A 55514-nucleotide genomic window follows, 5' to 3' on the forward strand; every position below is an offset into this window, starting at 1 on the left:
TTCGGACTCGGGTTCGGACTCGGGTTCGGACTCGGGTTCGGACTCAGAGGGAGGCTCTTCACTCTCCAACTCAGGCTCATCGGAAGGCTCCAGCTCTGGAATTTCCTCTGGAGCGCCTTTCTCTTCATCATTTGGCTCTTCCGGAGAATCGTTCGGCTCGGGAGTTGGTTTTTCCAATTCCGGAGGGGTTAGAGCAGCCGCAAGTGCTTCCGCAAGCTTCAAACCGTCCCAGCTATCGCGCACTTTCTTGTATTGGCCGTCAAAGGCACGAAGAATCTTGGCGTAATCAGGAATCAGCGCCCACTTGTCATCCTCTTCCATGTACCGGATAAACACGTCCTGCCCCGCCAAAGCTCGGATTGCAGGCACGATCAAGTAGTTGAAAAGCTCGCGCTGACTAGCTCCGTTGGCTTTGAGTTCTTCAATTTTTGGCCGATTGATACGGGCAATGAAGTATTCCGACACCTTACGGATGTTGTACTGAGAACCTTTGAATCGGCGCATTTGGCAGCGCTCAACAAAGGTATCCTCAATGATGTTATGTAGTTGGCCAACCAAACTACTTGATGATTTTGCCTTCTTGATCGCTTTCGGGTCGGTGTGCAAAATGTGTCCAACCTCATGATCGATAAAGCCTTGTGTCGCCTCAACGAGCTCTTCACTCGGGTTCTCAGGGAGTTCCGGAAGGTTCACGATGCGAGGCAGGAATGTAACTTTGTCATACTCTACGTAAGCTTTTGAACCACGCATTCTCACGCGCACATTCTGACCCGCTAGGATTTGGGTAATGGTTGTGATCGCTTCTCGCAGCAAAGATACTTGTTCTGTAAGGGGAAATGCTCTCGTCATGTTCGGTTCCTTGTGTTGTTTGATCAGCGGTGACTTATTTACCGTCCGTCATGTAGTTTGTCAACAGTGACTTATATTGCTTCTATTTGTATTGTGAAGTCTCTACTATGGGGACGTGAAGGCTTTTGCAACCTGCCGAAATACTCAAGTTGCGAGAGCCATTGATAAGAGAACGCTTATTTTGAAGTTTTGGAGCTGGGTTTGTGCTCATATTTGACGGGAATCTATGAATCCCGCATAAGACACTTCACTGCTTACTTATTATTTACTAGAATAGCAGTGCGTTTATTCAGAACGCATTAACTATGTTTAATACCTAAGTCACAACTAACTAACTATCTTAGGTAGGATTGAGGAATCGATATGGCTAGACCGCTTAGCAGTTATGAAAGTGATAATGAGGTTGCAAAGTTTATTGAGAAACGAATCAATGAACTGACAACCATTTCGGGAGGGGAAATATCCCAGGCAGATATTGCCAGGCAGGCGGGATTCTCTAAACCGAACATAATCAATATGCTCAAGAAAGGCGCGACAAAAGTGCCGCCAAGCCGTGTAATGGCATTGGCAAAAGCTCTCGGAGCTGACCCTGCGTACTTCCTAGAATTGGTATTGAAAGACCAAGATCGTTACTCCGGAATTATGGACGCCTTGAAAGAAATATATGGCGAAAATATCCTCAGAAGTCCAACCCTCTCCCAAGATGCAGAGGCAATCTATTCCGAATTGAAAGCACTTTCAAATGGAAAGGCGCTGAAATTTGACCCGACCCACCCAGCTACCGCTGCGGCCCTGAAAAATCTTGTTAATTCAATGGCTCAAGTAGCGCAAGACGAAGCCGAAGAATCGTGAGCCTTTCTGGTGGAAGTGACGAATATTTAGGAATGAAGGGGGCGTTTGCCCCCTTCGCTATTTCTACTTTTTGATAATGTTGTCAATTGCGGCATCCATAATATTTATATTGCCGTGCGTGTAATGCTGAGTCATTTGGAATGAAGAATGGCCGAGCATCATGGCCACAATCAATGGGGAAACGCTTGCACCGCTCAATCGAGAAGCCATTGAGTGTCGCAGAGAGTGTCTTACCAGTTTCTCCGCTCCCACGCCTTTAATCTCCAATCCCTTAAATACCGCTTCGGTGCGATACCGGAGTGTGCTTGCAGAAAGCGGATTATCGACCTTTTTATACCACCAGATCGACTCCTTATTTGTCACGCCTTCCAGCTCCAATTTGGCCACACGCCGTAATAGCATTTCTCTAACCCGCGGAGTCATTGGAACGAAGCGCGTTTTACTTGTCTTGGTTGTTCTGGCGACGAACTCGATTGCACCATTTTTCCCGCTGGCGAAGTGGAGCTTGCTTTTGACCAGGCTTAGCGCCTCCCCGACCCGCGCGCCCGTATCGAACAGGAACATCATGAAGTCATACACGTCCTGATTTGGCGCGAGCTCGGCCATGATCATTTCTTCCTCTTCCAGCGTCACCACCCGGGTTCTCTGGTTTTCCTCTCGGAGCAGTCGGAAGCTTGGCACGCTGTCGATGGCGTTCCATTCTGCCTTCGCATAATTGAGGAATGCACGGAACACGGCCAACTCTCGATTGACCGTGGCCGGCTGCACACCTTCTTTCGCGCGGCGAATCCGGTAATTGTTGATGTCCACCTGAACAATGTCACGCAAGTATCGAGCCTCGCCGAGCTCCCGATACCAATAATCAAGCCGGCGCTGCACGTCTCGATACGATCTTAGGTGTCCGCCGTGCTCATCCATATACCGCGCAATCGCATCGCCCAGCTTCAAAGTCCGCATCTGGTCGGACAAGGAATTGCGCTTGCCCTTCATCACGCCCTGGCTTTGCTCCATTTCTGCAGTGAGCTTGGCCTGAGCCTCGATCACCAGCGCTTTGCGATGATCATCTGTCCGTGTGCTGCGCGAATAAGTAACCCCGTTCAGATTGAACTGGTAGTACCAATACCGGCTGTTTTTCTTCCTAAATAGTGACATGGCGTGCGCTCCGTTTTTACGACGGTTTCTTAAACCGTCGCAATACCGCGAATTTACTAGGTTTGACTGGTTCGGTGTAGTAACAAGTGTAGTGAATGGCTATTTCACCAACAGGTTAGGGTGGTTTTTCAGCCATGAAACGTGTCTTTGCACGCTTGGAATAATTTTATGGCTGATTTTTCATCAATAGATACTATCTTAGCAAGATAGATAGATAGAAAGCCAGAAAGAAAGGGAAGGGGATAGATAGAAAGAACTTCAAACCCTCATCTATTCGTGGTCTAATTCAGCAACACCTATAAACACACCGAACTAAGGGAACCGTCATGACTCAACGAGGACACATCATTCTCGTCGGCACTGAGAAAGGTGGCGTGGGTAAAAGCACGCTGGCAGTGAACACTGCGGCCTACTTGAAGCAGAAAGGCTTTCAAGTCGTCATTGTCGATACAGATACACAGCCAACCACCAACACCTTCATTGAGCAGCGCGCCGCCGCGGGCGTTGAGCCACACATTCCCTGCTACATCATCCAAGGCGAGAAAAAGATCGCCCGCGATCTGCTAGGCTTGGCTGAGCAGTTCCAATTTGTCGTTGTCGATGCCGGTGGCCGTGACTCGGTTGAGTTGCGTGAAACGATGCTGGTCTGCGACACGATGATTGCGCCAACCGAAGTCGGTTTGTTTGAAACATGGGCTTTGAAAAAGACCGCCAGCCTGGTCAATGATGTGAACATCATTCGTGGCGAAGGTAACGCGATCAATGTCCATGCGGTACTGAACTGCGCGCCGACCAACCCGTTCCTGCGTAACCGGATTGATCGCGCCATTGAATTCATCACACATAACTTCCCGCAACTGAATCTGGCCGAGACCATCATTCATAACCGCGTAGCCTACTCTGACGCAGCGCTGTTCTCGATGGGGATTGTCGAGGTACCGGCAGAAGTCAAAGACGCAAAAGCCGTCAAAGAACTCGTTGCCTTTCTGGAGGAAATCGGACTATGAGCGGCAAAAAGACACTGCCACCAATGAGTATGCCTGGCCAAGCGCCAGCGGCCGCAGCCAAACCGGTCGATGTTGAAGAGGTGCTCAAGCGAGCGCACGAAAGCGGCTGGGTAGAGCAAGCACCTGTCGCCAATCAAGTACCAGTTCAGGCGGCTCAACCAGCCAAGGACATTCCCTGGCTGCGTTACATTGATACAACCAAGCCTTTTACCCGCACTTTTGTCGTCTTTACACCTGCAGAGCACGCCATGCTGCGCTTTGTGACCAAGGATAACGTCATTCTTGGCAAGAACGGCGAGCGCCTGGGTATCGAAAAGTTTGTGGTCCAAGCCGCAATGAAGGCCGTGCATGATAAGCTGCTTGAGCTTGGCTACACAGAAGAAGAAATTGCGAACAAGCTGTAACCGTACCTCAAATCACGATAAGGGCGGTGCAGACCGCCCTGTTTAATTTATGAGCCAGAAAGACGACAAAAAAGGCAGCTCTGAGCTGCCTCATAAGATCGAGACAATTGCCGACCGTGTACGGCAAATGGGAGAGAGTGCGCGCTCAAAAGGCCCGAAACAGCTCCCGCTTTTTGGCGAGAAGTATGCTGTAGCACCTAATGAGTTCGGCCGCGCCGCGCTCTTCAAAGTACGCAACAACAAAGAACCTCGCCAACGCTACGACGACTCAGTTGTATTTACTGCCGGCAACCACCGCATTCTTTTCTCGGGAGAAGAGTTGCGCGACGATGATGACCAGCTGGTTTGGTACTCCATTCTTCGGCTCGCACAAGCTTCCGGCCAAGACTTGCGTGAACCCTTCGAGGTAACAGGCTGGCAACTGCTGCACGATCTGAAATGGGGTAACGATGGCAAAAGCTATCGCCGGCTGCGTGCGTGTATCAAACGCCTTCGCCGCGCCTCCTTGACCGTTCACTCGCCCAAGTTTGATGGCGTCAGCGAATCCAAGAGCCTCGACTTCAATATGATTCGGAAGTACGAGTTTGGTGATGGCATCAGCCATGAGGCTGAGAATGAGCCGGCCTTCGACACGTTCGATGAAGGCGGGAAGCTACTCGAGCCAAATTATGAAGAGCTCGACAGGAATCAGATTAAAGACGCTATCCGACGCTCTAAATGGAAGATCTGGCTCGAGGAAGAGGTTTACCTGCTGTTCCGCGCTGATCAGTTTGCCCTGCTCAATTGGGATAACTTCTTGGAGCTGGGCAGCGTTGCTCGTCAGATGTATCTGTATTACTCAACGCATCGATCACCCTTTCCGCATCCAGTTTCCCTTATCTACCGCCTGGTCGATAGCAACGACACCAATACGTCACGGTTCCGGAATAAGGTCATTCGTGCGCTGGATGAGCTGAAACAGATCGACTTCCTCGCCGATCACAGCATCGAGCGTAAACCTGATGGCCAGTACGAGATCAGCGTCCGTCGAAAATTGAAGGACCAAACGCCGAAAAAGTGATCGATTATCCGGTCGCTTCCTCGTTCGCACAGTATCGTGCTTTGAGGTATGAGGCCGAAGAGACTAGCGTGCTTTGAGGTATGCCGCTCTCTTCCTTTTATCGTGCTTTGAGGTACAAATGGGCAGGCGAAAATCTGCCCATTTTCATTTAGAGAGCCTATCGTGCTTTGAGGTATGGCCTCTAACGTGCTTTGGAGTATTTGAGGGCGGGATTTATCGTGCTTTGAGGTATGAATCCCGCGCATTTAGCTGTGTAGTGACTACATCGAAACCACTCCCCCGTTTGATGTATCACTTTAGAATGTGGTGTTAGACGATTGATATATATAGCTTATTGCTATTTGTCCACAGAAGGGCTCTTTTGTGACGGTCATATCGTGACTTGAGGTATGCAATATCGTGTCCGGAGGTATGGCCTATCGTGACTTGGAGTACAGGGTACCGTGACGAGAGGTATGACAGACGTGACTTGGGGTATTTTATTACGTGCTTTGAGGTATGAAATTACGTGACCAGAGGTATAAAAAACACTTTAAGTATCACGTTCAACACGATGAATCGAAAAGGAAAAAGGGCTGATCGCTCAGCCCCTCTAACCTTTTAACCTTTTTAACCCTTAATTACTAAATAACCACTGTAGTAATTAGAACCAATGCTATGAGTTGGCCAATTTCAGGGTGGATACCTCAAGATAGGTCAAAATATCGATCAGCATCACCTCATTTCCATGCTTATCGAGCACCTTGATCAGCCCATTGCTGAATACCTGGTGTTTCCAAGGCATAGTCTGTTTCAGTCTTGCTATGGTCGCTGCCTTATTGTCGTTGGTGTCTGTTGCGGTTTGGTTCATCGTTTACTCCTGTACCCCATGTTTCACGTTATCGCGGAAGCGCTTAAAGCGCGGGTGACGCATTGCCCCATCGGGCGTCAGCTCGTGGTATTCGCACTCGACAATCCGGCCTAATACCTCAAATTCACGCTCTTTCATTTCCTCTTCGATGGTCTCGAGACTGACCTGAATACGCCGGTTATGCTCAGCGTCATACCGGTACCCAAGCTTGGCGAAATCACGGATGAGAGCATCATTGAACTCAGATCGAGTCATGTGGCCAGCCTGCGGAACGGTCTTGAAGCCACCACCGCAGTCGGTAAATACCCCGTTTTTACCCTGTACGATCAAGCCGCCTAATGTGTCCCAAAAATCTTTACCCTCTTCACCGAAGTAGGCGCCGACCACGCGGAACTCATCACTGTTTTCGGCTTTGAGCTTCATCCATTCGTACACCCGTTTCTTGCAGTACGGCGCATCAATGTCTTTGAGCATTGCGCCTTCAAGACCTTTGGCCAAGTATTGCTCGAATAAGCGATGAACCTCATCCACGCTACCGACCTTGGAACAAGGCATCTTGAGCACTGGTGCTTTTTGACTAGGCTGCCTGGCCAGATCTGCAAGACGTGCCACGAAGATTTGCCGACGCTCCAGCGTCATATCGCAGACTGGATTCTTGAAGTCGGCGCCTTCAAAGGCATCGAGCGGCAGAATGTCGAAAACGCAGAACTTGGAATCGACAGCTTGATCAGTACCCTTGCGGGCATCGGATACCGTCTTGTTGAATCCGCCCGAGATCATTTCCCCGTCGATCACGACACCACCCTTGAACACGCTATTGGCTTCGGCATCCATCAGGAATTGAGCGACCAGCATTGCCAGGTCGTCCTTCATGAAGTCGTAGGCCGGAAACTCATTGCCTTCGCGCGAGCAGAAGGTGACGGACATATCCGATTGACCCTTGAGCCGGACCAGCGCCAGTACACGCACACCATCGAGTTTTGGCTCCACAATGTAGCGCCGGCCAACCACAAAGCGCTTTTCCTCGAACGGGTGCGCCAGCTGGCAGCGGAAGAGCGAGTACAGATGCGGCATTGCCTCCCATACGGTCATTTCGGTCAGGCCGCAGCGTAGGTCTTTTTTCAAGATGCGGCCAAAGACCTCTGCTGATGAGGTATCGAGGGCTTGCATTTCGTTAAGCACTGCCAATTTGGCTGCATTCCCGGTGAGCTCCCGGCTTGCCAGGCGATCGAACAATTCAAAGGTCGATTCATTAAAATGCCGACCAGCTTCATTTGGCTCAATCTTTGGAGGCTTCACGCCAAACGTGATTTTCGGGTCATAGGCAAGTCGCATGACCTTTTGGACCATCGGCGTTTCGTTATGAATCAGGATGGTTTGACGGATCTCGGTATTGCGAGCGCCCTTCATTTCGTTCAAGAGCGTCAACACATCGGCCGAGCTCAGGTCGTCAACATAGTCGGCGAGCGGGTCTCTTTCGTTCATCGATATTGTCTCAAATGATGTTGAGCAGGTTGGGAGCTGGCACAACGGGTTTAATGACAGGGAAGTTCTCACCCAACGCTTCCCACTTGTTGAAGTCCGGTTTCGCATCCGGAATAGCTGTTTTTGACGCAGAAACGGGGCTATCTTGCTTCGCTAGCTCGCTGACGACTGCTGAGTACATATCCGAAACCGCGAGCTCTGAGCGCGTTTCTGGGGCTTTTACCGCTGAGTCCTTCTTGGATTGGGCCAAAACCGGTTTGGCAGAAGGGAGGGCGAAGCGGCTGGCGGGCTTGGCGCCCCACACCGTCACCTGTTTTCTCTCCGCCTGTCTCGCTTCCTCTTCGGCCTTGATGGCTGCGCGCGAAACGAAGTAGATGGCCTTGTAACCAGCGCCGCGCTCTTCATCCATCATCTGCTTTGCTCGGCAGGTGTTCTTTTCGATAGCCGCTGCGCAGTCGTTGTAGATTGATGGCAACTTGCCCTCGTAATGCTTGCTGACCTTGTGACAGCAAACCGCATAGCCCTGCTGATTTTGCAGAGTAGGGCAGTGCATGTAGTGGGCGTTGTCACCCACGTTAGCGCTTGGATAGTCGGAAAAATGATAGTTATTCATTCGTGACATACCTTTGTAGTTTCGTTCAGTTCCTTTTATTTTCTACGCTGCAGTCCGGCTGGTTCAGGCTAGATCAGCTTTGCCGCTTTCCACTTCGCAACGCGAATCGGGTCAATCTGTTCCGCGCGCCAATAGGCTTCACGGATGACTTCTGGTGCTACTTCGTTGGGGTCTTTGTCGTCCGGCAGAACCCCGAGCCGGCACTTGAAGCCCAGGCGCCGCAAGAACAGGCCGGCTTTCACCGCATCGTTGCGCGCCTTGCGCTCTCCGTCCCACATGAAAACCAACTCTTCCAGCCCTTCGGCTTTCAGCTTGATCAGCTCGGATACCTGGCACTGGTCGTCCGGCAGCTTGAACTCGGCATCCGGATTGAGGACGCCCGAAAGGTGCTTGCCGAATGTGCCGACGGCAGCAACGCTCCGGAAGTCCTGCTGGCCAGCGATGGCCATTTCCAATGCAATCGTGTCGAACGCACCTTCACCGACCAGCAATGTCCGCGCCCCTCTGGCCCGATGCCCGTTGTAGAGAAACCGACCGGTGCCGGCGAGGCCTGGTGGAAAAAGGTACTTCTCGTTGGCCGCGCCAGTAATGTCCCGCCCCTGAAAGTTCACCATCACACCTTCGAGGTCATAGACCGGAATCAGCACTCGATTCGAGTAATCCTGCCTGATCGTCATGCCGTCAAAGCTGTAGCTGTAATAGCCTTTAGCGCAAAAGCGCAGGTCAAATGCCTTTGCGACTGAGGATGAAATACCTCGTGCTTTGAGGTATGGCAGATTGTTCTCCTTGTAGGGAATCGAGACATTGGCCGGCAGTGATACGCGGCCATTGCTGAGCTTTTCCTTGCTTGGCTTGCGTTTCGGGCGCCAACCATTGCGCGCCAGAAATTGCTCGATCTGTTTTCGTACCTCAAACCACGATACTTCCGAACCTTCACTGCTCATCAGCGCGCGGACTAATGACCCTTTGTTGAAGGTCTGTCCGCATGAACCGTGAAAGCAGTTGCCCAAGCCCGTTTCTGCGTTGATGTAGACCTTCCAGCCCTTACCCCCGCATACCGGACATTCGCGCATGTTTAGTTGAGTACCTTTGGCGCCGAACGTCCTCCGGTACCGAACACCCTCTGTTTCAAGGTAATGTTCAATGTCGAGCTCTCCGAAGAGCTCTTGCCAGTCAGATTCTTCTCGCATCTGGTAAGCCCTTTCCGCAGTAATTCTGGATTGCGTGAGCTCGCAATCATGCGAGCTAACACGCGGCTCAACTCAGGGTCGTCGATCATGCCGGCTCAATGCCGAGAACACTGGTGATGAACTTCATGCGCGCCAGATCTTGCTTCACGCGCACTGCAAAGCCACCTTCTTGGTTACGCTGGGCAGCAAAGAACAGCCGGCACTCGCCGCGCGCACGTTCTTCGTCCGTGTAGTTGATCGAGATCACCACGTCACAAATACGGATTTTTTCGTAGTCGTCGGCAACGTGAATATCCTTGATCACGCCAGCTTTAGCGCCTTCTCGGTTAGCCTGCGTTGCAGTCAGTACGGCAATGTTTTCCTCTTGAGCAATCGCACGGAGCGAGGTGTAAATCTCGGTCGTATTTTCGTGCGCGTCGTCAGAGCGATGATCTGGCGCCATCAAGTCGGCGTAATCGACGATTACCAGGTCAAAAACGATGCCTTTTTGGCGATGACGATTAACCAGACGCCGCAGATCTGCCGGTTTGAACTGGCGAGCAGGGAATTCGTGCATCACGAACCGTCCAGCTCGGGCTGCCGTGCCTGAGATTGCCGACTCAACCTTCTCGAACTCTTGCACCAGCTCGCGCATTGTCTTGCCGGAGATATTCGCGTCTGAACGCGCCGCAATCACATCACAAGCCACCTCGAGCGACACGTACATGACGTTGAAGCCGGCCAGCGAGGCGCCGATTGCGGAGTTGATGAGGGCGGTTGTCTTACCCGACTTGGCTGCACCCATATACATCGAGAGCTCTTTCCGACCCCACCCCTTGCGGTAGAGCAGCTCGTCGATTTGACGGAAGCCGGTAGAGATGCCCTTAACGACGGTCACACCAGCCAACTCGGCGGCGCGCTGCTTGCTTCGGGCGTTGATCTCTTCCCAAAAGTCATACGCAGCAATGTCGTCATTCGCGCCCACGTCCAGCGCGTCCTGCATGATCTTGGCCACGTCCTTGAACTTGCGCTTATCCACCAAATCAGCGACCTTGAGCACCGCTTGGGCGAGGGCCTGCGCTTTGGCGAATTGCGCGACCTGATCAATCACGAAGTCACGGTTGGAAATGTCGGTTTTCTGGTAGAGCTTCTTCACCGTCTCGGTGATGGCTGGCCGCAGATCTTCGGGGATGCGCTTCTCGGCAACCGCCTTTTTGAAGATGGTCACAAAGGTCGCCATATCCGGATGCTGCCGGTAGTAGCTGTAGTGCTCCAGTACGAGACCGACGACAATGGAGTGCGCCACATCGTCAAAATGCTTGCTGGAAATTAAGCCTTCCGTCCGAGCCAAGAATGTCGCGTCACGCAGCAGCAACGCCGCTACTTTGGTCTGGAACGCTTCATCAAAGCCTTCTTCTTCGTGAGCGCCATACGATTCATTTGGCTCAAAAACCATGCTCGGCTCTGAGCTAGTGTGCGCAGCTGCAGCGCGCTCTAATGCCGCAGCATAAATGCTTTCAACCTCTGCGGTTTCGCTCATAGACTGTTCTCCTGTTGAAGTTCGCAATTATAAGTCAGCGATGACTGATTATTGCAAGCGTTTGATGGGAAAAGTGTGTTGGCATACTCCAAAGCCCGATAAACATAATCGCCACCCAGGCGATCTCTGACGATCGATTCCGGCAGTCGGCCATCGATAATCCGCTGGCCAATAGCGACCTGGTGAGGGTATGAATCGTGGCCGTATCGAGTCAGCTGATAGTCGATATACGCCAGCTGATGCTCATTCCCGCAGAATTGGCTTGCGTGGTAGCGTGGGTCAACGGGGTCTCGCATGGCCGCGGACTGGTGTTTCTTCCAATCCTCACCCATTGCCTCGCCAATATCGTCGCTGTAAAGCTGAGCCGGCAGCGGGTGACGTTCCCAGCATTGCTCTTCTGCAATACGCATGATTGAGTTGCAGAAGAAGTCATAAGGAATGCCATGTCTATCGGCCTGCTGACGGGCGCGAACGATGCTGGTTGTATGCTTGTTGGCGAACGGGTCGAGCGCGTCCTTCAAGGGCATTTTGACCTCTGCCATCTTGTAGTCGTACCGTGTCCGGACGAAGAATTGGCGGTAAGCCATGATGTAGCAGTGATTGAACCAGTAGGTTGCCATTACCGGATGTAGAAAGCGGTAATCAAACCACTTGGTTTCGTAGAGCTCGGCCTCTACAGAACGGGTTTTGAGTGTTCTGGCAGCGTAAATCGAATCCATTTCCGGAAGTGATTTATCACAGCCATAAAAAGCGGTTCCGAGGAAATCCGCAGGGGATATGTTTTCCATTCCCAACTGCCTCCATTTCCAATATATATATTCTTATTAACAGTAGATATAAATAATATTGGAACGCTGAAAAATTCCCAACTACTGCCTAATTCAGCGTTCCTACTCCGGATTACAGTTTAATCACACTGTTCCGGCTTGTTCATAGGCTTGAAGAATTTCCCCAGCAAGTCCGGAACGGACACAATCTTGCCGCTGGAAACGGATGACCGAAACGCTAGGGATATAGCTGATCTTTTCAATTGCATCGGTTAGTCCGGATTTTCCGCGAATATCAACCTGCGATTCATCGCCGTTAATAACCACACGGCAATTTTCGCCAATTCGAGTCAGAAATAACTTCATTTGACCTGGTGTCGCATTTTGAGCCTCATCCAGAATCACAATCGCGTTTTTGAATGTTTTGCCGCGCATATAGGCAAAAGGGGAAGCTTCAATTCGACCGTGTTTAATTAGGTATTCGACGCGAGTTTTGCCAAGACGCTCATTGAGCACATCCAAGAATGGCGCAATATAGGGCGCGTACTTGTCCTCTTTCTCGCCTGGCAAAAAGCCTAACTGCTCTTCTGCCTCAACGGCAGGGCGCGTGATGATGATCTTATCGACGTGGCCATCGAGCAGCATGTCTGCCGCAACGCTGCCGCAAATATAGGTTTTGCCCGTACCAGCCGGCCCGACTGCGAAAGTGAGCTGCTGATGACGTAGTGAGTTGATCAGCTTGCGCTGGGTGATCGTTTTAGCGCTCAGGGGCTCGTTAGACGCTTTCTCGACGAGCGGGATAAGGGTTTGCTCATCCAGCTGATGAGAACGCGCTACAGCGCGATTCTGACGGGTTTCCCGACTATTTCCGCGGGCGGGCTTCTTTTTGCTACTCATCTGGTGTTATCTCGGCTTGTTGATCGGACAGCCGACGTTTTTGAGTTGTTCGGTTCCTGCCTGCCTTACTTCCACTGGCCGTTTACAAATTTCGCAGTCGGGCTTGGTGGCGCCAATGCGGTCGAATTGTCCGGAATCCAGTCTGGATAGCCGCGGCCTTTAAGGTCTTGAGCAGGGTCGTATGCGCCTTGCCATACGTTCGAGTTATGCTGTTGGGTTTGCTCCGAGTACCCGTAAGCAATAAAAGAGACTTGATTAGACATAGAAGAGCTCCACGATAATCCCAGCCGCAACGGCTGTAGTGTCAGTGTGCGGCGCCGCTGCGGTCATTGCCCAAGCGAGGCCAGATGGCAAACGAATACCGGAGGCTGGTACGTAGTCGTCGAGTGATAGGCAGTCGTTAGCCTTCACGCGAACCGTCATGATGGGTTGATCTGTCCCCACCGTAGGCACCGCGGCTTTGTTGTAAATCTTCAAGTAAACGTCCGCGGCACTGGTGTTGTTGATCACGCCACCGCCCAAGTTGGTTGCCGAGTTTTTCGTAATCGTTGGATTGGTTGTTGCTGCGGTAATTGCACGGCTGAATGTGGTGTAGCCGCCCGCGCCAGAGTCCGGACGTGGGATGGCGGACACTGCTGATACCGCACTAACCAACGAGATCGGAATCGATTCGCTAAGCGAGCCGCCGCCCGTATTGGTCAGATCGACCGGCATTTCGTTAATGTCGGTAATGTTGATCGAAAAAACACGAAGCTCTGTGGCAGAGGCCGGCGCCGTCGGGCCATTTACCGCGCGAATCCGCAGCATCAATTGCTCATCAGGGTCCGGAATGCGCATCGTGCGCACGGCAAAGGTGTTGCGACCTGCTGCCGAGTTGGTATCACGCTGCGCAAAGCGAACCTCGTCAGGGTAAAGCTGCATGATGTATTGTCGGCCAGCAGCCACCCGATCACTAATTGCGTACCAAGTGCCGGTGTTTTCCCACGCTGGGAAGCGGTTTTTATTGAAGCTCAGCGCGCGGCATTGAGCTGCCGTGCTGCCGCCAGGGAAAAGGAACGCGACGCACACTTGGCCTGCTGAGTCGATTAGCTCGAAAGACACATCGCAGTTAGCAGGGTTGGCTTGACCAAATTGAGCCGAAATAACGATCTGAGCCGGCGCTGCAAACTGCACCGGTAGCAGCATTTGGCACACTGCATTGGGCGTGGTGCCGGTGTTCAAAATGGCACGATCTGTTGCGATCAACGGCTGAACCGTAGAGCCGCTGGTATCGTATCGATCTGCGAGCTCGGCCATCCCCCAGCCAAATTCATCACGAAATTTCATTCGCACGCCGGAGATCAGCCGCGCACCTTCTGGCGTGTTGCCGAAGCCGACCTGGTAAGAACCTTTTTTATCCATAATCCACCTAAGTCAATGGTTACTTATTAACATCGACGTAATCAACGCCGAAACCCGAGAAAATATCGATCTCGCTGGCCAGCTCAACCGCCTCTTTGGCTGATTTGCCAAGCTTCATTGCCGCCATTGCAAAATCACCGCCTGAGCCAATTGCGAAAGGCGCTTTAATTTCGATCGGTACCAGCTTTTCGCCATACAAGTAGCTCTCGCCGGTTTGCGTATTGATCACGATGGCCTGCAGATCGTCGATCTCAGGCGTTTCACCGCCGAACAGCAATTCGTTATCGGCAAACGAATCCTCAAGCCAGCTTGCGAAAAGTTTGAGGTCATCAGCTGTGCCGGCACCGGCCATCAGCAGCTTTCCATCCCCAATAACAAACAGCTTCTTAATCTCGAATCGCTGGTTGCCATAAGTCACCTGACGGTCTGCAGCTAAGGTTTTGCCGTCCCATGCTACGGTTGTCATTTGGAGCGCTCCCTATTGTGTGATTTCGTTAATTTCAATTGCATCAAGCAGTGCGTTTTGACTGTCGGCTAGTTCGTGATACTGGCTGGCGAGCTCGATGAGTTTGTCCTCAACGGCTGCTCTGGAAACGGTTGAACACTCTTCGGGCGCTTTTTCAGTGCTTCGCTCACGATCACGCGGCTCTCGGTTTTGGAGGGCGTCGTTGAGCAGCCGGACAGTCCGAAGGTTGAGATAATCGCCACAGCCATCAGGCTCAGCAGCGATAGCGACCGCGGAAGCAATGCTGGCCGGCAGTCGTTGTGGTTTGCTGATTTCACGGTGAATCTCCTTAATGTGGTCGAAACGCTCTGCTCGGGCGCTGGCTGATGCAACCAGGCTCGCTACAATGCGGTCATTGCCATGAAAAACAATCGCCTGGTCAGCGATTTCGTTCATGATCTCTTTGAGCTGCTTTTGGGCCTCTTTCTTTTCCCATTGCTCGTTCACGTCTTGCCTAGCATTCCGGTCGATCATGAAGGCCAGTGCCGCAATAGCTGCTGCAACCGCCACGATCTTTATTAGCCAGGCATAGGCTTTCAATTTCTCGAACATCATCCCTCCTTGCTCGATTGAACCGGTTCAGCCGGCCGAGACCGGCTGCCAAACCAGAACCCCACAATTACCCCGTTCATTGGCCCGACCGTTTGCACGTAGTCCTTGATCGAGATCGCTCCGGTAATCGCTGCCCATGCGCAAATCACGTTGAACAGTACGCAGATGATCAGCGTCAGTACCGGTCTGGTAACGCGATTGAATGCTGTGGCCACGTCCAAATCGCGCAGCGCGCGCAGCAGCTTAATCAGTCCATCAATCATTTTTCTGACCTCCGGTAAATCGGCTGAGCATTTGCTCAATCACCTGTGGGCCTAAATAGGCAATTGCAGAAATAAAGCCGGCTCTAACCTGCTCATTCTCAATGCCAACCACAATCGACAGGCCGTTTGCGAAAATACCCATTACTACTGCCACGACCAATTCCAGCGCCAATAGCTTTGAGAAGAATCGCTTGCGTCTGCCGGTTCTCACCTGCTCGGTGTGAAATAGCAATCTGCCGGCCATACCAAACAAGATCGCCACACCGAATGTTTTGATCGCCGTAATGGCCGCAGACCAATCCAAACCAAATTCCTTCATAAAGAAACCCTCCCTACCTGAAATCGTACCGATCACAGGTAGGGGAGTACAAGTCATCACTGACTTACTTATTGGCCACAACAAAATGCGGCTGTGAGCGGGTCATGTCCCATAGATCTTGGGGTGAAACTGAGCCAGTTTTGACCTTCATTTCATGACCCCCAGCGATTAGCATTGCCGCGACCAATTCCGAGCAAAACCATTTGTTTGGCTCTTGCCAATTTCGCCCTTTAAATAGCCACCCAATCAAACCGGTCCAGTCGTATTTCTTTCCAATTTGAGCGATCAGAAAGTCGGTAGCCCTTTCTGGATTTGGCACCAAGCGATCTATCACGACACCCACTGCCACCGTCGAACCAGGCGGCTCTCTATCCAGATCATTCACAATGACGCCTTCGCCTGGCTCCGCCCCGATGATGAGTTCTGAATTGATCAGCAAGACCTCAACATGACTCCACTCAGAGCGGGTAAATAACCGAACGATTCTGCTATGCAGCCCATTGTTCCGGCTGAATATCAAAGCCATTCGCATATCGCTTAGCCCTCGAGATTCAGTGGTGGCTCGGTCGGCAGAGCAACTTGATTGCCGTTCTGCACTTGCTCATCGCGCTGTTTGGCCAAATGCAGGTACAGCGAGTGCAGTGCCGTATAAACCTCGGCATACTTCATTTTCGCCCCGGTCGAGCGGCCGGTGCTCACATCGATCACCTCAAATTCGGCGTTCATATCTGCTACCGGCTCAACGATCACGCCTGGCAATGGCTGGGTCATCGTCTGACCATTGATTGAAACCGCCTTCTCTTCGTAAATTTCCAGAATGGGCGTTTGGTTGTACGGGTTGTTGATCACAACGCGGTGCGCCCGCTGCCAAATACGCCCAATCGCCGTCTGTTCGTTGTAATTTTGGCTACCTGAACTTGCTGTAGTAGTCATTGGTATCTACTCCTTTTTAATAGTTAGTAAGCGGTGAGTTAATATACATCATCGAGTCATCCATGTCTTGCGTCGGCCAATGAGCTCGTCGATCAGTCCGGTCAGACTGTGGCCAAAGGTAATGAGCTCGACCGTCCATGTTGCCGCAATACCTTTCACGCGCTCTTTGAGGCTTAGGTTTTGAACGGTGGTCATTGTCAGGCCTTCAAGCTGCAGGAAAAACAGGAAGATCACCCAAGGGGCTAGTGTCGGCGAAAGCAGGCCGGCAACTCGCCAAAGCGGCGCAAACACTAGCGGCAGCCAGGGAAGCCAAAGCAGCAAGCCCTTCACCTTGTTGATACCAACTGAAACCTTGAAGGCTTCTGCGTTGCCGCGCGACCACCGGCGTCGTTGTCTGCACAGCCTGCTCAGGCTTTGAGGCGCCTCGGTCCATGCGAACGCCTCTGCAGAATATTCGACCTTCCCACCCTGCATGATTGCCAGCGTCGTCCAGCAAACATCCTCCACGAGCCAGTCCTTGTCCCATGCCCCTAAACGGCGCAAAGCCCAGCCTGCGTGCATACACAGCGCACCTGACATAACTCGCACACGCCCAATGCGACCCATTGCAGTTTTGGTCAATGGGTAGCCTCCTTGATGCTCATGGTGCTGGCAGGCGCCTAAGAAGGTGTGACGCTGATCTTCACGAATCATCACCGCGCCAGATACGCCGGCCAGTTCTGGCCGCTCAGCCATCTTGGTTGCCATCTTGAGAATGGCGTTTTTACTCAAGATCGTATCGCCATCCATGACAACCACCGCTGGAATGTCTTTTGGCAGCATGGCAAGGCCGATATTCAGAGGAATAGCCTTGTTTCCGGAGTTGGTCTGGTTCCGATGATGAGTCACTCGAATGCCGCGGTGAATGAGCTCATCGCGCCAGCGATCAATGATTACGTCTGAGCCGTCTTTTGAGCCATCGTCCACTACAGCGATGATCAGCTCTACGCCGTGGCGCATTACGCTCTGTTCGCTAAGGCTTCGGAAAGCAGCCTCCAGTCCTGCCGCTTCGTTGTAAACCGGCAGGATGACGCCGATCTGGCTAGGTAGTTTGACGCCGGCTGCTGGTCGGTCCGATTCCTTCCGGAAGTAGACGATCAGCATCAGCGCCAAAGTGACTGCGATTTCGGCTGCAATCGAGGTTGCAGCCAGCCAAAAAAGGATGTTTGCGAGTTCGCTCATGCTTTGTACCCGATGGATTCGTTGAAGATTGCCAGTCTCGACTCTATTAGCTCAGTCACCGATGACTGATTTAATTGGCCAGATTGTTGAAGCTTGCGCAGCATCGTCATGACTTCTGGCGCACCACGGAGCTCGGCCGAAACGTCCCGATTCATGGCGGCACAAGCCTTCTCCCTCGCCTGGCTCTTTTTGAGCACGGCAAATAGCGGCGACCAGAGTGCAGCGAGTGTCTCGTCTGACGATTTGCCTTTGGCCAATTCCAGCGCCATTGCTCTGAAATCATTGCCAATCAGAGGGATTCTGTCGCGCCAACCGTATTCTTGGCTGAAATAGAAGTCGTCCCGCGATACGCCAAAGTCCAGCAACTCGGTACCTGTTTTTAGCCACTCCACCCACTTTTCAGTGAAAGCAGCGGTCTCGACCGGTTTTTTGGCATACAGGCTTTGAATTTCGGCTTCCGACAGGCCGATGATCTGCAGTGATGCTCGTTCACGCGCCTGTTTAGCCCACGATTCGACTTGCGACTGAATACGCTGATAGCCAGTCGAATAATCCGCGGTACTCTTCCAAGGCGCCGCGCGCTGCAGCAGTACAGTCGCAGCCTGGTTGCCGGCCTCGAGGAGCTCATCCCAAAATGCCACACCCATACTTGAGGCCGAGGTGTTCCGGAAGTCCGGTTTTACTGACATTGAGCCCGTGTCGAAGATCTGGCCGGCCACGTCAAAGTTATCAATAGGCGAGCCGCCAATGCTGATTCTTCGCGCCCAAAGCGTCGCTACGCTGGCCAGAGTGCGCTTTACCAAGTCCTCAATCATTGAGTAACGATCAACGCTGGGCTCATAACCTAGAAAGGTCGGCGCTTGTTCATAGTTGATCTGATTCAGGTGGCTAATGCGCAGAGGAAAATCACGGACCAGCAGTGCGGCATTGTCGGCAAACTCGAATTCCGGCTTGGCTAGCGCCTGAGCTTTGCGCTCTGGCGACAACTCGAAAAACGCAGGGTGAGTTGGTACCGACTTTTCAAGCAGTGCAAAGCCCTTCACGCGGATACCTCGGCCGAAAAGTCGATAGAGCATTTCCAGATACAGCGCTTCGATTACCGCGTCTTTCAATGACAGCAGGCCTGTCCCGTATGTACCCGCATTTTCATTGGCAAATGGCGTCTTTCCGGCGCCTTTGACGCTTAACCCATTGAAGTAAACCGCCCTCCCCGAGCCACCAATGCCCCAGCTGCAATAGCAGTCTGCCCAGGCGGGCATGTTCGTCTGATCGGATTCGGTGGAGATCAGGTATTGGTCAATTTGAAAGCCTTGTTGCAGCCACAGCGCCTGGCCTTTAACTTTGCCGACTTTTACATCGGTCATTTTGATCAGATCGATCATAGAAAATCACCTTGTCTGTGTTTGATCTGGTTGAAAATAAAGTCCCGCCCATACGTTTCGATCAGGCCTGAGCGGCACTCCTCTGCCCGATGAAGGAAGCGAGCACCGGTATGCGTCGTCAGCGTGATGTTTGTGTCATGGCGCCGATAGACGCCGATAACCTGCTTTGAGTAAGCGACGTTCCTAGCGTGTAGGGCGAACTCGAGAAAGAGGCTGTAATCAGCCGCACTGAACCGACGTACAAAGGGAGAGCATTTGGGCATAACGCTTTTGCGGAATATGGCCGACAGCGTAAATGGGCTATCACCCGTTCTGAACATATAGGGGAACGGGTCACTAAAGCCCCAGCATCGACTGCTGCAGGGCAGATAACAGCCGGCAGACTGCATGTAGAAGATTGCCGACCCAAAGAAGGCATCGTGACCTTCGCAGCCTTCCACCATGTAGCGCAGCGAATGCTCGCTCGCCCAATAGTCATCGCCATCCAAAAAGCACACCAGCTCTGTGTCGGCCATATTCCATGCCATTTCCATCAGCGCCGGATAACCCAGCCGAGACTCAGACTCAATGATCTGCAAGCGATCTGCGGGGAGTGCTTTTCTGACCACCTCTACCGATTCATCCTCTGACGAATCGTCGATAAAAAGCACCTTCCAATCTTGGAAGGTCTGTTTGGCGATAGACTCGGCAAACTGCTTGAGAAAGCGGGCGTTGTTCCGCGATACGCAGATGATTGTGACAATCGGTTTCATCATCCCACCATCGGAAAGCGGTAGCTGGCCAGCCCTTGCGCGTCGCCCTGCCGGTACATCTCATCGACGCGGCGCTTCTGACTACTAATGAGGTCAAAGGCTGCGGCAACCTGCAGCTTTGCTCCTTGTTGATGCCGAATCAGATCTGCCTTGGTCTCTTCTGATGTACCGAGCGGGAAGTCAGAAACAGAAAGCGACTGCGCCATGAAGGTCATGAATAGCTCGGCATTCATCATGCTCATTAGCTGCCCATTGATTTGCGCTACAGCCTGTCTGTAGTTGATTTCCAGCGTCGGGCTCATCCCTTCTCTCGAGCCCGCATAGTCATACAGCTCTTCCTGTGTCACCGACCCATACAAAGAGGCGCCCACTTGAAGATTGGCGAGCTCATCGAGCGCATTGGCTCGACGCACGCCTGCGATCTCTTGCTGGTGGCTCATTTGGCGCTGAATATCGATCGTGCGCTCAAACATGCCGATCAAGTCCAACTCCGGATAGGCCACTTTCATGCCGACAAAATCAATCATGACGGTGCGCCCGTCATTTGAGCGCACCTCCAATAGACCAGTCGCCATGTCCTTTTTGACGATTTGAATTTCAAGCATCAGTAATACTGCCTTGCCCAGCCAGAAGCTACGACATAGCCGCCAAAACGCCCTTCTACGGTTGCGACGATGCGAACATCGACATATCCATAGCTTGCAGGGGTGTAATACTCGCTGGCCGTGTAGCTCAGTCTGAAAATTGAAGAAATGGCGCCGCTCCAGTTGCCGGCACCGTCCAGATAAACGCCAATTGGCCCGTTAGAAACGAGTGAGAACTGATTGCCGTTGGCGTATTCGGCTCGGATAGTGACGTATGAATTCGGGTGTCCGCCCGAAATCCATGCACTGACCTGGCGATTCACACCACCACTACCAGAAACGCTATGGCCGCAGCCAGAAGGCGGCAAAGGTTTCCCGTAGAAGGCATCCATGCCATAAGCGCCACTAGGAGCTTTGGCCAGAGAGCGCACGTCACCATCGCCGAATGAAGTCTGCTGACCCGCCCGCCCGAGCTGGGCGGACACGTCGTACAGGCTGATTGGACCCGAGCTCTGCATTACTGACCTCGCGCTTCAAGAGTCCGAACTCGCTCATTCAGCGACTTCACCGCCTCAATCAGCACCGGAACCAACTTGGTGTAGTCAACGCCCATGTATTCAGTCCGGTCGAGCTCGGTATCGCTTGGCTTAGTCCGCACAATGGCCTCTGGCATCACCCGCTTAACCTTTTGTGCGATCACGCCATAGTCTCGCTTCCCTGCTTTCAAGCGAGTGCGGTGGATGCCTTTGCGCCAGTTAAATGTCACCCCTTCAATCTGATCGATGATCTTCCAAGGGTCAGAAATCTTGGCGACATTGGTTTTTAGGCGGGCATCTGAGTAGGCAACCACGTTACCTGCAGCCACAATGCTGCTGTCGCAGTAGAACTGCTTGCCGCCATATACGCGAACATAGGTTGAGTCGGTCATCCAGATACCGCCGCCATAGCTCTGCGAATACCAGCCCACGTTACCGTTTGAGCGATACCAACCGTTGTTGTAAACCTCGCTGAGCGTATCGCCGCTCTTGCCTAGCTTTGTGTTCGGGTCGAAGTTGCTGCTCAACCAGAACGTACCTAGATCAGAAGAGTCCACTTGCGCTTTAAGCGCTGAGCCACTCCACCCTAGATAAATTTTGTTGGCGTTTTGACCTGCGCCACCGCCTTGCTGAACCGGTGTGAAGCCAAGCGCCGGCTGGTAGTTGCTCGGGTTAAAGTTGGCGGTGGTCCACATGGTTGCCCAACTGCCCCAGCCACCTGCGGCATCGTTACCACTGCGCAACGCAAGCGTTCCATCATTGGCAAATCCAAGCTCGAAGGCTCGCCCACCGGTTGCGTCACCCCAGCCGCGGATACCCATGATTTTCGCCAGGCCTGATGAGCCAAGCCCAGCTACGCTGCTGTTTTTCAGGTGGAACTGAACCTGAGCATCGTTGTAGGTGTCCGGAGTCGTGGCTTGAGTGCGAGAGTCCAGTACCGCCACTTCGTTCAGGTTGAAGTCGGCGATTTTTGTCCATGTGACCGGTGACAGGACTTCGAGGATATAGAGTGCCTTCAAGTCCGTCCGGTAGCAGGGCATACCCAGCTGCAAATTCGCAGTCGGGAATGCTGTGCCTGAGTTCAGTGAAATGGCGGTTTTGTCATTATCCAGCAGTAGTTTCAAACTGGCCGCAAGCGCCGTGTTGTCGGTAATCTCGGTATAACTTTGCATTTAATCACCAATGACTAATAGCCATGTGCAGCCCATGAGGCGGTGCCTGTCACATATTGACCGTTACTTGGATTTTTCAGCTTCAAGGTGAAGCCGAACTTGTCGTCGTTGCTGATTTCAGGAATCACGACCCCTGTTGCCGATTGCACGCGAATGACAATCTCAGGCTTGATCATGAAAACCCTGTTGAATGCGATATAAAGTCCAATTCCTGCATTGGTAATGACCGCTGTGCCGCGATCAATAATGTCCGGTACATCGACCGACGTTTCTATTTTTTTGACTCGAGCCAAGCTGCCTTGATTCGATGTAAATGCCAGCCTAAAGGTGGCGTTTTGATACTCGTATTCGCCTGGTATGAAGTCGCGGAAGCCGCCAAGACCAGGGATAAAGCCATCTTCAAGAATGGCCATAAACTGATCTTCGCTAAGCTGATCGCTGATCAGCATGTCTGAAACCGTCGCATTGCCTTTGCGGCGCCATTCTTCCAACATTGCAAAGGCTTCCTGCTTGTTGGTGCCAAAACGTCGCGCGCCCAGCTCGATGATTTGCATCACCTCCGCAAACGTGCGAGTGAATCGGACGCTGCGCCCTTGCTGTTCAGCAATTGCAATCTGCTCGCTGGCGTTTTTGCCATACCGCAGAGTGTCATTGCCGCCGATTACCGCAATCGATTCAGAGATCGGTTTGCGCGGATATTTACTAGCTAGCTCTAACACCGCAATCGATTCGGCCAGTCTTTTCTTGAAGTTCAGACCGTCTGACTCTGCGATATTTAAAGCCTCGGTTTCATTGAGGCCAAAGCGATTCACGCTCGAATCGGAAATGCCAAAAGTGCTATTTCCTCTCCGCGCCTCTCTTTTCCCGCAGATCTCAGCGAAACCAATGCTTTCCAAGATCGATAGCCGGAAAGCGATGTTGTCGATGTAGGTATCAACAATGGCCAGCGCTTCCCTAATGGCCATGCCTGAGCGCTTAATAGGTAGTGCATCTGCGACACCTAGCAGCTCCGCCAGCGCCAAGCCAATTCGTGACGACTCTGCATCGGTAACGCCAAGTGTTTCCGCCAGCGCGCGGACATACCTTGCGGCAGGGCGTGCCTGGTCGGCGACAGAAAGCGATTCTCCGACCGCCTTGCCAAAGCGATCTTGCAAATTGTCTGTCACCGCCAAGATTTCCATCACACTTTTGCCGAAACGCTCGGTCTGCATATCGGCAAACGCCAAGTCGTCATTGTTGTTGACGATGAACGTCCGTGCAGCGGCCTCCTGCCATGTCTCTCGGTCTCCCTGCAGGGAGTTCCAAGCGAACATGGCGGTTTGCCACTTGTAGGGCGTTGACGCCGTATTGGAGACCGTAACCGGCATTTTGATTAGGACATAGTGAAGGTGAAGGTTACGTCCAGCGTGTCGTCAGCACCCTTATTCACAACGGGGAAGGTCACGCGGTCGAGCATGATTCCGGCAGAGGACGCATTGAATACACCCGCCTCGGTGATCGCACCGGTGCCGGTGCCGGCCGGCAAAGAAGCCGTGATGGTGAAAACTTTAGTGCCAGCGGTGTGCGCATAAGTGGCGGCAACACGCACCAGCTCTGTTACCAGTGCGGTTTGGTTCGCTGCAACAGCGGTTGTGCCAGTGCCAACGGCGATATGTGACAAGACGGATGGGCGACCGCTCGCTTTACCCAAGGCGTCAGCGATCAGATCAAAACCCAATTCACGATCATGTTGTCTTTGAAGATCGTTTCAGAAGTGCCATCGGCATGGGTCAGCACGGCAGTCATCGCACCGTGCATGGTCAGTCGATCAATATTCATGGTTTTCTCCAATTCAGTGTGTGGCAAAGCCTATATCATAAGTCAGTCATGACTTATCAACAACCTAAGCCAATTTCACTTTCGTAAATACGGCCTTCGCCGGCTCAAATGGTTTAGTAGCGCTCGAAATTAGGCGAGATTCCAGCTGCCCAATTCGCAGACTGCGCTCTTCGGCAGTTTGCTCAATGCCGACAAGGTAAGCAGCCCCTACCTGTACGGTCATAGGCACTTCAATGACCCGACCGAAATGGTCTTGGAGCAAGAAGGCCTGGCGACTTGCAGAGTAACTCAAGGTCAAGCCTTCACCGTCCGGATTGCTGAGTTTGAGAAGGTCGTGCGTGTGGGCCGGCTCAACCGTAATTCGCACCCACATGCTATGCCCAAACACAGGGCCAAAATGCCGGCCATACTCCAGCTGCGACAAGTCGCTCAGGAAAACGCCGTTTGCGTATCGTCCCTTGCGGTAAGAAATACCTTTGTTCGCACTCGGCAGTTCACCCTCTCTGGCGGATTTCAGGTTGCCATCGAAGCGCCAGCCGTCTTTGTGACCCTCCCACATCGTCGGGTATGGCGCTGCAATTTGCAGCTTGGCCATCAAGTCATCCATCGAACCGGTTGGTTGCCAGTTACGTGATGCCTCTCGCTCACCCCAGGCAAATGAAGCCTGAGACCATGAGGTGTAATCCTGCCGGATTGCCTCAAAGTTGAAGTCAACGATGTTATAGCCGCGCTTCGTGTCCGGCATCACCATCTGGTAGATGTATTCGGCATAAGCGCGTCCTGCCTCCATGCGAGGCAAGCCATCAGATGATTCGATCTTCATCCCTTCCAAGAACCCGTTCCAGCCTTGCTGAGCCTCCTTCTGAACCGCAATCATGTTGACGTTAGAAGGCACGGCCACCGAAGTCGTAAAGAACGAGGCCTCTTTGGAATAAATGCCAGGCGCCCGAATTGCCTTGATGAAGAAGGTCAGATCGCCCTCTGCGCCCGCGGGTGTCGAATACGCCGTTGAAAGCGTAGTCGTGAGCGTCTTACCGGTATCCCAATCCATACCTTGCCTGATCTCATAGCCGGCAATGTCTTTCTCAGGGTTCGGCTCCCAGCTGAACTCCACACGGCGGCTTGATTGAACCGCGTTAAACCGGCGAACGGGTGCGGGTGCAGCGAGGTCGATTCGGATAGTGGCCACTTCACTAGAAAGCCGCTCGCCATCGTCGATAGCTCGAATATGGAAGAAGTACCGGCCTTCTTCTGTCAGCTTGTGCGCGTATGAGGTTGAAGCAATACGCTCGACCACAACTGAGCCAGAATCCCAAGACGGACCCTGCCGGATTTGATAGCCAATCACATCAACTTCATTGTTTGGCGACCATTCAAGCAGCACATCATTCATGCGCGTGCTGTACCGGAAATTCTGCACCTTCTTCGGCGGCGCCAGTTTGCCAAGCACCTTGTACGCCATTCGCGGCGCAGTCTCTTCTGCCAGGCTGATACCCACCACATCCCGGGCGATGACCATAACCTCGATCTGATCATCTTGCTTGGCTTCAAAGCTAGCTCGCTTGGCAGCTGCAGCATCAACAACGCGCCATTGACCGCCGTTTGACCGCACCTTGACCGTGGACGACCGGTAGAACTCCGATGCGTTATCAAACATCACGATTACGCGCGATTTCACCGCCCCGCCCTCGATAAACAACTCTTCATCGATGGCAGTAATCACCGAATGCTTGATTGAAGTCTGCAAGTCAGAGTAGTTCGGTGTCGGCATAACCACGCCGTCGGCACGATAGACTGACTCGTTGTACTCGATTGCCTCAATCGTCCGATGCCAATCTTCATTGCCGGTGATTGCCGTTACGCGGAATGGCTTTTTGACCTTATCGATAGGGCCAAACATCCAGTGTTGGTATTGGTTTGGTGCGGCTGGCAGCGGCGCATTCAAGCGCAGAACATCAATCTCACCGTTCGCTGGCGTGACAATCCGCTCTTCAAGAACGTCCGTATCGAAAGCCGTAAAGCCCAAGCCTGGTCGAATACCCTCATTCCGGTCGAGCACGATGACTGTGGTGCCTGTTGCACCCGCACCTTGACTCATCACCTCGTAATCAACGCCGCCAATCAGCACTCGTTTTACTTTGGTCGTTGGCGTCCAGCCCGACGAGTCCGCCACCGTGATGCTGTTGCCCACCACTGACAAAATTGGGCCTGTTGCACGCTGCAGCACGTCATACTTCACCAAGACGCAATGTTGTTTGGTGTTGGTGATGGGTACTGGCCTGTCCAATTTCAGCGTTGTCGTAGAGCAGCCGTCATCCAGTCGGCCGGCGTAACCCCACTGCGGCATATCGTGCTGGACGAGGATAACGTCGCCCACTCGGCACCCGATTGCATCAATGGCGGCATCAAAGGTGATCGATTGGGTGATATACCGGTTGATGTTCAGCAACAGCGTGGCTTCCTTGAAGGCCTGCTCTCGGCTTGTGCATCCAATCATCTGCAGACTGGTGCTCTTCTGCATCAGACCGCGGTTTTGCGCGACCGCATCGACCACTCGAATGGTTTTCTGCTCGTACTTCTCTTTCTCGTCGAAATAGGTCAGCTCGACCTCATTCACTCGGTCAGCCGTCGGAAGCCAATTTTGAGAGAACGACCCCCGCATAATGTTGGCCACAGAAAACATCATCACCGGTGCCGCGGCGCGCTCAATTGCCAAACTCCAACGAGTCCCTTCACGAACAAGCTGAGCATGGCCGGAGCGCAGCGGGTACTGCAGCGCCTCCCACATATTCATGCTGGTATCGATCACCGCATTGAATTTGAGGCTGTTTTGCTCGCAATGCTGAGCCCACTCGAAGAACTTGCGCAGGTTCAGGCGGTTGTCGTTCATGCCGCCACCGTACCGGTAGTGCGACAGCATATCGAGCACGACCCAAGCCGGATTGGCCGTGAAGGCGTAGTAGGGCTGCAGGTTAGCATCCAGACAACGCAGAATCCGGCCGTGGCAAACGTATGTCACCTTTGGCAGCGAGTTGATCTGATCTGACATTTTGATGCGTAGCTCGAGCAGCGCGGTGTTGCTGTAGGCGATAGGCTCGTCAACGATTTCGTTAATGTCGGATAGCACGACCTGATCTAAGATGGTCGATTGCTTGGACTCTTCATCGGTTCTTCGCACGCGGATTTCATACTGGCCTTCCGCAAGCCCTTGCCCCAGCAATGAGCGACGAACAGGGCTTTGCACCTTGTCGGTCATCTTAAAAGCGGTGCCGTAAATCGGATGGTCGCGCTCTTCCGCAACCACTTCAAAAACAGGTGGTGCATTGTGCGGATTGGCCAAAACACGAACGAGCGTCCGATTGCTTGTGCCTGAGTAATATGGCCAGCCGCCATTGTTCAGGATGAGCCCAGGGCGCATTTCTGTCGAAATCGTCCCGTCTCGGTAGTACCACCGTTTTTCATAGCGCAAAATGGTGGCCTGATTCTGCAGATTGAACCAGTCTCCAGTCCCTTTTAGCCGCACTTGCGCCTCAATGAATACCGAGCGCTCCATCTTGGAGCCATCTTTCTCATTGATTTGAACCAGACCACTAGGCGCTAAGAAGTCGAGCCGGATGTTATCGACTTCACCTTGCGTCTCGAAGTACGACCAGTCGGTAGTTAATTTACGCTGGGCGCTAATTGGCGTGTAGGTTTTGCCGAAAAACCTGAGAGCGCCGCCATTTGGTGTGCGATCACCCTGTCGAAAGTGATATTCGTAGTCCTTGTAGGTCGTGATCGGTAGGTCGTTAATTTCCAGATCGGAAATGGCCGAGATTGGGCCTTCGCCAACCGCAATCAGCATGTAGAGGTACTGATTGTTGGTATTGCCGTCATTATCGACCCGCACCCCAATCACATTACCGGCCATCCGGTGAGAGCCATAGCAGACAGGGAATGGCACGCCCTCGACAGAGGTGTTTTTCGGGCCATCGAGACCGTATGTTTGGCTGTCTGTCAGGCTAGATGCCATCGGGTCAAGCTTGGGCTTTGGCGCCGGAATGAGCGCGTTCACTGCCATTGAGCCCACCGCCATAATAGCTGCGCCGGCTGCGCTAATCGCCGCTGCCGAGGTGGCACCAAAGGCTTGCGCAAGATATGGCGCTCCATAGGGCGCCACAATTGCGATAGCGATCATAGCCACCAGACGCAGAATCGACTTGCCACCACCTTTCCCGCCTTGAGGCACAGGGCAAATCACCACTGAATCGCCAGGCATCAGGTAAGTGCTGAGCTCTTGCTCTTGCGTCAATACTTGCCCGTTCACCGAGATCACGCGCTCAGACGCCCCGATGATCATTGGGAACGCCTCTGCTGCACTCAACTCCGGCAGCCAGGCCTTCTCCGACAAAATCCGCTCCGTAGGGTTGAACGGGTTGAGTATTTCTACAACCTTGATTGATTCAAATTGCGTTTGATCATCCAACATAACGGTAATACCCCAAAACTCTTGATTTCCAGTCGTCAATTTCTTCAATGCAGACCCCACCTGCGCCTTCCCATGTGTGAATAAACCGGTGCCGATCGATGAGCATTCCGCAGTGCATATTCCCTGGCACTCTAATCAGCACTGCCGCGCCAGGCTCCGGCTCGACCTCTCTCCAGAGCACAAGCTGGTTAGCGAACAAAGCAGAAATACGAGCGCCGTCAGTTGGGCTGATGTAGTCCGGAATGTCGTGACCCTGCCGGCGATAGAGCTCTCGCAGGAGGCCATAGCAATCGAATGTGTCGGGACCGCGCCCTTTGTACTCAAAAGGGACGCCAATTAGGTCGATGAACTCAAGCGCCGCATCAGCCATAGCGAACCCCCGTTCCGATAATCCCAGGGCAGCCGCCGAAGTTGATTGAATTGCCATGTGCCGCGCAGCCATTTGGCCCCTGCAGGGTGTAATCGCAGCTCGGCATCGAACCGGTGTACCCGCAGTCGGCCGACTTGTAGCGCCAGCTGCAGTAGTCTTTGCGCTGTAGACGACGAGGGAAGCGCATCGTCAATGGGTTTTCGGCACCAAGGGTAAAGGTGGCCACGTAATCCTTTGAAGAGGCACCAATGATCTCGAAGAACTCCTGCTGATCAGGCGGCGAATTCAGATCTCCGGCGTTGATGATCATGACTGTGACGGGAAAGCCGACCCCGCCGCCGTAGCTCTGCATCCGACCCTGCACTGCTCGGCTCGTATCGATGATGTTGAGCGTGATCTCTGGCAGGCCATTGGCCACATGCTTTAAGCCAAGATCAAAATCGGCAGCGACATAAACATTGCCGCGGTAGGCAATATCCTCGTCGTTTGATACTAGGCGCATGGTTTCAACCAGTTGATAGGTAGTCGGATCGACAATTCCCACTTCCAGCAAGAGCAAAAAGGGGCTGGTCGATGCGACCATCCCCTTCTCCCGAGCCGAATTTACAGTCAAGTTTTGCATTTTCGGTCACAGAATAAAGTCACAGATGACTTATTATACCTCCCGAAGTTTAGCGTCGTGGCAATTCCAGTAATGAACCCCGCCAGCACCGATGTACTGAAAGCTGATCTTGCCTTGAAATCGAACATTGATGACTTCACCGGTGGTCGGAACCGTAAACTGGAAGATGCCGCTGCCGCCTCTGACTGAGTAGTAGAAACTCTCGATCAGGGTCTTTTGCTGCTGGCTCAGAAACGTCCAGCCAATCGAGAAGGTACGCCGGCCGCGTCGGGTTGTGCGAGCTCGCGTGAGCTCGTAGCCACCCTCCATTTCGTGCCGAATCGTGTTGTCCTCCAGTTCCTCGCTGTACTTGGATGAGTCGAGTTGGTCATTTAAAGGCAGAGAAGCCATATTTACCTCCTTTTATGAGCTCATTGCCGATTTCAACCCGTCGCGGAATGCGCCAGGCTTAGATGCCTCAGTCAGCACCACATCCATCACATAGCTTCTGCCGTCGAAGCGCATATTGCCCTTCTCGGCATTCATGCTGTTGGTGGTCTGGTTAATGACGTTCACCGTGACCTGTGGCGCCTGAGAGCCTGCATTTCCATTCACACGAACACCCAGCCGGCCATTCCCGTCGCGCGACAGCGGCATGATGGCTTCCGGACCAGCCTCGCCCATCAAGCCCATGTTGAAGTAAGTTGGAGTGTTGACCAGTGCATTGGTGAACGCTCCACCTTTGGCGAACTGCTTGATTGGCTGGCCACCGATGAAGGCGTTACCCTTGGCGCTGGCAAGGAAGCCGCCGAATAGGTTGCCCAATCCCTGAACCGCCCAATCGGTAAAGCCTGACAGCGCCTTCCGCATGGCGATTTTGGCAATGTCCGACAGGATAGACTCGGTGAGCTTTCCGAACTCGAACTTGCCGGCCTTGGCCATGTCGATGAATGAATCGATTGTTCGATCAGTCCAGTCGATCACCCCTTTCTTCATCGCATCGGTGGTGTCCTCCCAATCTCGGCGGATTTTGGCAAATGGATTGCCTGCCTCTTCGGCCATCTGCTTGATTTGGTCACTGATCGTATTGACCGCCTCGCGCATCTGATCTGCCTGCTCTTGGCTCAGACCAGGTATTTTTAGCCGGATGCTCAGTGCTTCTTGCCATGATTCCAGTTCGCGCTGCAGACGTTGCCGTTGCCGCTCAGAATCGGTCATCAGACCGTCGGCATTGCCATTGATCTGATTGCGCGCACGCTCCATAAACTCGCCAAAATCAGCCTTGGCTGCAGATTCCTCTGCTTGCTTGGCAAACTTGTCGAAGTCGGCCTGAGCGCTGCCCAGATCAATCTTCTTGAGCTCCGCAATTGCCTCTTCCAGCTTGGTAGAGCGCAGTTTGATCTTGCCGGTCGCTTCCGTTGTTCGCTCGTCAATTTGCCGCGCCTCAAGACCGTATTGATTGCCAAGATCTCGAATGCGCTCAATGGCGCGCTCTTGCATCTTGCCAAACTCGGTACCCGCTTTGATCTCTGCCAATTTGGCGATCTGAGCCTCGGTGAGCTTGGCGTCCTTCTCGTCCTTCTGGAAATAGCGAGTGGTGTCATTCAGCGTTTTATACCGCTGGAAATACTTGGCCTTGAGCTCATCCAGCGTCATCAGGGCGCTTTCGGCCTGCTCATAGCTCTTGCCGGCCGCGACCGCATCAGCAGCTTCCCGAATCAGCTTTTCGCGCTCTTCCTCGAAAGCAGACTTCTCAAGTGATTTTGGTTTTGGCGGCTTTTTCGTGCCTGCTAGCGAAGTGGTTGGCTTGGAAAAGTCGATGGCGTCCGTCTTTTGAAGCGGCTTCATCTTCTCTTCGACCTGCTCGATGGCAGATTGAATCTTGGCCGTCTCTCGCGCGTTACCCTTGGCGCTTTCCAGTCGTTTGGCTAAACCGTCTCTGAGTGTGGTGTAAGCCTGCAGCTGCTCGGCATTCGACTGCTCAATGAACTTCTGCAGCGCCTGAGCACGCTTCTTCTCGTCCCCATCGCCCTTTTGAGCGTAGAGCCGGTTGAACTCGACTTGATCTTTGCTTTTCTTGGCTTCAATGCGCGCGACTTCTTCACGAACCAGACTGAACCCCGCCTCTTGATCACGCTGCTTTTGCAGGTTTTCAGAGATGAGCTTTTCAGTACCGCGAGCGTCTTTAAGTGCTGTTTCTGCCTTGTCCCATGCTGCCTTGAGGCCATTCTGCTCTTTCTGATACTCGGCTCGCAGTTTATCGAACTCTAACTTGGCCTTCCGGTACTCTTCGGAGTCCTTCTTCATTTTCGCCATGCGAGCTTCTGCAAGAGCAAGCGATCTGTCCTGTCTTTCTTTCGTTACGAGGTAACTAGCTCTAGCAGCCTGAACGTCTTTGAACTTGTCTCCAATTTGCCCTTTTGCTTTATCCAGCTCTTCTTGCGTTGCAATGCCACCGCTAGCGACTCTCATTGCCGCACGAGTTGCTGCAGCCGCACGATCTGCCGCGGATTCCATCATGGCCAGATAGGTGACTACCCCCAGGATTGCGGTGATTGCCAACCCTGCAGGTCCGCCGAGCGCGCCAAGCACAGCGCTAAGGCCGCGTCCAGCGATTGTGGCGGCAGTTGTGGCGGCAGCCCATGTGCGCGATACTGCGGCGGCCTGTACGACTTGGCGTTCGTGCCGTGCAATTTGTTGATTCACCTGAACAAGCCGCTGCTGCATTGGGCCAATCGCACCGGAAAAGCTGCGTCCAACACTGTCGTATTCACGGCGAAGGGTGGCGAATGAGGCTTTGGTTTCCGCTGCAGCCCGAGAAGCCGCCGCGGCCATTGCTACGTTCGCGCTCTTGGTTTGCGCTTCCAGTACATTAACCTCGGCTCGCAACGCCTTGCTTTCGCGCTGCAGCTCGGCCGCGCGCTGCTTAGTTACTGCAACCAGCTGACCATTGATAATCTCTCCTACCACACGATTATTCGTGCCAAAGTAGACCCGAGATAGCTGCTGTTGAATATCACGAATACGCTGTTGAGCCGCAGCAACTTCAATCCCACGTTTCACTTCGGCTTCTTTGATCGCCATAGCGATACGCTGCTGCGAGGCCGTTTGCTCAGCCTGCATCCGTGCCATTATTGAGGCGCGAGCTGACTCAAGTTCTGCCTTCTGCGCTGCAATGCCGGCTTCCAGTACCTGCTTCTGATTCGCCAAAGCAGCCGCTTGTTGCTGGAATTGCTCGCCAGCCACGCTATTCAGGCGCATCCGTCCTAGACGCTGTGTGGCATCGTAGAGGCCTAAAATGGAACCTCTCGTCGCAGCCGCTCGTTCGCCGAGCGAACGCATTGCGTCGCCAACTGCGCTCGACACCTTCCAGAGCACAAACGCACCCGCAGCCAGCTTGATCGCCGGCGCCAGCGTAGCCATTACTTCCGCGAGCTTGACCGCTGCGTTCGTTACATCTGCCAGTGATTGACCGACCTCTCGGCCAAATTGCCGAGTGTCGCCATTAGCCAAGCCCTCGATCAGCTTATCGATTGCGTTCTTGGCCGCATCGGCGAATGCACCGTCGCCCACTTCGGTCTTGAAGAGCATCCACTCGGTTTTCAAGCGCTCGAGCTGGCCAGGCAGCGTGTCCATCATTTTTGCCGCTGCACCGCCGTTCATGTACTCCAACACGGCGATCATGCGGCGCAAGGCGTCATTAGCTTCAACGGTACCGGTTGAGATCTTCTTGGTCAGTTCGGCCATAGACATACCGGTACCCACCGCCATTGCCTGAATGGCGTTTGGCACAGCTTCACCGAGCTGCTGACGCAGTTCTTCCATCGAGACCACGCCCTTACCGGCCATCTGCTGAATCGCAATGGAGGCGCGCTTGAGCTGCTCGCTGCTGCCACCAAATTTCGCTACCGAGTCGATCAGTGCTTGCAGAGAGCCATCTGCAGGGTCGAGACCGGCCGATTTCAGCTTCACGAATGAGTCTGAGATCGCCTTGATCTCGAAAGGCGCGCTCTTCGACATATTGATGACGAAGGTGCGGTTACTGATCGCCTCTTGGCGGCGCGCGAGTTCCTCGGTCTGCTTCGACAGACCTTCCATCAGCATCGTCATCCGTTCCATTTCGCCGGATGCCTGCAGGAATGAGGCCGGCAGCGCGAACAGGATATTGCTCAGCGTATCGAAGGCATGGCCGAGCAAGCCGAGGGTCACTACCCCGTTATGGAACGTCCGGAAAAGCGAGCTCGATGAGGTTTCTGCACGCTGGGAGGCTCGGTCGAGCTGCTCCAGGCGAGAACGTAGCTCACCGACCCGCTGACCCGCTTTGGCCGCGCTGGCGGAAAACTTATCGCCATCGAGCTCAAGCGTGATCGAGATCTTGCCTGCACTATTCATATTTCACCTGTGACTTAATTACCAAATTTCATCGACATGGTTTGTTCTTTGAGCCAGTTCAGTCCTTCTTCGTCCCGAGCCGCATTGAGCGACTGGTTTTGCCGGTGCTCTTCACTTTCAACGTGCGTCACCCCTACTTCTTTCTTGAGCCCTTCTCGCAATTCGGTGATGTATTCGCCGCCAGCACCGAAGCTGCCTGCCATGACCACATCCACGCGGCGCAAATCTTCCCAAGCAGAAACTCGATTGATTTGCCGGCACAGAAACCAAAATGCCCTCGCTGGGAGCTCTAAGACTTCCCGCAAGGGCATCTGATAAAAGCGCATGACCTGGGCCACCATGAAACCAAGGTCTAATTGCTTGAAGGGCTCAATCAGTTTCCCGCTTGGGCGCCCTGTTCCTGATCTTCTGACACGTCTGCCTTGATTTGGGCCTCGAGCTCTTCAACAGTCACACCGCGGACAAATTGAGTCACGATGGTCAGCTCATTCAGCGTCATGCTTTCCAGCACATCAATAGGCATCGAAGGCACGGATTTTTGTACCACCTTGATCATTTCTTCGATCATGGATTTCGTGTCGCCGGTCATTGCCACTTCTTGAAGGCGATCGCCCTCTTGTTTGCCACGCAGGAAGTCGGCGAGCGTGAATGACTTCACCTCGTAATTGACCCCCTTAAAGCGCAAGTACCGCTCTGGCGGCATTAACTCATCGATGTTTAGCAGTTCCATTTTGCTTTCTCGGAATGGGGAGCGCTGCAACTCCCCATAAGTTACCTATGACTTAATTAAGCAGCGTCACCGAATGAAAACAGCAGTTTTGTAGAAGGGTGCGCATACGCCTTAAATTCGACGTTAAACACGCGCTCTTCTTCCAGCTTGTAGGCAAACTGCAGACCACCACCAGTACCGGCCAGAGGAATCACGAAATCCTCTGACTTGTCGCCCAGCGGCTTACCAACCGGATGCAGACGCAGCTCGCGCGCCATAGAAAGCAGGTCAGAACCCACACCAGAGGTCACATCCACACGGAAGCGGTCAATGGTGTTGGCTGTTACGGCTGGATTTGCAGAGGCAAAGCCGGCGCCAGAAGTGCTGACGATGAAAGAGCTGTTGTTGTCTTTACCGGTCAAGCGAATGGTTGCGGCCGTGTTGGTGCTCGCATTCGCAGTAGTCGAAGCCGAGGCATAGCCGGAATCGTTCGCGTTGATCAGTGCGACAAGAGCCAGAGCGACTTCACCCTGAGTTGGCGAGCTGTCACTTGTGGTTTCGTACTTGATGCCATCGATGGTCACGGCGTACTTGGTGTTTGCAGCCACAGTGCTGATCACTACGTCAGAAGTGGCCGGAGTACCTGGCGTACCAACCTTGTTCGCACCAGGCATTACGCGAACCAAGTTGTCGATGGTCGTTTCGGCCAGCGGCACTTTCACGGAGCACTGGCGACCGGTTACAAGCTGGTTGATCGGGGTTTTACCAAACTGGTCGATGTTTACGTCGTAGGTCTCGGTTGAAACCGACACCTCTACACCGCCCTTGGTATAGCCAAGATCAACACCGTCAAAGAAGATCTGGCAGACGCCGATCTTCACGTTTCGAGTATTGGAAGGCATGTGATTATCTCCTAAATGTATGTCATCGCTGACTTATCAAAGGGTAACATAATTAGCGCGCATATTCACCAGAACCTCGACGTTACCCCCAGGGCTTTGAGGGTATGCGTGCGGCTCATGGAGCGGTATGCACAGGTTAAGTTGATGCCCTGGTATTTGCGAAGGCATCATTGTTGAGAGGTAATTGGCCACCTCAAAACCCAATTCACGACTGCGCTGATAGCTTTTCGACCGGACAATCACCTGAAACTCAATGTCGCGCAGATCGGGAAGTTCGGCGTTAATTTTCACCGGCATCAAATTCCGGAGCATCACCGCCTCCGTCACTGTGGATGGCATTGAAAAGACGAAAAAGGGAACTGAGCTGATCTGTCCCGATCTGCCAGCCAACTCAAGCATGTCCCGCAATGTCGAAATGAAATCACTCTTTTTCATCAGAGAACCTCTTTAACCGCGTTGTAAATGCTGGCGCTTACTGCTTTTGCGCGCTCTTCGCCGGCTCTCTCCAGAAACTTCGGACCGACTACGCCACGCCCTGCATCTTTCGCCTGAGAGAGCTCACCTAGCTCGTAAGAAGCCCTAATCGACCCGTCTTTGCCGCGAGAGAAGCCTTCATGGATGAAGTAGAGATATTCGCCAACCGCCTTGCCGTCCTCTACGTGCTGCTCGTCCACATACACAAAGAACCGCTTACGCCGGTTGATGCCGCCCTGATCTTCGGCGATCTTGATGGCGTTCTCTAGCCGGCCCGTATCCACTGGTGCATAGTCAATCGCCAGCTCCCGCATCCTTTCTGCTTCAAGGCGCATCCGGTCAACAGCGTGCTTCATGACCCGCTTACCCACCTGCTCAATGGCAGCGGTTACGAGCGATTCGACCGGAAGCTTGCTGCTGCCCTGCACCCAGCCATTCATGCCCAGCAGGTTTGCAGAGATTTTGATACTCATGTGGCCCGCTCCAACTCGACCTGCAGATGATCAATGCCGCCGTAGAGCTTAGGGCGCGGAAATACGCCAACTACTCGCAAGCGTTGATTCATGATCTTCACCGTGTCGTTGTGCTCGATCTTGGTCTCTGGCGGAAAAAGCAAGCGCACATCGGCGGTTGCTTCTTCTGCTGAGCCCCGAGAAGCCGAGCTGTCAGTCCGGACGTAGGTTTTGTCGATGTTCAGGTTCATCGTCACGATATGGCACTTGGCAAAGTGACGGCTCAGTTCAGTCTCTTGGCCGTAGTTGTCGTACCCCGTTTTGACGATTTCAACTGTGCAAGTCGGCTTTCTCATTTGGCCACCCCGATAAACTGCCAACTGCTCTGAGGGTGGAAATACTCATCAGCCACAGCTAAAAGCTCATTGCCGGAAGGTTGAACGGTGAGTCGCTCCATGCGCAAATTGCCAAACTCAAGCGGCTGACCTTCGTTTTCTACCAGCTGATTTGCCAGATTGATGCGTACTGCATACCAGCGCGCGGCCAGATACACGTAATCAGACGCTTTGACCATCCGATTGCCGGCGTTGAGCAGCTTGATCGAATCAAGTGGGTTCACACCTGCCGTTAGCTTGGCCTTCTCGGCTTTGCGCATGACGGGAACGATGTAGCTCTCGATAAAATCCACCACATCGGCCATGACCGGCGACTGAAACGATGCCGGAGAGGTGGCCATATTCAGCGCCATGCGACGAATGCTCTGTAAATGAGCCTGTCGTGGTTGAATAGGCTTGCCTGCAACTGCCACGCCGGCTGCAAATGAGGAAACCGAGCTCAGCACAAGCGCCGCAAAGCTATCCTGATGGCTGATCATCGCTCGTACCCCACACGGAAAGTCACAAATCGACCCAATGCTTCCACCGCGCGACGGCAAACTGGCAAGCGCAGCGGCACGCTCATTCGGAACATCTGCGAGGTCTCCCCTACCGTGCTCGACATGAGGCCGTCATTGCGGTCTTGCTCCAGGTCATTGCCGCCCAGCAGGTAGTCGGCCTGAATGAGCTGGCACAGCTGCAGGGCCGCTTTAAATTCCGGCTGCGCGTCGAACTCGGCGAGGGTCATGGTTTCCAGATTCACACGCACCTCGTCTCGGGCGTACTCATCCAGAACACTCATCGCATCCACTGTCAGACACCGCCCGCGAACAATGCGCAAATTGAGCTTCTTGATCTGTCCATAGGATTCGATCAGGGCAGCGCGTTGCTGTGCATCAGAAGCGTTTTCCCAGCCCGAAAGACGCGCTAATCCGGACGCGAGCAGGATTGCTTCGTCATGGGTTAATGCAGACTGTGCTGGCACGACAAAAGGCACATTCGACTCGATCAGGTAGGTCTGACTAACCTGCGCTTTGCCTTCTGGATGCTCGACGGTGAAGATCACTCGGCGCAGTGCGCGCATCGAGCTGGTCAAGTTGATACTCAGCGGAATATTGGCGATCAGATGCCCGTTAATGTTTTGCGCACTGGTGTCGCCCATCAGAATGTTGCCGCGCTCATCTTTGACGATGAATGTGGTTTGGTAGCCCGAGAGCTCGAGACGCTCAATCAACGCCAGATCTAGGTCGAGCGTGACCGGCGTGCCGCTTGAGAAACGCTTCTGCGACATGCCGGCCTCCTTATTTCTGAGCCGCGAGGATGTTTTCGATCAGCTCGGCAATCGATTTGCCACCTTGGGCGCCCACTTCGCGCGCCACTTCGCGCAAGCCTTTGATGCCTTCCTTGTCCGCGATTTCACCCAGCGATTCCGCGCTATATGCGTTCGCTTTTGATTGAACGGCTTCCGGCTGCTGCACAACTTGCTCTTCAACCGGTGCGCGCTCCTGAATTGCAAAGAACTCAGCGGTTGCGACCGACACTTCATGCTGTGACTGCATCACAATGGCCTGATCAATGTTTTCTGCACCTTCTGGAAGCACAAATTCACCACCGAAATTGCTGGCGATGCGCTTTGCAACTCGCGGCAAAATTGGCTCAGATAGACCGTCCACGAATTTGACGCTGGCAATTTCCGATTCGCCTGGGTATTGCTCGGGATTCAGCTGGATGCGAACTAGGTGTTTGAGTTGTTCCATTTGAGTTACCTCATGCTTTATCTTCTGGATACGAATAGGGGCGAGTTGCCCCGCCCCTTATGCTAAGTCATTTATGACTTACTAACTAACGCGAATTAGTTAGATACGCCGTACAGACGAGCCAGAGACTTAGTAGATTTCAGCGCCAAGTTGCAGTACCACTTCAAGCGGGTGCGAGTCGCATCCTTGTTTTGAACGGTACCAATGTCCTCAACGGTGAAGCCGGCAGCCTCAGAGCCACCATATACACCGAACAGGCCATCTGCTTCATTCAGGCGCATTGCGTACACTGAACGGAACGAACCACCGGTCAACGCAGTACCGCCCACGTTTTCAGTGGTTGGCATGAAGTCGTTGATGATGATTGGCACGCCATTGTGCGCAGGCAGAGCCAAACCGAAGTTTGGAATCATGATTTGCGCAGCGTCGGTACCGTTCTGAGCACGGCACAGAGCGCGGTAATAGCGCAGAGTTGAGCTGTGCATCATGATGGCGTCAGCACCGTTTGGTACGCGATCAACCAGGTCATCCAGCATTGAGAAGGTTAGGTTGTTGGTTGGGCCAGCGCCGGCAGCAATCGATTGCTGAGCAGTAACCAGCTTCCACAGACCATCGAACTCTTTAGAGTTCGCCGCAGAGTCACCCTGCACCAGAGTACGACGGAAGCGACGACCCATACCCTTCGCCTTCATGGCGATTTGCAACGCTTTCTGGTCGTTGGTGTCGGACTTGGTGGCTTCGGAGAATTTATCCACGTCCACGTCACCGATCAGAGTTTTCAGGGTCACGGTTACGTCAGTAACGGTGCTGGCCTCTTCCGGTACGGTGTCATTGTACGGGTCGATGAACGCACCTTCCGACAGCACGCCTTCACGGTTGTAAACCCAGGCTTTGCCCTCGATGCGATGGAACGGCAGCAGGGCAAACAGCGCGTCGCGGTCGATTACTTCTTCAACCACACCACGCTCAACAGAAGTTGCCGACAGACGATCGGCAACGGCTTGCAGCAACGGCATATTTCTTCACTCCTTGAATCAAATTCGGTAAGTCCTCGCTGATATAAGTCAGCGGTGACTTACCATAATACCATGAGAAATGTAGGGCAAATCAATCGGCAGATTGAGACAAGGCAGCGCTAATGCGAGCCATGCCTTTACCTACCTCGGGTTGTTTGTTGCCTTTATTCAGCTGGCCATCCGAATTAGAGCCGGCGCCTGGCTTGATTTTCGAGCGCAGCAGAGTGTCCTTATCGGCATCACCCTCGACGATTTTCTTGAGGGCAACGTCAAACGCCAGCGAACTACCGGTGGCGTCAACCAGCGGAGCACGGCCTGCAGCGCCGCGAGGCTTGTCATAGGCAACAATGCTGCCGCTTTCATCCAGATCGAAATGAGCGCCATACAGCGCGCGGGTTTTAGCCGGCGTCAGCACCAATTCGTCACGGATGAAGGCGGAATTGGAGAACGCAGCGCCTACGGTTAGCTCGTTAATCGTGGCTTGAGCGCTCTGCAGCTGCTCAGTCAAGCTGGTGATCTGCTGATCACGCTTGCCGAGCTCTTCCTGATGCGCTTTCACCATGTTGCCCTTGAGCTTGTCGAACTCGCCTGCGGCAGCAAGACGTTCATCTTCGGCTTTGCGCTGATCTTCGAGCATTTTGCGTACCGCTGCGGGGTCAATGCCCTCGAACGCCTTGAGTTGCTCTTTCAGACCAGAAATTTCGTCCTGAGCCTTTTTCAAGTCGCCCTTCTTCTGCATCACCTCTTGCAGCAGCTTCGCTTCGCTGTCGGTCGGCTTTTTATCGCTCTTACCGGAAGCATCATCGTTTTTGCCGTCATCAGTCTTGCCACCAGTGTTGTCGTTGGCGTTGCCACCATTGCCACCACCGGAGCCACCGCCCAAGTCATTCCCGTTACCATCGTTTGCGTCCAGCAGGCGATGCAGACGGAATTGAGCCAACAGTCGTTTATTCATTGCGTTTTCCTTTGGCCAGTCTCTCGGCCGATTAAAAGCCAGCAGTTCTCTTAGCTGGGTTGAAGGTTAAGAGCCGTTGTTTTCAACGGTCGAACTACCCTGCTGATTCGAGCCCTGACCCAGCGGGCGAGGGTCAAGGCCGTCAGCAGGCCCACTTTTGCCACCGAAGCCCGGCAGGCTAACCAAGCTTTTTGGCCAGTCCTTTTCGATGGCATCAATGATCTTTTTGCGCTTCACAACCGATAGCTGCGGATAGAGCTTATCTACCAGGCGCTCCAGTTGATGCCGGCGCAATTCGTCCGGCGCGTCCAGATCTTGCAGGCGAGTCGCAATATCGAGCTCATCCACCAGACCGCGCGTATCGAAGGTTTCCGGATAGGTCACAAGGTTCTCGCTCACTTCTTTGCTGTGATAAGCGGATACCAAGCGACAAATTTGGTTTTCAGCCAGCTCAAGCGCATCTGCCTTGGAGACCAGCAGTGCATTCACACGCTCGAAGTCGAAGGCCTTGGCCACGCCCGAGCTGTTGTCGATGCCCATTGAGTTATCAGATTTGGTGCGCTCACCCGCCAATCCGACAGAGTGGTAGATCTCGTTGATGATCTTGGAGATCACATCGAGAATCACATTTGCCTGTTTGGCATCAGGGCTGATGTATTTAGGCTCGCCGCCGTGCTCGCCGTCGTAGGTAAACACGCGCTTGGTGCCGGCATCTACCAGCTTGCTGTAACCCTCATCACCAGGCAGCAGGCCTTGAGCTGGCATTACCAGCTGGCTAAAGGTCTGGTCCTGAATGATGGCGTCCAGATTCGACAGATAGTTCGCAACGGCACGGTCGAGATAGGCAATGTCATCAATCAGGCCTGGCGATGAGTACGAGCGCACATGCGAAATCATGTGGTCGAGGAATACCACCGGCACTTTGCCAATTGAAACTTCACCGCCATCGACAGTGAAGTTGCCAGTTGGCGCCCCTTTGCTATCCAGCTCGGGCTTAATCAGATACCAGTTGTTCTTTGTCCAGAGGCGGAATCGCTCATGGACGAGGCCGGACGACGTGAAGGGGTCAGCATCATCACGCCCATGCTCACGGAGCAGCACCCAGCTAAGCTCGCCGGCCTCGTCCCAAGCGAAATCGAGAATATCCTCGACACTCACAAAGTAGGCATACACTGTGTTGCCAAGCTGCTTTTCCTCGGCCAAATTGGCGGGCTTTGGTGTTTCGGCACCCACTCGGCTATCCACCACAATGGCGACGCGACCACCAATCGAGCTCAGCAGCGAGCCTTGGCGCATAAATTCGTCGATACCCAGGCCTGAGCCATTTACGCTCTTCCAAAAGGCCTTCACAAACTCCGGCGCATCAGTAGCGCGCTCAGGTAATTTCTTGAAGAGGTACTTGTTGACCAGATCAGAAACTTCCTTGGTGTGATTGAAGCGATAGGCACGCGCAATACGCTGCCGAAATTCGTGCTTACCCTCTTTGTGGTAAGTGAAAATGTGCTTCTTAAACCACTCGCGGCCACCCTCATAGGTTTCGCGCAGAAAACCCCAATGCTTAATCAGCTTGGCGTATTCCGGATGGCGTCTTTTACTGATGGTTGAAATTTGTTCTTGTGAGTACGACATATCTGCACCTAAACCTTAACAATATTAAATCACCTGTGACTTATTTATGCAATCACAAAGAAACGCCCAAAATTTGAACACGGCGCATCGGAAATTCGAGCTCAATTGGATAGCCAATCGCGTCAGCAATGTGCTCGATACCGGCGCTCTTATCCACTTCGCGCGAACCTTTCTTGTAGAGCACCTGCTCAAATGCCTTAATCAGATGCTTGCAGCGCTCATCGATGCGCAGAATGACCCGACCGGATGCCGACATAAGCAGTCGATTGACCGCATTGACCCGATCTGCCACTGGAGGGTGCTTCTTGCGGTACTTAATACGCTTGAAGCCGATCTCTCGCATGATGTCGAGGTCAGACTCACCACGACCATGCTGCCGGCTGGCACCGGCTGGGTCGGGGTAAAGCGTGATCTGGTTCTTGCCCAGGTAGCGCCAGTAGCGCCGCTCTAACTCGGCGCCCATATCTTCGGTGTTAGAGCTGAACCGCACGCACTCATCGACCGCCCACACCTCGCCGTTTGGTTGCGGCTGCAGGATGATTGCGCTCATTGGGTCAATGTTGAAGTCCTGACCAATCCAAATGGGCAAGGCCGGATTGAAGTCGTACTTCCCGACATGCACGTTCCGGTCGAAGGTGTAGTACACCCGTCCGCTCATGGTCTCGAACGCCGCGTTGAACTCCTGGTTGAACGTCTTTTCATCCATATCCGCCTTCGCCGCTTCAATTTCCTCGGGCGGAATAAAGGGCGACATGAGCGTAGGGAACTGCCAGCTCATCCAAGTGCGGCCGTCGCGCTGCCCCATCATGAAAAGCTTGTGCAAATGGTTGTAGGCCTTTGGCGTTCCGATGATCAGCGCATGACCCAACGTAGAGGCAAGGGTTGGGCGAAGCACCGTTTCCCACACCTCGGGCTTAATGTCCTGAAACTCGTCCAGCACCACAAAATGCAGACCAACGCCTCGCAAGGTGTCTGGTTTATCCGCACCTTTGAGCTCGATAATCGTCCCATTGACCAGATGAATGATCATCATGGTTTCATTCATACGTCTGATCAATTTGCGGGGTATAGCGTCGGTAAGCTCGCGCCACATGATCTGGCGAGCCATACGGTAGGTAGGCGCCACGTACCAGATCAGCTGCTTAGGCTTAGCCGCATACTTGATGATCGAGATTTTTGAGAGCTGTGTTTTGCCCCAGCGCCGACCTGCAACCACGACCTTGTAGCGCGCTGGATGCCGATAAACGAGCATCTGGCCGCGATGAAGCTTGAGCGATTGCCGCTTTTTGGCCGTCGGAACAGTGATCATTCCGGCACCTCGCTCTCGTCCACCTCGCTCTCGTCATCGACCTCTTCGACTACGCCAGGCTCAAGACCAAACTCTTCCAAATCTTGAATTTCCGGCATCGACATGGCTGCGCGCTGCTGGTTGCGGATTTCCTCAACCTCATTGGCCGACAGCTCGGAAATCTCAAAGCCAGGCAACTCCTCTGCGCCACCCTCTTCTTCTTTGATGCCCAGCAAGATGTACTCTTCGGTGCGCAACTTGCTCATTGCCTCGACACCTAGCTTGATGGTCATCATGGTGTCTTTGAGGCTATCCATCGAAAAGCCGGCAGGGTTCTCGACGAAGCTCTTTGCAGACAGAGCAGAAATGCTATTGAGCAAGTAGGACAGGCGCTGAGCGGTCTGGATATGGCGCTTTTTGGCGTCCTCTTGCAGCTTGAGCTTTTCGTCACGCAGAGCTAGCTCCCGAGCCATGCGCTCTTCGCGCTCTTTCTCTGCCAGCTCGCGGGCTGCGCGCCCTTTAACCGCACCCAACTCTTTGATCACCCGGGCGATGGTGCCGCGATGCCGATCAAATGCCTTGGCAATCTGCTCGATGCTGGCGTCCATCTCGTACATCTCGGCGATTTTCTGTTTTTCCGCCTCGGTCAGACGTGTTTTCGTTTCGCTAGTCATACCAATTCAAGTCAATAAAAAAAGGGGCAGCGTTTTACCGCCGCCCCTTGCACAAACAGGAACCGAACAAGTCTCGCTAAACGCACGACTTGGTTTCATATTACGGCGTTTTAATAACATAAGTCAACAGTGACTTACTATCTAATCCGGAGTAGATCGTGGATAGGTAGAAGTTGGGAATTTTTATGCTTTCCAATATTTATTAACTACAGATAGATAGAAAGATAATATCTATTGGAGCGTCAAGATTTTCCCAACTCAACCTCTCCGGATTACTTCTCCGCGGTAGGCTTTGCAACGAAATTAAGCGCCCCTCGCCGGCTCGCAGCCAAGATGCGGAAGGCTTCAAGCGTTGGCTTCCAGAGGTGTCGCTCCTTACCCTCTTCGACGATCACTTCACAGGCGGCAAGACCGTACTGCTGCAGATATGTCAGAGTGCAGCGCAGCGCACGCGGTGTCGGCGCGTAGCTGAGCATCAAGCGCAGCTCATTCGTCCGGATGGCCTTGCACGCCTCATTCTCATGACAGAGCCTTGCCAACACCTCCATCTGCTTTACGGTACCGGCGAACTGTTTGACCTTCTTCATGCCAGTCCCTCCAGATTGAGCGGCTCATGCACGCCCTGCCGGTCGAATGCGGTCAGCGGAAGCCGGTCGGGCAGTACAAGCCCCACATCGGGGTTGAAGTAGAAGCCCCAGGCTGGCGCCCCGAAAATCAACTGCTGCATTTCCTTGAGCAAGTGAGCGGCCTCCATCGCCTCAACGCGCGAAGTACCGTTCTTCAAGTTTCCGCCCGTCTTTTCTTTGGCGCTCTCCTTGTAGTACCACTGCTTCATGCGGCGCAGCACGCTCTGACGCATCACTTCCGGCATGGCATTGAGCTCGTTCATGATCGCTTCGTGGTCAACAGGGTCGGACTCGAACAGCCCGCGCAGGAACTTGAGCCCGATCTCGTACTTGGTGCTGGGCTCCGGCTTGGCGAAGCGAAAGCCTGCCCGCTCGGCGAACGGGTTGACCTTGCTCATCGAGCTGCTGATCTCGTACAGGCGCAGGCCTTCCAGACGCATCGACAGGTTCAGCATCCGGTACGCCAGCCCGACGCCGCGGAACTGCGTGTCGTTGACCACGCGGGCGGCAAGCGCGAACTCCCGATTGATGACCTTGCCGCGCATGGTGTTGAGCAACGTGCTGTCTGCGCCTGGCTTGATGCCTGGCAGAACGCGGTGGCGGTTCTTGTCGAGCAGACGCGGGCGAGTGAACACCACAACACCGATGGTTTTGCCGGCCAGCACGCAGCGCCAGTAGTGGGCGCCGAACATGCTGTTGCTTTCGGTCTTGTAGTGCAGGGCGTGTAGCTGATGCCAGTCATCAATCGTTCCACGCTCCACGTACATATCGCGCAGCAATGAGAACGTGCGGGAAGCGGGCTGCAAGCGCATCAGACGCGCGTTTGCAGTGTCGGATAGGATAAGACTCATCCTTCACTCTCCCGCGCGTTCTGAGCGCGTTTCTGCGTCATTCCGGACGATCTCGACTTTCTCCCCGTAATACTTCTCCAGAATCAGGGACGGGTTGAGATCTTCGACCAGATCGCCGTGCGTGGTGGCGACGATCAGAGTCTTGCCGGCGCGGCGTGCAGCCTGCTGCAGTTGGTACGAGATTGCCTTTGCGGTGTTCCGGTCGAGCACGGCGCCGAACTCGTCGGCAACCCATACATCGGCATCGCTGCTCAGCATATAGGCAAGCAATAGACGGTATTTCTGGCCATCCGACAGTTCGCCCGGGCGCCGGATGACGAGGTTTGCGTCATTGATACCGCCAAGAGACAGCAGCCGGATGGCTTCTTGCATGTCACCATTGGGCGCCAGCTGGTCCACCAGCGGCAGATTCGGGTCGAAAAGCTGACTCAAAACGCCATCTGAGGCCAACCCAATCGAGCCGACTTTCAAGCCGGCCGTTGCCAGCTGGCGAGCAGTTTCTCGCAGCGCGATGGATTTGCCGGAGCCGGATTCGCCTGTGATGTAGAAAACGTCGCCCTGCTCGATCTCGAACTGCAGGTTGTCGTAGATGGTGAACTGCTTGTCGTCCAAACCAACGCCAAACATTTCTGCGACCTGGCGCACGCGCTCAGTGCGCATAACTGACATGGCAAAGGCGACGTTCAGAGTGATGGTGTGTTTCCAGCTCATGCCGCGGCTCCTTCAAGATAGCGGCCGGCGAAGTCCATGAATGCGTCCTTGCCTTCCTTGCCGGTAGCGCCCTCAATCATGGCCATGAAGCGAGTCAGCCGACGTTGCTCTTCCACGGTGACGTGCTTGAAGCCCAGCACCTTGTCGATATTCACCTTCTCGGCATCGACGGTCTCGATTTTTTCCGCCGTCGAGGTGGCAATCGAGGTGCTTGCAGCAAGTAAGTTATCCACCGTTTCATTGAGGTCGATTTCATCGATCTTGAAGTCGCGCAGCAGCTTATCGAGCTCGCCGGTGTCGATTGCGGTCAGCTCGGCCAGCTCGGAAACATCGAAAGACAGATCACGCAGCTCGGCGGTCAGGAAGTCGAAGTTGGTTTCGCCCAGCTCGCCCATGCGGTTGTCGTTGATGCGGAACAGGCGCTTGTCCTCTTCCGACATGCCGGTGACAACCAGTACCGGTACCGATTTGAGCTCTAGTTCCAGCGCAGCCAGTCGGCGACCATGACCGGCCATGATGACGAAGTTTTCATCGACGATGATGGGCGGTCCGGCCCAGCCTCGCTTCATGTTGGCCGCGAGCGCCTTGATCTGGCTCGGTGGGTGATTCTTGGGGTTCCGATCATAGGGAACCAGCTTCTCGATTGGGAAGTTGTTATGAAGTTCGCGCTTGATGTGTTCCATTATGTCACCTGTGACTTACTTAGCGGTGAAGAGAATGTGAGCGAGAGCGTAGCCGGCATTAGTCAGCGCATCCTCTTCGGTAAAGCCTTGTTGCTCGCGGACGTTTTCAATCAGCTCGCGGATACGGATGGCGTCTGCCACCGGCACTTTGAAGCGGAGGATTTCGTGGGTTTTGACCTTTTCGCTCAGCGGCTCAACCACCGGTGCTTCTGGCGTCAGCTCTTCTGGCGCTGAAAAATCAGGAATTTCCAAGGCATCCAGATCAATGCTGGTCGCTGCAAACAGATCATTGAGTTCGCGGTCACTAATCGGCATGAAGCTGGTGAGCTCTGGAAGATCAATATTCAGACTGGCAATGACCGCATTCAGCGCGTCAATATCGTCGGCGCCGTAGCGCGCGTTATCCAGCAGGCCAATTTCTTTGGCCTCTTCATCGCTAATTGGGCCCAAGTTGAAAATCGGCACTTCTGCCAGGCCAATTCGGATGGCTGATTCACATCGATGTTGGCCACCCAAAATTTCCAGAGTTAAACCTTCATTTGAGGGTATTTCGCGCACGATAATTGGCTTAAACATGCCTCGGCGCTGAATACTCGCATCCAGTTTTGCCTCGTTATCCGGTGAAACTCGATTCGAGTTCCAAGGGTTAGGTTTTAGAGATCGCGGGTCAGCTTTTGATTGTCCAGTCATTCCCTTATCCGTCCTGCTAAAATGTTAGTCATCGATGACTTATCATAAGCGCCAAAGGCAATATGAATCAACCAACTGTCCAAATCGTACACAACGCAATCACCGCAAAGTTGCTGTGTGAAAACCGAGAGGTTCAGCTGTACGTCGCCAAGCTCATGAGCTACGCGGTTTCGGGCGCCGAGCACAGCAAGGCGGTCAAAAGCCACGCCTGGGACGGCCGCAGCTCGTTTTTCTCTATGCGCGATCAGACGTTTCCTGCCGGATTCGTCAATATGGTGCGCGATTCGCTGACCAAGCTGGGCATCAACTGCGCCGTTCGCGCGAAGCCACTTCCTGAGCCGCTCGGGCCGGAGGACTTTTGGAACGCCGACGGCATCGGTAACAGCGACGAGCGCTACGACTACCAGCCAGAGACCATCCACCGCCTGCTCAAGCACGGTCGGGGCATTGCGCAGATCGCAACCGGTGGCGGTAAATCACGCATCTGCCGGCTGGCCTACGCCCGCATCAATCGCCCCACCCTCTTCCTGACAACTCGTTCGGTGCTGATGTACCAGATGAAGAAGAACTTTGAGGATACCTTTAAAGAGGAAGTCGCTGTTCTGGGCGATGGCGAGTTTGGCATCGAGTACGCCAAGACTGACGGTACCAAAGGGCGCCGGCTGACCAAGTTCACTGTTGCCATGATTCAAACGCTCGCTTCCAGACTGGAAATGCCGGCTGAGATTGGCGCGCGTGAGCGTCGGCGCGCAAACGAAGTGCTGAACAAGGCCGCGGAGAAGGCGCGGAAAATGACCGCGGAAGCTGCCGCCAAGTACATTGAGCAAGCAAAGCGCCAGTCCGAAGAAATCATCGCCAGCATTCCAGCCAAGGAAGAAGCACAGCGCCGTCGGCGTGAGGCAACCATCCAGATTCTCTCGCGCTTCGAGTTCGTGGTGCTGGAGGAAGCGCACGAAGCGTCCGGCAACAGCTACTACGAGATCTGCCAGCACTGCACCAATGCGCACTACCGGCTCGCGCTGACCGCCACCCCGTTCATGAAGGGCGACGAGGAAGCGAACATGCGCCTGATGGCTGTGTCCGGTCAGGTGTTTATCAAGGTCTCCGAGAAGCTGCTGATCGATCGTGGCATCCTTGCCCGCCCCTACTTCAAGTTTATCCGGTTGCTAGAAAAGCCAAAGGGGCTCAATCGCACGACGGCCTGGCAGAAGGCCTACAAGATGGGCGTGACTGAAAATCCTCACCGGAACAAGGCCATCATCCGTGAGGCGTACAAGGCTGCATCAATCGGACTGCCGGTGATGATTCTGGTACAGGCAAAGGTGCATGGCGCGCTGCTCGATGACACCCTGAAAAAGCTCGGTATCCGGTCGAGCTACATTTTCGGCGACAGCTCGCAGGAAGAGCGCGAGCGTGAGCTCGGCAAGCTCAAGTCGGGCGAAACCCAAGTGCTGATCGGCTCAACGATTCTGGATGTGGGTGTGGACGTGCCGGCCGTCGGGATGGTGATTCTGGCTGGTGGCGGGAAGGCGGAAGTTGCCCTTCGCCAGCGTATCGGGCGCGGACTGCGAGCGAAGAAGGACATGCCAAACGTGTGTCTGGTCGTGGATTTCGACGATCATCACAACAACCATCTGTACGACCATGCGATGACTCGCCAGTACCACATCCGGAATACGCCAGGCTTCGCGGAAGGGGTGCTGGCGGCAGGGGGCGAATTTGACTATCTCGGTCTTGGGCTCATAAAATCAGCAGCGTAAGCCGTTTACTAGACATTTTCGGCTTCCTTTTGATATGAGATTCTCTCGTTACCCGCTGCAAGGCGGGTATTTTTTTTGCCCGCCGATTTTTACAGCTTGCGCTGATCAGATAGACAAATGCCCGCGGTTAAAGCGGGCATTTTGACTACGAGCACTGATCTAGCTTTTTCTCAAGCATCTGAGACCAACGCTCCCGATAATTGTTAGGCCGATCATGAACCTTATGAGCTTTCACGTCCGCGGTCGTCTCGTTTTCCGAACCTCGCAGCTCGATAATGCCAATAACCCAATGGCTAGGCCCGCCACCAAAAGCGGGAGCGTAAATATCGCATGTGGCCTTCTGACCACGCTGAAAACATTGGGCAACGCCAGCTTCACACTTGCGTCCGTTTTGGTAGAAGTTTTCGAGAACCTCATCGATTGGCGCTTTAATCGTGACGGTTTTGATGTTGAAGTCGCTGTCTTTGAAATCGGCCGGCTTTGAAGCGCAGCCGGCGATCAGAATAGCAGTTAGGGCAATGGGCAATGCTCTCAGCATCGAATCTAACCTCAGAAGGGATGATGATGCCGGAATGATAACGCCCCGGTTAATCCCCGTCTCGCTCAAGTGCCTCGCGCCAGGTCTTTTTTGCGAGCTCCGGATTGTCATGCGCTAGCTGCAGCATATCCGCCGATGCCTCGGGGCCGAATTTCGCCTTGAGCCCCGCTGACCAGTCGTGCTGCAGCGCCTCGCGCATCGTCGCGCGCCCGAGCTCCGCCAGATCTTCCGAAACGCCACTGGCCAGCGCAACGATTTGCCACCACTCCCACACGTACTTCTTCTGGTTATGAGCCGGAATAGCGACGCCAGCCTCTTGCGCCTTTTGCACCGCGGCCTCCATCACGGACACGGCCACCCCGAAGATCTCACTGGTCTGCGGCTCAGAAGGAGCGCCGAGCAAGCGCACTTTCAGATCTTGGGTCCACTCGACCACGCCTTCGAGCAGACGAACGACCAAGCCGGCATCGATTGGATTGATACCCCAGCACTTGCCAATCTTGTCGTCGTAGAGCTCGAACGCCCAGCGCAGCTCGTTGTGGCGCATGAGGTATTCAGTTTCCTCGCGCGCTTCGGCTTTTTGCTCTTTGGATGCCTGGCCAATCGACACGATACGCACTGTCGGCATCACGCCGTAAATCCCCATTGTGACGATGACTGATTCGGGCAAGGTTGGTTTAACGTCGGTTGTCATGATCGCTTCCGTTTGTGTTGATTTCGACGTACCCGCGCTTGAGGCGCTTTTTCGAGTACGTGTTGGCGAGCGCAGTTGCTTCTGCCAAGGAGGATACAACTTGGCTTCGCTCTCCGTGAATTTTATTTTTGCGCCCGCCCCAACGACGAATGACCACTAGATCAAATAGGTCACGGTCGATCTCAATTCGATACCAACGATCTTCGCTTTGGAAAAGCATGGCGTTTCTCCGTAGAGGTGAATCAGCCTTTCAAATTTTCAATTTCGTGTGGGTCGAGGTATTCAACATCGTCCCAAGTTTCAAAGTTTGAGCGGTATGCTCTGCAGCACGCTGTTTCGATGCCATTTATTAACTCTGCAATGGCAATTTCTGCCATTCCTGTCCCTCGATCATTAAGAGAGTGTTGATACTTCAACACCGTAGCTACTATCGAGTTGGGTAACACCTCTCTTGCATATGGCAAGTCGAGTGTGGTGTTGATAAACAGGTATTTAGAAAGCGGAATCCCACAGACTTTATCTTGCCAACTGAGCAATCGAATCATGTGTTTTATACAAGCCTTGACCCCTTCGTTGTATTCATGGCCCGCGCCACACCTTACGCTGCCTACGGCAACTAAAGCGATTTGCGAAGCGAATCGCTTGCCTGCTGGCATCTGTTTATTGGCATGTCCGAAACTGATTAAGTCAATGAGTTTTTCTTGTTCCACGGCTTCTTTACTCATGATAATTTTTAGCTGCAATTATTGGACAATTTTCAAAATTAGACCGTCAATTAAACCAAGACTGTTGATAAAAAACATATCGCCAGTCTTGATCTAGGATGCGAATTTAAAAGGCCGTTGTTGTTCGATTGCATCTTTCAACAGCCACCTCATATGCTGATCGACCAGCGTTAGGTTCTGTTTTTAGCACTGGATATGAACCATTCTCTTTGAAATACTCAATGCCGCGACTCACGCAATCTCCGACGCTAGGCTCTGATCTTTGCTCTTGCTGATGCTCTCGCTTGTAGTTCTCGCTCTTCACGCTTGCTATGCCGTCGGCCGTGATTTTTTTGTCCTCATCTTTGCAGGCATAAATTTGGTACTGCTCTTCTTGCCATTCTTTGATCGGTCTATCGCCGATTACTTTTGACAGGTACTCAGAAAGATCTTTGCTGATGCCTGGCTCTCCGGCCAACATTGCACGCTGGCAATCATTGAGATCAAACACATCGATCTGCTCAAGTTTCACCCCGGTGTAATACTTGGCATTCGGGCTAACCGGCTTTGGCGGCTCTTTCGTTGTCTCGCCGCATCCAGTCATCAGAGTCAAAAGAGTGGCTGCGCAAGCAGCCACGATGTTGGCTTTATGTTTCATGGTTTCCTTCCTGTCTTATCGCTGGTTTTTTATGACGAGCACTGTAACACCGGAGAGGCGCGCGAGGCCATCTTGCGAGGATTTTGTCTACGCATGAACGAAACATTTGCTCGAGGGGAGGGCGACCTCATGGCGTCGTCCGTGGGTATAGGGGAGGGAAGAGTGCTCGGGGCGTGGGGTTGTGCCGGCAATGGATTCCAGCACTCCGCGTTTTTCTAGGGCTTCGATTCTGATTTGCTCGCTTTCTCGCTTTTGCTCTCTCGCTTGCTCGCTTGCTTGAATATCGCGCTATTTGACGCACAATCGCGCGCTATTGCGTTTTCTCTGTCGTGCTAGTATCTGACGCTATTCAATCCGCAAAACGCGCTAGAATCGCTTAAAAACGCTATTGCCTCGCTTGCTTGTTTCGCTTGCTGCTACGCTAGCGCACAAAAAGAAAAAGCGCGGAATTATCCGCGCTTTCTATTTAATTACTTAATTATTCCGCTTTTGCTGCTAATTCAATTCCATACGCTGCGCACAATTTTTGTGTTGCTTTGCTTTCTACATTTAGCGCAATTGTCCAGTTTTCCGCGTTTTCTTTTTCCTTGATTGTTGCGATTCCGCATTTAGTTAAAACGCTGCGAATTCCATTAGCTTGTCTAAATGTAGCGTGCTGCAATTCGCGTTTGATTGTTACGCTTTGGATTGATTGCATTGATTTTGCTTTCATCCATTCAAAAACGATGCTTGTGTTAGCGTCAGTCAATGACTTTTTAGAATCGCTTACTGCGACAATTTGCGTATTGTCCAGCAATGCGCGGAAAATCCGTTCCGCTTTGTCAATTTCATAAACTCCGATTGTTGCGACTTGCTCTAAATCAATTCCAAGCGCAACAAGTTTGCGCAGCTCTTGCTCGCTGAATTTTGCGAGTAATTCGCAACGATGAGCGCGTGCAATCAGCTTTTGCTCAGCGCGTTTTAATGTGCTGTCTGCTTCTGCTTTGTTTTCTACGTCTTGATTTTCCAATTCCGCGCGCTGCGCTGCGATTGCTGCGCTTTGTACGCGATTAGTTTCAGCAGCAGACAGAATGTTATTCAGAAATTCTTTAGCGTTAAATTTAGACATTTTTCGATTCCTTGTGATTTGATTTAGTTAAACAGTCATTGCTGACTTATCTATCGTTGCGCTTTGTTTTGTGTGTTGCGCTTCGATGAGTTGCATTCTACGCGATACGTTATGAACGTCAAGTAATAACGTGCAAGAAAAAGCAAAAAAGTTGATAACTCACTGAAAAACAAAGGAAAAAAATTGATTGTTCCGTCGTTTTTCGCGTGCTAGTCCAGCGCGTAGCGTTTTGCGTATATAACGCGCGTCAATCCGGCGCGCGCTTGGGCAAATCGCGCTTGCATCTTGTCGCGTCGTGTCGCGTGTTGCATCATGCGCAGCAAGCGAAACGCTATGCAAAACGATATATTGTATTTTAATAACCTATTGAAAAATATAATGTTTCCGGACAATCTATCATCCGATAGGTTGTTCTGCGGCACGTCAATGAGTGCGCCGGCACGCCTTTGAGGCACTCGCCTTATCCCTACGCCACGGCACGACCCTCTCCCATATCCCTAAACCTTGGGCGCCCGAGTCCGGCAATCCGGAGACTCGCCACTTTACCCGCCCTGCTCTTCCCACGGTTGCCCGCGGCACGCTCGTCCAGCAGAAAAAGCGGCACACCTGCCGCTCTTCCCTACCTCTGGTTACTGCTGGGCAAAGAACTTGCTGTAAAGCTCGATGGGCGCGACGAGCCCTTGTCTGTACTGCTCGACTGTCTCACACAGCTCGCGCAGCGTTTCGCGCATGGCAAGCGTGCGCTCGACGACGACCCGCGCTTCCCTGTACGGACTTGTCTCTTTGCTTGCGTGCATGAAGTCCTCCAGCGGTAATGCGCGGTTCTCTTCCGGCTTGTCACCGTAGCGCAGGATGACTTCGGTTTGCGTGCAATACACGTCATGCAGGTGTCCGCGCTGGCAGACGACGTGGCCCACGAAGTAATACCCGTCATCGTCATGCTGGTAGTGCGGACGGGCGAAGGTGAAAGCGGACGTGGTGGCGTATTGCAGATCGCTCATGGTGCTGACTCGCGTGTGTTGTTGATCGAGTCGTCAGTGTGTGTGCGTAGGCGTGGTGGAGATTGGCGTGGAACTGGAGTGCCGGAGAGTACCGTGGCCAGGCCGAGGGAAAGTGAAGGCCATGAGCCAGAAAAGGCCAAAGGCCAAGAGACCGTAAAGGCCATGCCGCGGGATACCGTGGCTTTACGTGGAACAAGGCCGGAGCCTTGCGTGTGCAGTCCTTACGCTGCCGGTTCGATTTCAGGTTTGACGATGGTGCGCGCTGCGGTGTCGAACACTTGCTTTGCTTTGGCCAGTGATTTGAATTTCAGCTCGCGTTTTTGGGTGCTGCTGCGGCCGTCGATGTGTTTAACGACTGCGCTGTGGGTGATGCGGATAAAGTCGTCATCGAATGCTTGCATGGTTAATGAGTGGATGATCTCGCCAAAGCGAGTTTTGAAGGTGTGATTTTTGTGGTCGATGAAGTCGATAGCGGTTGCAGTCATTTGATTTCACTCCAGTTTTGCGCTGTTGCGCTGTTGTCGATGGAGTGATTTTCAGCTGACACCTATGGCGCAGGAGCGGGGCTAATTCGACGCCCTCCAGCGTGCCGTGGCCTGTGAGGCAACGCCGGCAAATCCGGCGAGATACGCCTAGTCCTGAGCGAACCGGCGTGCGAGCAAGCTGATCAGGCCGAACTTGGCCTGGTGCATGGTGTTGTGGACCGAAATGACGGCCGCATCAGGTTCGTTTTCCGGCAGGTAAGGCTCTTCGATCACCACGCAAAATCCGTCGGCGGTGACGTAGATGAAAGCGCGCGTCAGGCCGGTATCTGCCTCGAGGTATGCGTTATTGAAATCGCTGCGCGCTAATGCCGGATTGTGCTTGATCTGCTCGAGTGAGGCTCGCATGTTCTGAACTCCTGATTGCGTTGTTTGGAGTCCTTATTGTGCAAAGTGCCTTGTGGTGGAGATCAGGCGCTTAAAGCGAGTTGCAGCTCGTCCCGCAGTGCGGTCAGACCGGTGAAGGTACGCAGTTTGACGCCGGCTTCGCGTGCCACATGGATGGCGTTGTGATCGATGAAGCGGGTGGCCAGCACGAGGTCAGAGCCGCGGATTTTACGGGCGATCATCTTGTCCCCGCCGTCATCCGAGGGGCAACAGTCGATTTTGTGGGGTTTGATTTCAAGGCCTTTGAGGACAATGCTCGCTTGCGCCTTTAACAAGCCTAATAACAGGATTTTCATGGTTGGATTTCCTTCGCGTGTTGTTGATGAAGCGAAGTGTTCCAGAGCCCTTTTGGGACATACACGGGGTGTTTAATCCGTCCCTTGGTGTGCCGTGGCCTGATGATGATTGGCCAGCAAA

Annotated in this window: 63 protein-coding genes and 1 pseudogene; 5 read left to right on the plus strand and 59 right to left on the minus strand. The window is 53.4% G+C overall.

Features of this window, described 5'->3' with window-relative positions:
• A pseudogene (locus G482_RS0108455) lies at positions 1–849 on the minus strand (hypothetical protein); the annotation flags it as partial.
• Between the two features lie 363 nt (positions 850–1212).
• Between G482_RS0108455 and G482_RS17835 the strand changes: the two are divergent.
• Positions 1213–1701, plus strand: coding sequence for a helix-turn-helix domain-containing protein (locus G482_RS17835; RefSeq protein WP_051258855.1), 489 nt, complete (start codon positions 1213–1215; stop codon positions 1699–1701).
• 63 nt (positions 1702–1764) lie between these two features.
• Here G482_RS17835 and G482_RS0108465 read toward each other — a convergent pair whose 3' ends face one another.
• Positions 1765–2853 carry a tyrosine-type recombinase/integrase gene (locus tag G482_RS0108465; protein ID WP_028449681.1) on the minus strand — a complete coding sequence of 363 codons (1089 nt, stop codon included), beginning with the start codon at positions 2851–2853 and terminating at the stop codon, positions 1765–1767.
• A gap of 326 nt (positions 2854–3179) precedes the next feature.
• Between G482_RS0108465 and G482_RS0108470 the strand changes: the two genes are divergently transcribed.
• Genes G482_RS0108470 through trfA form a run of 3 tightly spaced genes read left to right on the plus strand, consistent with a single transcriptional unit; the run spans position 3180 to position 5324 of the window.
• The gene (locus tag G482_RS0108470; protein ID WP_028449682.1) at positions 3180–3860 is read left to right on the plus strand and encodes a division plane positioning ATPase MipZ; all 681 of its coding nucleotides are present in this window, start codon (positions 3180–3182) and stop codon (positions 3858–3860) included.
• Entirely contained in the window at positions 3857–4264 is a 408-nt protein-coding gene (locus tag G482_RS0108475; RefSeq protein ID WP_028449683.1) for a hypothetical protein, read from the plus strand. Before G482_RS0108470 ends, G482_RS0108475 begins: the two co-directional genes overlap by 4 nt.
• A 49-nt stretch (positions 4265–4313) precedes the next feature.
• Positions 4314–5324 carry a plasmid replication initiator TrfA gene (gene trfA / locus G482_RS0108480; protein WP_028449684.1) on the plus strand — a complete coding sequence of 337 codons (1011 nt, stop codon included), beginning with the start codon at positions 4314–4316 and terminating at the stop codon, positions 5322–5324.
• Positions 5325–5979: 655 nt separating this feature from the next.
• Here the strand turns inward: trfA and G482_RS17840 are convergent.
• From G482_RS17840 to G482_RS0108720, 47 genes are all read right to left on the minus strand, one after another.
• A complete protein-coding gene (locus tag G482_RS17840) occupies positions 5980–6174 on the minus strand; it encodes a hypothetical protein (protein WP_034619317.1) in 195 nt (64 codons plus the stop codon).
• 3 nt (positions 6175–6177) lie between these two features.
• Entirely contained in the window at positions 6178–7659 is a 1482-nt protein-coding gene (locus G482_RS0108490) for an ATP-dependent DNA ligase (protein WP_028449685.1), read from the minus strand.
• 10 nt (positions 7660–7669) lie between these two features.
• Positions 7670–8272 carry a hypothetical protein gene (locus G482_RS0108495; protein ID WP_034619319.1) on the minus strand — a complete coding sequence of 201 codons (603 nt, stop codon included), beginning with the start codon at positions 8270–8272 and terminating at the stop codon, positions 7670–7672.
• 68 nt (positions 8273–8340) lie between these two features.
• Complete coding sequence (locus tag G482_RS17845) at positions 8341–9462, minus strand: hypothetical protein (protein WP_051258857.1); 1122 nt, start codon at positions 9460–9462, stop codon at positions 8341–8343.
• Between the two features lie 85 nt (positions 9463–9547).
• Positions 9548–10981 carry a DnaB-like helicase C-terminal domain-containing protein gene (locus G482_RS17850; protein WP_051258858.1) on the minus strand — a complete coding sequence of 478 codons (1434 nt, stop codon included), beginning with the start codon at positions 10979–10981 and terminating at the stop codon, positions 9548–9550.
• Positions 10978–11769 carry a hypothetical protein gene (locus G482_RS0108510; RefSeq protein ID WP_028449687.1) on the minus strand — a complete coding sequence of 264 codons (792 nt, stop codon included), beginning with the start codon at positions 11767–11769 and terminating at the stop codon, positions 10978–10980. Before G482_RS0108510 ends, G482_RS17850 begins: the two co-directional genes overlap by 4 nt.
• 123 nt (positions 11770–11892) lie before the next feature.
• The gene (locus G482_RS17855) at positions 11893–12645 is read right to left on the minus strand and encodes a PhoH family protein (protein ID WP_034619320.1); all 753 of its coding nucleotides are present in this window, start codon (positions 12643–12645) and stop codon (positions 11893–11895) included.
• Between the two features lie 65 nt (positions 12646–12710).
• The gene (locus tag G482_RS17860) at positions 12711–12908 is read right to left on the minus strand and encodes a hypothetical protein (protein ID WP_034619321.1); all 198 of its coding nucleotides are present in this window, start codon (positions 12906–12908) and stop codon (positions 12711–12713) included.
• A complete protein-coding gene (locus tag G482_RS0108520; protein WP_028449688.1) occupies positions 12901–14046 on the minus strand; it encodes a hypothetical protein in 1146 nt (381 codons plus the stop codon). The genes G482_RS17860 and G482_RS0108520 overlap by 8 nt, the downstream gene beginning before the upstream one ends.
• A 19-nt stretch (positions 14047–14065) precedes the next feature.
• A complete protein-coding gene (locus G482_RS0108525; protein WP_028449689.1) occupies positions 14066–14512 on the minus strand; it encodes an Ntn hydrolase family protein in 447 nt (148 codons plus the stop codon).
• Positions 14513–14524: 12 nt separating this feature from the next.
• Positions 14525–15103, minus strand: coding sequence for a hypothetical protein (locus tag G482_RS0108530; RefSeq protein WP_034619322.1), 579 nt, complete (start codon positions 15101–15103; stop codon positions 14525–14527).
• A complete protein-coding gene (locus G482_RS0108535) occupies positions 15103–15366 on the minus strand; it encodes a hypothetical protein (protein WP_028449691.1) in 264 nt (87 codons plus the stop codon). Before G482_RS0108535 ends, G482_RS0108530 begins: the two co-directional genes overlap by 1 nt.
• On the minus strand, positions 15359–15685 hold the full coding sequence (locus G482_RS17865; protein WP_051258859.1) for a phage holin family protein: 327 nt from the start codon (positions 15683–15685) through the stop codon (positions 15359–15361). The genes G482_RS0108535 and G482_RS17865 overlap by 8 nt, the downstream gene beginning before the upstream one ends.
• Before the next feature lie 64 nt (positions 15686–15749).
• On the minus strand, positions 15750–16211 hold the full coding sequence (locus G482_RS0108545; RefSeq protein WP_028449692.1) for a C40 family peptidase: 462 nt from the start codon (positions 16209–16211) through the stop codon (positions 15750–15752).
• An 11-nt stretch (positions 16212–16222) separates the two neighbouring features.
• A complete protein-coding gene (locus G482_RS0108550; protein ID WP_028449693.1) occupies positions 16223–16618 on the minus strand; it encodes a hypothetical protein in 396 nt (131 codons plus the stop codon).
• Positions 16619–16666: 48 nt separating this feature from the next.
• The gene (locus tag G482_RS0108555; RefSeq protein ID WP_028449694.1) at positions 16667–17839 is read right to left on the minus strand and encodes a glycosyltransferase family 2 protein; all 1173 of its coding nucleotides are present in this window, start codon (positions 17837–17839) and stop codon (positions 16667–16669) included.
• Positions 17836–19221 carry a hypothetical protein gene (locus G482_RS0108560; RefSeq protein WP_028449695.1) on the minus strand — a complete coding sequence of 462 codons (1386 nt, stop codon included), beginning with the start codon at positions 19219–19221 and terminating at the stop codon, positions 17836–17838. The genes G482_RS0108555 and G482_RS0108560 overlap by 4 nt, the downstream gene beginning before the upstream one ends.
• Positions 19218–19973, minus strand: a complete 756-nt coding sequence (locus G482_RS0108565; RefSeq protein ID WP_034619325.1) for a glycosyltransferase family 2 protein — start codon at positions 19971–19973, stop codon at positions 19218–19220. Before G482_RS0108565 ends, G482_RS0108560 begins: the two co-directional genes overlap by 4 nt.
• The gene (locus tag G482_RS0108570) at positions 19973–20578 is read right to left on the minus strand and encodes a hypothetical protein (protein WP_028449697.1); all 606 of its coding nucleotides are present in this window, start codon (positions 20576–20578) and stop codon (positions 19973–19975) included. The genes G482_RS0108565 and G482_RS0108570 overlap by 1 nt, the downstream gene beginning before the upstream one ends.
• On the minus strand, positions 20578–21075 hold the full coding sequence (locus tag G482_RS0108575) for a hypothetical protein (protein WP_028449698.1): 498 nt from the start codon (positions 21073–21075) through the stop codon (positions 20578–20580). The genes G482_RS0108570 and G482_RS0108575 overlap by 1 nt, the downstream gene beginning before the upstream one ends.
• On the minus strand, positions 21075–22265 hold the full coding sequence (locus G482_RS0108580; RefSeq protein ID WP_028449699.1) for a tail fiber domain-containing protein: 1191 nt from the start codon (positions 22263–22265) through the stop codon (positions 21075–21077). The genes G482_RS0108575 and G482_RS0108580 overlap by 1 nt, the downstream gene beginning before the upstream one ends.
• Before the next feature lie 14 nt (positions 22266–22279).
• The gene (locus G482_RS0108585; RefSeq protein ID WP_034619326.1) at positions 22280–23578 is read right to left on the minus strand and encodes a hypothetical protein; all 1299 of its coding nucleotides are present in this window, start codon (positions 23576–23578) and stop codon (positions 22280–22282) included.
• Positions 23579–23637: 59 nt separating this feature from the next.
• The gene (locus G482_RS17870; RefSeq protein WP_051258860.1) at positions 23638–23982 is read right to left on the minus strand and encodes a hypothetical protein; all 345 of its coding nucleotides are present in this window, start codon (positions 23980–23982) and stop codon (positions 23638–23640) included.
• Positions 23983–24147: 165 nt separating this feature from the next.
• Positions 24148–28551 (minus strand): host specificity factor TipJ family phage tail protein, encoded by a 4404-nt coding sequence (locus tag G482_RS0108600; protein ID WP_028449701.1) that lies wholly within the window; start codon positions 28549–28551, stop codon positions 24148–24150.
• A complete protein-coding gene (locus G482_RS0108605; RefSeq protein WP_028449702.1) occupies positions 28541–28921 on the minus strand; it encodes a C40 family peptidase in 381 nt (126 codons plus the stop codon). Before G482_RS0108605 ends, G482_RS0108600 begins: the two co-directional genes overlap by 11 nt.
• Positions 28914–29504 (minus strand): phage minor tail protein L, encoded by a 591-nt coding sequence (locus G482_RS0108610; RefSeq protein ID WP_028449703.1) that lies wholly within the window; start codon positions 29502–29504, stop codon positions 28914–28916. The genes G482_RS0108605 and G482_RS0108610 overlap by 8 nt, the downstream gene beginning before the upstream one ends.
• A gap of 72 nt (positions 29505–29576) precedes the next feature.
• Entirely contained in the window at positions 29577–29933 is a 357-nt protein-coding gene (locus G482_RS0108615) for a hypothetical protein (RefSeq protein ID WP_028449704.1), read from the minus strand.
• A gap of 12 nt (positions 29934–29945) precedes the next feature.
• Positions 29946–33914, minus strand: coding sequence for a tape measure protein (locus G482_RS0108620; protein ID WP_028449705.1), 3969 nt, complete (start codon positions 33912–33914; stop codon positions 29946–29948).
• Between the two features lie 14 nt (positions 33915–33928).
• Positions 33929–34117, minus strand: coding sequence for a hypothetical protein (locus G482_RS20420; RefSeq protein WP_169721062.1), 189 nt, complete (start codon positions 34115–34117; stop codon positions 33929–33931).
• Between the two features lie 170 nt (positions 34118–34287).
• Entirely contained in the window at positions 34288–34644 is a 357-nt protein-coding gene (locus G482_RS0108630) for a hypothetical protein (protein WP_028449706.1), read from the minus strand.
• 56 nt (positions 34645–34700) lie between these two features.
• Positions 34701–35525 carry a hypothetical protein gene (locus G482_RS19545; RefSeq protein WP_156905374.1) on the minus strand — a complete coding sequence of 275 codons (825 nt, stop codon included), beginning with the start codon at positions 35523–35525 and terminating at the stop codon, positions 34701–34703.
• Between the two features lie 36 nt (positions 35526–35561).
• Positions 35562–35960, minus strand: a complete 399-nt coding sequence (locus G482_RS0108645; RefSeq protein WP_028449707.1) for a phage tail terminator protein — start codon at positions 35958–35960, stop codon at positions 35562–35564.
• Positions 35960–36472: a hypothetical protein gene (locus G482_RS0108650; protein ID WP_028449708.1), complete on the minus strand. Its 513-nt coding sequence runs from the start codon at positions 36470–36472 to the stop codon at positions 35960–35962. Before G482_RS0108650 ends, G482_RS0108645 begins: the two co-directional genes overlap by 1 nt.
• Complete coding sequence (locus tag G482_RS19550; protein WP_051258863.1) at positions 36469–36807, minus strand: hypothetical protein; 339 nt, start codon at positions 36805–36807, stop codon at positions 36469–36471. The genes G482_RS0108650 and G482_RS19550 overlap by 4 nt, the downstream gene beginning before the upstream one ends.
• Positions 36804–37187 (minus strand): hypothetical protein, encoded by a 384-nt coding sequence (locus G482_RS0108660; protein WP_169721063.1) that lies wholly within the window; start codon positions 37185–37187, stop codon positions 36804–36806. The genes G482_RS19550 and G482_RS0108660 overlap by 4 nt, the downstream gene beginning before the upstream one ends.
• Positions 37188–37321: 134 nt before the next feature.
• Positions 37322–38116: a hypothetical protein gene (locus G482_RS0108665; protein ID WP_028449710.1), complete on the minus strand. Its 795-nt coding sequence runs from the start codon at positions 38114–38116 to the stop codon at positions 37322–37324.
• Between the two features lie 10 nt (positions 38117–38126).
• Positions 38127–38582, minus strand: a complete 456-nt coding sequence (locus G482_RS0108670) for a hypothetical protein (protein WP_028449711.1) — start codon at positions 38580–38582, stop codon at positions 38127–38129.
• Positions 38583–38677: 95 nt separating this feature from the next.
• Positions 38678–39598, minus strand: coding sequence for a major capsid protein (locus G482_RS0108675; RefSeq protein ID WP_028449712.1), 921 nt, complete (start codon positions 39596–39598; stop codon positions 38678–38680).
• Positions 39599–39689: 91 nt separating this feature from the next.
• Positions 39690–40553, minus strand: a complete 864-nt coding sequence (locus tag G482_RS0108680; RefSeq protein ID WP_051258864.1) for a DUF6651 domain-containing protein — start codon at positions 40551–40553, stop codon at positions 39690–39692.
• 66 nt (positions 40554–40619) lie between these two features.
• Positions 40620–42182: a hypothetical protein gene (locus G482_RS17895; RefSeq protein WP_051258865.1), complete on the minus strand. Its 1563-nt coding sequence runs from the start codon at positions 42180–42182 to the stop codon at positions 40620–40622.
• 52 nt (positions 42183–42234) lie between these two features.
• Entirely contained in the window at positions 42235–43491 is a 1257-nt protein-coding gene (locus G482_RS0108690; protein ID WP_051258866.1) for a phage terminase large subunit family protein, read from the minus strand.
• Complete coding sequence (locus G482_RS0108695) at positions 43488–44144, minus strand: helix-turn-helix domain-containing protein (RefSeq protein ID WP_028449715.1); 657 nt, start codon at positions 44142–44144, stop codon at positions 43488–43490. The genes G482_RS0108690 and G482_RS0108695 overlap by 4 nt, the downstream gene beginning before the upstream one ends.
• A gap of 272 nt (positions 44145–44416) precedes the next feature.
• Positions 44417–44731: a hypothetical protein gene (locus G482_RS0108700; RefSeq protein WP_028449716.1), complete on the minus strand. Its 315-nt coding sequence runs from the start codon at positions 44729–44731 to the stop codon at positions 44417–44419.
• Positions 44728–45621 carry a hypothetical protein gene (locus G482_RS0108705; RefSeq protein ID WP_028449717.1) on the minus strand — a complete coding sequence of 298 codons (894 nt, stop codon included), beginning with the start codon at positions 45619–45621 and terminating at the stop codon, positions 44728–44730. Before G482_RS0108705 ends, G482_RS0108700 begins: the two co-directional genes overlap by 4 nt.
• Positions 45622–45624: 3 nt before the next feature.
• Complete coding sequence (locus G482_RS0108710) at positions 45625–46332, minus strand: ATP-binding cassette domain-containing protein (RefSeq protein WP_051258867.1); 708 nt, start codon at positions 46330–46332, stop codon at positions 45625–45627.
• Positions 46329–47015, minus strand: a complete 687-nt coding sequence (locus G482_RS0108715) for a ParB/Srx family N-terminal domain-containing protein (protein WP_028449719.1) — start codon at positions 47013–47015, stop codon at positions 46329–46331. Before G482_RS0108715 ends, G482_RS0108710 begins: the two co-directional genes overlap by 4 nt.
• A gap of 15 nt (positions 47016–47030) precedes the next feature.
• Complete coding sequence (locus G482_RS0108720) at positions 47031–47705, minus strand: ParB/RepB/Spo0J family partition protein (RefSeq protein ID WP_028449720.1); 675 nt, start codon at positions 47703–47705, stop codon at positions 47031–47033.
• A 62-nt stretch (positions 47706–47767) separates the two neighbouring features.
• Between G482_RS0108720 and G482_RS0108725 the strand changes: the two genes are divergently transcribed.
• Positions 47768–49465: a DEAD/DEAH box helicase family protein gene (locus tag G482_RS0108725; RefSeq protein ID WP_034619327.1), complete on the plus strand. Its 1698-nt coding sequence runs from the start codon at positions 47768–47770 to the stop codon at positions 49463–49465.
• Between the two features lie 145 nt (positions 49466–49610).
• Here G482_RS0108725 and G482_RS0108730 read toward each other — a convergent pair whose 3' ends face one another.
• From G482_RS0108730 to G482_RS0108785, 10 genes are all read right to left on the minus strand, one after another.
• Positions 49611–50003, minus strand: coding sequence for a hypothetical protein (locus tag G482_RS0108730; protein WP_028449722.1), 393 nt, complete (start codon positions 50001–50003; stop codon positions 49611–49613).
• Positions 50004–50052: 49 nt separating this feature from the next.
• Complete coding sequence (locus tag G482_RS19555; RefSeq protein ID WP_156905376.1) at positions 50053–50697, minus strand: hypothetical protein; 645 nt, start codon at positions 50695–50697, stop codon at positions 50053–50055.
• Positions 50681–50917: a WGR domain-containing protein gene (locus G482_RS17905; protein WP_034619329.1), complete on the minus strand. Its 237-nt coding sequence runs from the start codon at positions 50915–50917 to the stop codon at positions 50681–50683. Before G482_RS17905 ends, G482_RS19555 begins: the two co-directional genes overlap by 17 nt.
• Positions 50918–50939: 22 nt before the next feature.
• Positions 50940–51422, minus strand: coding sequence for a hypothetical protein (locus G482_RS0108745; RefSeq protein ID WP_028449723.1), 483 nt, complete (start codon positions 51420–51422; stop codon positions 50940–50942).
• Positions 51423–51528: 106 nt separating this feature from the next.
• The gene (locus G482_RS17910) at positions 51529–52059 is read right to left on the minus strand and encodes a hypothetical protein (RefSeq protein ID WP_034619331.1); all 531 of its coding nucleotides are present in this window, start codon (positions 52057–52059) and stop codon (positions 51529–51531) included.
• Between the two features lie 478 nt (positions 52060–52537).
• Positions 52538–53167, minus strand: a complete 630-nt coding sequence (locus G482_RS0108760; protein WP_028449724.1) for a hypothetical protein — start codon at positions 53165–53167, stop codon at positions 52538–52540.
• 629 nt (positions 53168–53796) lie between these two features.
• A complete protein-coding gene (locus G482_RS0108765) occupies positions 53797–54168 on the minus strand; it encodes a hypothetical protein (RefSeq protein ID WP_028449725.1) in 372 nt (123 codons plus the stop codon).
• Positions 54169–54389: 221 nt separating this feature from the next.
• Complete coding sequence (locus tag G482_RS17920) at positions 54390–54653, minus strand: hypothetical protein (protein WP_034619333.1); 264 nt, start codon at positions 54651–54653, stop codon at positions 54390–54392.
• A 147-nt stretch (positions 54654–54800) separates the two neighbouring features.
• Positions 54801–55058, minus strand: a complete 258-nt coding sequence (locus G482_RS0108780; RefSeq protein WP_028449727.1) for a hypothetical protein — start codon at positions 55056–55058, stop codon at positions 54801–54803.
• A 62-nt stretch (positions 55059–55120) separates the two neighbouring features.
• Complete coding sequence (locus tag G482_RS0108785; protein WP_028449728.1) at positions 55121–55393, minus strand: hypothetical protein; 273 nt, start codon at positions 55391–55393, stop codon at positions 55121–55123.
• Positions 55394–55514: the final 121 nt, after the last annotated feature.

This window comes from Chitinibacter tainanensis DSM 15459, assembly GCF_000429785.1.
Lineage (GTDB): Bacteria > Pseudomonadota > Gammaproteobacteria > Burkholderiales > Chitinibacteraceae > Chitinibacter > Chitinibacter tainanensis.

Coding starts and splice junctions, on each gene's coding strand:
- G482_RS17835 (WP_051258855.1), top strand. CDS start 1,213: ATGGCTAGACCGCTTAGCAGTTATGAAAGTGATAATGAGGTTGCAAAG.
- G482_RS0108465 (WP_028449681.1), bottom strand. CDS start 2,853: ATGTCACTATTTAGGAAGAAAAACAGCCGGTATTGGTACTACCAGTTC.
- G482_RS0108470 (WP_028449682.1), top strand. CDS start 3,180: ATGACTCAACGAGGACACATCATTCTCGTCGGCACTGAGAAAGGTGGC.
- G482_RS0108475 (WP_028449683.1), top strand. CDS start 3,857: ATGAGCGGCAAAAAGACACTGCCACCAATGAGTATGCCTGGCCAAGCG.
- trfA (WP_028449684.1), top strand. CDS start 4,314: ATGAGCCAGAAAGACGACAAAAAAGGCAGCTCTGAGCTGCCTCATAAG.
- G482_RS17840 (WP_034619317.1), bottom strand. CDS start 6,174: ATGAACCAAACCGCAACAGACACCAACGACAATAAGGCAGCGACCATA.
- G482_RS0108490 (WP_028449685.1), bottom strand. CDS start 7,659: ATGAACGAAAGAGACCCGCTCGCCGACTATGTTGACGACCTGAGCTCG.
- G482_RS0108495 (WP_034619319.1), bottom strand. CDS start 8,272: ATGAATAACTATCATTTTTCCGACTATCCAAGCGCTAACGTGGGTGAC.
- G482_RS17845 (WP_051258857.1), bottom strand. CDS start 9,462: ATGCGAGAAGAATCTGACTGGCAAGAGCTCTTCGGAGAGCTCGACATT.
- G482_RS17850 (WP_051258858.1), bottom strand. CDS start 10,981: ATGAGCGAAACCGCAGAGGTTGAAAGCATTTATGCTGCGGCATTAGAG.
- G482_RS0108510 (WP_028449687.1), bottom strand. CDS start 11,769: ATGGAAAACATATCCCCTGCGGATTTCCTCGGAACCGCTTTTTATGGC.
- G482_RS17855 (WP_034619320.1), bottom strand. CDS start 12,645: ATGAGTAGCAAAAAGAAGCCCGCCCGCGGAAATAGTCGGGAAACCCGT.
- G482_RS17860 (WP_034619321.1), bottom strand. CDS start 12,908: ATGTCTAATCAAGTCTCTTTTATTGCTTACGGGTACTCGGAGCAAACC.
- G482_RS0108520 (WP_028449688.1), bottom strand. CDS start 14,046: ATGGATAAAAAAGGTTCTTACCAGGTCGGCTTCGGCAACACGCCAGAA.
- G482_RS0108525 (WP_028449689.1), bottom strand. CDS start 14,512: ATGACAACCGTAGCATGGGACGGCAAAACCTTAGCTGCAGACCGTCAG.
- G482_RS0108530 (WP_034619322.1), bottom strand. CDS start 15,103: ATGTTCGAGAAATTGAAAGCCTATGCCTGGCTAATAAAGATCGTGGCG.
- G482_RS0108535 (WP_028449691.1), bottom strand. CDS start 15,366: ATGATTGATGGACTGATTAAGCTGCTGCGCGCGCTGCGCGATTTGGAC.
- G482_RS17865 (WP_051258859.1), bottom strand. CDS start 15,685: ATGAAGGAATTTGGTTTGGATTGGTCTGCGGCCATTACGGCGATCAAA.
- G482_RS0108545 (WP_028449692.1), bottom strand. CDS start 16,211: ATGGCTTTGATATTCAGCCGGAACAATGGGCTGCATAGCAGAATCGTT.
- G482_RS0108550 (WP_028449693.1), bottom strand. CDS start 16,618: ATGACTACTACAGCAAGTTCAGGTAGCCAAAATTACAACGAACAGACG.
- G482_RS0108555 (WP_028449694.1), bottom strand. CDS start 17,839: ATGAGCGAACTCGCAAACATCCTTTTTTGGCTGGCTGCAACCTCGATT.
- G482_RS0108560 (WP_028449695.1), bottom strand. CDS start 19,221: ATGATCGATCTGATCAAAATGACCGATGTAAAAGTCGGCAAAGTTAAA.
- G482_RS0108565 (WP_034619325.1), bottom strand. CDS start 19,973: ATGAAACCGATTGTCACAATCATCTGCGTATCGCGGAACAACGCCCGC.
- G482_RS0108570 (WP_028449697.1), bottom strand. CDS start 20,578: ATGCTTGAAATTCAAATCGTCAAAAAGGACATGGCGACTGGTCTATTG.
- G482_RS0108575 (WP_028449698.1), bottom strand. CDS start 21,075: ATGCAGAGCTCGGGTCCAATCAGCCTGTACGACGTGTCCGCCCAGCTC.
- G482_RS0108580 (WP_028449699.1), bottom strand. CDS start 22,265: ATGCAAAGTTATACCGAGATTACCGACAACACGGCGCTTGCGGCCAGT.
- G482_RS0108585 (WP_034619326.1), bottom strand. CDS start 23,578: ATGTTCGCTTGGAACTCCCTGCAGGGAGACCGAGAGACATGGCAGGAG.
- G482_RS0108600 (WP_028449701.1), bottom strand. CDS start 28,551: ATGTTGGATGATCAAACGCAATTTGAATCAATCAAGGTTGTAGAAATA.
- G482_RS0108605 (WP_028449702.1), bottom strand. CDS start 28,921: ATGGCTGATGCGGCGCTTGAGTTCATCGACCTAATTGGCGTCCCTTTT.
- G482_RS0108610 (WP_028449703.1), bottom strand. CDS start 29,504: ATGGTCGCATCGACCAGCCCCTTTTTGCTCTTGCTGGAAGTGGGAATT.
- G482_RS0108615 (WP_028449704.1), bottom strand. CDS start 29,933: ATGGCTTCTCTGCCTTTAAATGACCAACTCGACTCATCCAAGTACAGC.
- G482_RS0108620 (WP_028449705.1), bottom strand. CDS start 33,914: ATGAATAGTGCAGGCAAGATCTCGATCACGCTTGAGCTCGATGGCGAT.
- G482_RS20420 (WP_169721062.1), bottom strand. CDS start 34,117: ATGGCAGGCAGCTTCGGTGCTGGCGGCGAATACATCACCGAATTGCGA.
- G482_RS0108630 (WP_028449706.1), bottom strand. CDS start 34,644: ATGGAACTGCTAAACATCGATGAGTTAATGCCGCCAGAGCGGTACTTG.
- G482_RS19545 (WP_156905374.1), bottom strand. CDS start 35,525: ATGCCTTCCAATACTCGAAACGTGAAGATCGGCGTCTGCCAGATCTTC.
- G482_RS0108645 (WP_028449707.1), bottom strand. CDS start 35,960: ATGAAAAAGAGTGATTTCATTTCGACATTGCGGGACATGCTTGAGTTG.
- G482_RS0108650 (WP_028449708.1), bottom strand. CDS start 36,472: ATGAGTATCAAAATCTCTGCAAACCTGCTGGGCATGAATGGCTGGGTG.
- G482_RS19550 (WP_051258863.1), bottom strand. CDS start 36,807: ATGAGAAAGCCGACTTGCACAGTTGAAATCGTCAAAACGGGGTACGAC.
- G482_RS0108660 (WP_169721063.1), bottom strand. CDS start 37,187: ATGGCCACCTCTCCGGCATCGTTTCAGTCGCCGGTCATGGCCGATGTG.
- G482_RS0108665 (WP_028449710.1), bottom strand. CDS start 38,116: ATGTCGCAGAAGCGTTTCTCAAGCGGCACGCCGGTCACGCTCGACCTA.
- G482_RS0108670 (WP_028449711.1), bottom strand. CDS start 38,582: ATGGAACAACTCAAACACCTAGTTCGCATCCAGCTGAATCCCGAGCAA.
- G482_RS0108675 (WP_028449712.1), bottom strand. CDS start 39,598: ATGCCGTTGCTGCAAGCCGTTGCCGATCGTCTGTCGGCAACTTCTGTT.
- G482_RS0108680 (WP_051258864.1), bottom strand. CDS start 40,553: ATGAATAAACGACTGTTGGCTCAATTCCGTCTGCATCGCCTGCTGGAC.
- G482_RS17895 (WP_051258865.1), bottom strand. CDS start 42,182: ATGTCGTACTCACAAGAACAAATTTCAACCATCAGTAAAAGACGCCAT.
- G482_RS0108690 (WP_051258866.1), bottom strand. CDS start 43,491: ATGATCACTGTTCCGACGGCCAAAAAGCGGCAATCGCTCAAGCTTCAT.
- G482_RS0108695 (WP_028449715.1), bottom strand. CDS start 44,144: ATGACTAGCGAAACGAAAACACGTCTGACCGAGGCGGAAAAACAGAAA.
- G482_RS0108700 (WP_028449716.1), bottom strand. CDS start 44,731: ATGAAGAAGGTCAAACAGTTCGCCGGTACCGTAAAGCAGATGGAGGTG.
- G482_RS0108705 (WP_028449717.1), bottom strand. CDS start 45,621: ATGAGTCTTATCCTATCCGACACTGCAAACGCGCGTCTGATGCGCTTG.
- G482_RS0108710 (WP_051258867.1), bottom strand. CDS start 46,332: ATGAGCTGGAAACACACCATCACTCTGAACGTCGCCTTTGCCATGTCA.
- G482_RS0108715 (WP_028449719.1), bottom strand. CDS start 47,015: ATGGAACACATCAAGCGCGAACTTCATAACAACTTCCCAATCGAGAAG.
- G482_RS0108720 (WP_028449720.1), bottom strand. CDS start 47,705: ATGACTGGACAATCAAAAGCTGACCCGCGATCTCTAAAACCTAACCCT.
- G482_RS0108725 (WP_034619327.1), top strand. CDS start 47,768: ATGAATCAACCAACTGTCCAAATCGTACACAACGCAATCACCGCAAAG.
- G482_RS0108730 (WP_028449722.1), bottom strand. CDS start 50,003: ATGCTGAGAGCATTGCCCATTGCCCTAACTGCTATTCTGATCGCCGGC.
- G482_RS19555 (WP_156905376.1), bottom strand. CDS start 50,697: ATGACAACCGACGTTAAACCAACCTTGCCCGAATCAGTCATCGTCACA.
- G482_RS17905 (WP_034619329.1), bottom strand. CDS start 50,917: ATGCTTTTCCAAAGCGAAGATCGTTGGTATCGAATTGAGATCGACCGT.
- G482_RS0108745 (WP_028449723.1), bottom strand. CDS start 51,422: ATGAGTAAAGAAGCCGTGGAACAAGAAAAACTCATTGACTTAATCAGT.
- G482_RS17910 (WP_034619331.1), bottom strand. CDS start 52,059: ATGAAACATAAAGCCAACATCGTGGCTGCTTGCGCAGCCACTCTTTTG.
- G482_RS0108760 (WP_028449724.1), bottom strand. CDS start 53,167: ATGTCTAAATTTAACGCTAAAGAATTTCTGAATAACATTCTGTCTGCT.
- G482_RS0108765 (WP_028449725.1), bottom strand. CDS start 54,168: ATGAGCGATCTGCAATACGCCACCACGTCCGCTTTCACCTTCGCCCGT.
- G482_RS17920 (WP_034619333.1), bottom strand. CDS start 54,653: ATGACTGCAACCGCTATCGACTTCATCGACCACAAAAATCACACCTTC.
- G482_RS0108780 (WP_028449727.1), bottom strand. CDS start 55,058: ATGCGAGCCTCACTCGAGCAGATCAAGCACAATCCGGCATTAGCGCGC.
- G482_RS0108785 (WP_028449728.1), bottom strand. CDS start 55,393: ATGAAAATCCTGTTATTAGGCTTGTTAAAGGCGCAAGCGAGCATTGTC.